The organism is Pseudonocardia sp. D17 (assembly GCF_036984265.1).
GTDB lineage: Bacteria > Actinomycetota > Actinomycetes > Mycobacteriales > Pseudonocardiaceae > Pseudonocardia > Pseudonocardia benzenivorans.
Map to the genome: position 1 here is coordinate 87,285 of NZ_BPRG01000241.1, position 54,745 is coordinate 142,029.

Here is a 54,745-nt window from a genome sequence, read left to right on the forward strand (position 1 = left end):
TCGGGCGGACGAGGCCCGCGGCGAGGCAGCCGAGACCGGCGGCGGCCCAGCGGCGCTCGAGGACGAACACGAGCGTCCAGGCCGCGCAGGCGCAGAACAGCGCCTCGGAGTAGGCCATCGACAGCACGACCGACATCGGGGCCGCGCCGAACAGCGCGACGAGCACCAGCCCTGCCCGCGCCGACCCGCCCGGGACGGCCCGGCCGATCCGCGCGACGGCGTACGCGGCGACGACCCCGGCCGCCAGCGTCACGACGACGGCCGCCGCCAGCATGGGCAGGCCGGTGAGGAAGCGTGTCGTCGCGACGAGAGCGGGGTAGCCGGGGAAGAACGCGAGCGGGGTGGCGGCCGAGCGCACGCCCTCGGCGTCGACGAGTCCCCGCGGCACGCCGCCGTAGCCGCCCTGGGCGATGCCGAGGAACCAGTGCCCGTCCCACGATCCGAGCCGGTCGCCGAGGTGCTCGCCGTTGGCCTCGGTGAGCAGTACGAGCAGGGCCGTCCCGACCGCCCGCACGAGCAGGTAGACCCCGGCGGGGGCGAGCGCGGACCGCAGCACGGGACCGGCGGGCAGCGCGGGAAGAGGGGTCGTCGTGACCCCTCGGCGCGCCCGCGCGGGCGACGTGTCCGGACTCACGCCGGCCCCCGGCACACCCCGCGAGCGGGGGCGGGGCGCCGTCGGTGTCTGTGGCATCGGTCATCGAGGTTAACGGCGCTGCTCGGCGCCGGTAGGCTGGGCTCCCGACCAGCTCCTCGAGAGTGGTCGGCGTGCCGGCAGGCGGTCGTGGGGACCTCTCGTCGTTGTCGATCCGTCGCGGAGGACAGACCGAAGACGTCGCCGGCACCCGGCCGCGGCGTGAGACAGGAGGTCGGAGTGGCCCTCGTCGTGCAGAAGTACGGCGGATCGTCGGTTCAGGACGCGGACCGCATCAAGAAGGTCGCGGAACGGATCGTCCGGACCCGCAAAGAGGGCCACGACGTCGTGGTCGTCGTCTCCGCGATGGGGGACACGACCGACGAGCTGACCGACCTCGCCGAGCAGATCTCGCCCGCCCCGCCCGCCCGTGAGATGGACATGCTGCTCACCGCGGGTGAGCGGATCTCCAACGCGCTGGTCGCGATGGCGATCCACGCCCTGGGTGCCGAGGCCCGCTCGTTCACCGGTTCGCAGGCCGGGATGCTCACCACGTCCAAGCACGGCGACGCCCGGATCGTGCAGGTCAACCCGGGTCGGCTGCGCAGCGCGCTCGACGAGGGCTCGATCGTCCTCGTCGCCGGCTTCCAGGGGATGAGCGAGGACTCCAAGGACATCACGACGCTGGGCCGCGGCGGGTCGGACACGACCGCCGTCGCGCTGGCCGCGGCGCTCGAGGCCGACGTCTGCGAGATCTACACCGACGTCGACGGCATCTTCTCCGCCGACCCGCGGATCGTGCCCGACGCGCAGCACCTCGACACCGTGACGTACGAGGAGATGCTGGAGATGGCGGCCTCCGGCGCGAAGGTCCTGCACCTGCGCGCCGTCGAGTACGCCCGCCGTTACAACGTGCCGCTGCGGGTGCGCAGCTCGTACAACGACAAGCCGGGGACCCTGGTCGCCGGTTCGATCGAGGAGATTCCGTTGGAGAACCCGATCCTGACCGGGGTCGCGCACGACCGTTCCGAGGCCAAGATCACCGTCACGGGTGTGCCCGACACGCCCGGCATGGCGGCCCGGATCTTCCGCACCGTCGCCGATGCCGAGATCAACATCGACATGGTGCTGCAGAACATCTCCCACGAGTCCGTCGGCACCACCGACATCACGTTCACGCTGCCCCGCGCCGACGGCCCGCGCGCCGTCGCCGCGCTGGAGGGGGCCAAGAACGACATCGGGTTCGACGAGGTCGTGTACGACCCCGAGGTCGGCAAGGTGTCGCTGGTCGGCGCGGGCATGCGCAACCACCCCGGCGTCACCGCCACCTTCTGTGAGGCGCTGTCCAGCGCCGGCGTGAACATCGAGACCATGAACACCTCCGAGATCCGCATCTCGGTGATCTGCCGCGCCGACCAGCTCGACGGTGCCGTCCGTGCCCTGCACGACGCGTTCGACCTGGGTGGCGACGAGGAGGCCGTCGTGTACGCAGGGACCGGACGATGACCGCCGCCGGGAACGGGCCGGTCGTCGCGATCGTCGGCGCCACCGGTGCCGTCGGCACCACGATGATCGACATCATCGACGCGCGCGAGTCCGTGCCGTGGAGCGAGATCCGGCTCGTCGCGTCGGCCCGCTCGGCGGGCAAGGTGCTGAAGGTCCGCGGCGAGGACGTCACCGTCCGGCTGCTCGAGCCGGAGGTCTTCGACGGCGTCGACATCGCGCTGTTCGACGTCCCCGACGAGATCAGCGCCGAATGGGCGCCGATCGCCGCGGCGCGGGGCGCGGTCGCCGTCGACAACTCCGGCGCGTTCCGGATGGACCCCGACGTGCCGCTGGTGGTGCCGGAGGTCAACGCGGACAAGGCCGCCGACCGGCCCAAGGGCATCATCGCCAACCCCAACTGCACGACACTGTCGATGATGGCCGCGATGGGTGCGCTGCACCGCGAGTTCGGTCTGGAGGCGCTCGTCGTGGCGTCGTACCAGGCGGCCTCGGGTGCCGGTCAGCCCGGCATCGACCGCCTGCAGGCCGAGCTGTCGGCCGTCGCGGGCAAGAACGTCGGGCAGCACGGTGGCGACGTCGCGGCGGCGCTCGCCGAGGCCGGTCTCGGCACCGACTCGCCGTTCCCCGCGCCGCTGGCGCTCAACGTCGTCCCGTGGGCGGGCTCGCTCAAGGACGATGGCTGGTCGTCGGAGGAGCTGAAGGTCCGCAACGAGTCGCGCAAGATCCTCGGCATCCCCGACCTGAAGGTGTCGGCGACGTGCGTGCGCGTTCCCGTCGTCACCACCCACGCGCTGGCGGTGCACGCGACGTTCGGGCGCGAGGTGACCGTCGAGGGCGCCCGCAAGGTGCTCTCCGAGCAGCCGACGATCGTGCTGGCCGACGACCCGGCCGCGGGCCGGTGGCCGACCCCGGCCGACGTCGTCGGCGACGACCCGACCTGGGTGGGGCGGATCCGGCAGGCGCTGGACTTCCCGAACACCCTGGAGCTGTTCGTGTGCGGGGACAACCTGCGCAAGGGTGCCGCGCTGAACACCTACGAGATCGCCGAGACGGTCGCCGCGTCGCTCTGAGTCGCTCACGGGACGTCAGATCGCGTACTTCCAGATCGTGAGGGAGTAGGCGCCGAACCAGGCCGAGGCCAGCGTCGCCACCGCGAGGACGGCCCACGCCGTCGCGGGGCGGCGCCGGGCCAGGCCGAGCGCCATCGGCAGCAGCAACACGAACGCGGGCAGCAGCAGCCGCACCTTCGAGGCCATGACGCCCGACGACAGCCACACCGTCGCGACGACGGCGGCGCCGTAGAGCACCAGCGGCCACGGCACCCGCGCCGGGACGCACAGCGCGAGCAGGACGACCGCGCCGACGAGCACGACGAGGATCGCGATGTCGTAGACGGTCCCGTGCCGGCCGGCGAGCGTCTCCCCGAGCTGCCGGACGACGGCGACGCCGCCGTCGACGCCGCCGTCCCAGCCCGTGCTCTGCACGGTGAACCAGCCGCCGAGCTCGCCCGTCCGCACCGCCACGTAGGCCAGGTAGCCGCCGATGCCGCTCGCGGCCAGCAGCGCGGCGCCCAGTGGCCGCCACCCGTCGCGTCGGCCGACGAGCGCGACCGCGGCGACGGCGACGACGGCCAGCACCAGCGCCTCCGCCGTCGGGCGGACGACCCCCGCCAGCGCGCAGGCCGCGCCGGCGAGCAGCCAGCGTCGTTCCAGGAGGCCGACGAGCGACCATGCCGCGAGCGCGCAGAACAGCGCCTCGGTGTAGGCCATGTTCAGCGTGACGGCCATCGGTGCGGCGGCGAAGAGGGCCGTCAGCAGCAGCCCCACACGCCGTGATCCACCGGGGACGAGCTCGCCCAGCCGGGTCAGCGCGTAGGCGCACGCGACGCCCGCCAGCAGTGACACGACGAGCGCCGCCGCGACCTCGTTGCCCCCGAGCAGCGGCGCGAACACGGCGATCGTCGCGGGATAGCCGGGGAAGAACGCGAGCGCGGTGAACGGTGTGTGCCTGCCGTGCCCGTCGAGCATCGTGTCGGGGATGCCGGAGTAGCCGTGCTCGGCGATCGCGATCATCCAGTCGCCGTCCCATGCGCGGAGCCGGGCGACCGGGTCGAGGCCGTGGGCGTAGGACAGCCATACCAGCACCAGGACGCCGACGACCCGGATCGCCAGATAGACGCCCGCGGGCGCGAGCGCGGCGACGAGGGCGGCCCGGCGCGCGGGATCGGGCGTCGCGACCGGGGTGTCGGTCGCGCTCACCGCGCCTCCCCCCGTCCGTTCCGTACCGCCCGAGCAGGTCACAACGGTAACGCGAGATCGTCGCGGCGCCGATAACGTTCTGCCGCGTGAGCAACGAAGAACTGATCCGTCGTTACGAGGCCGGCGGCGGCCACCTCGCCGCTGCCGCCGCCGAGGGCCTCGCGGTCCCCCCGGCCCTGAAGACCGCTCTGGTCACGTGCATGGACTCCCGGATCGACACGTTCACCCTCTTCGGGCTCAAGCTGGGGGAGGTGCACGTGCTGCGGAACGCGGGTGGCGTCGTCACCGACGACGTGATCCGCTCGCTGACGATCAGCCAGCGCAAGCTCGGGACCAGGGACATCCTGCTCGTCCAGCACAGCGGTTGTGGTCTGGCGACCTTCACCGACGACGACTTCTCCGAGGAGCTGGCCGTCGAGACGGGGATGCGGCCGCCGTGGCGGACCCACGCGTTCCGCGATCCGATGGTGAGCGTGCGCCGCGACCTCGCGCAGCTGCGGCACGACCCGTTCCTGCACCCGGACACGCGGGTGCGGGGCTTCGTGCTCGACATCGAGTCGTTCGTCCTGCAGGAGGTCGACAGCCAGGACTGAGCCCCGCGACGTATCGATGTGAGACGGCCGGGGACTGTGCGTCGCGTCACCTGGTAAGCCGAACGGGTGGCAGGTCGAACGGTGTCGCTCGTGTGCCGGGCGTGCGGGAGCAGGTCCGATCTCGGGGATCGGTCGGTGGCCGGCACGTGCCCGGATCTGGTCGACGACGCGGGCTACGCCGTCGACGAGGTCGAGATCGTCTTCCACGGCGTGTGCGCGAGGTGTCGCCCGGCCGCCGAGCGGTCCGGACGGAACCGCTCATGGGCCCGGTTGCGGCGCTGAGCGGCGCCGGACCCCTGGCTGACGGCCGTCGCCCGTCAGCCGCGCCCACAGTCCGCCGGATGGCGGATGCACCAGGGGGTCGTGCCCGGCAGGCGTGAGCGGTGGCGGGCCACCCAGCGGTAGACCGTGTCCTGGGCCCGCGCGGTGCGGGCGTGCAGCGCGCGGGGCCAGCCGCGCTGCAGCGCCACCGACAGCGCCGCGGCGACAGCCGCGGACCCGCCCGCCGTGGCGCCGTCGGCACCCTTCCACCGCACCTCCGCGCGGCACTGCTGTGGGGTGGCGTCGACCAGCGCGGCGGCGTCCGGGCGCTGGAACGGGACGGTGGCGATGCGGGCGTGCGCGTCGAGCAGCCGCAGCCAGCCGAGGCTGCGGGTGCAGAACCCGCAGTCGCCGTCGAAGACGAGCGTGCCGGCGAGGACGTCCATGCCGCGATCATGCGCCTACGATCCGGGCGTGACCACCGAAGACCGTCCCGTCGTCTGGCACAACCCGCGCTGCTCGAAGAGCCGCGGTGCGCTGGCCCTGCTCGCCGAGCGCGGCGTCGATCCGGAGATCGTCCGCTACCTCGACGACGCCCCGACCCGTGCCGACCTCGAGGACGTCCTGCGCAAGCTCGGCACCGACGACCCGCGGGCGATCGTGCGGACCGGTGAGGCCCGCTACAAGGAGCTCGGGCTCGCCGACGCCGACCGGGACGCCCTGCTCGACGCCATGGCCGCCAACCCGATCCTGGTCGAGCGTCCGATCGTCGTCGTGGGGGATCGGGCCGTGGTCGGCAGGCCGCCGGAGAAGGTGCTGGACCTGCTGGGCTGAGCGGCCGGGCTCAGCCCGCGACCGCTGCCGTCACGAGCGGCGCGCGCACGACGACGGAGTCGCCGATCAGCCGTGCGGTGGGGCGCAGCCCGGCCCGGCGCAGCAGCCGGGCCAGCCGCATGTCCCCGCCCACGGCCGACGACGCCGCGATCGCCTCGGCCCCCGCGGTGAGCGCGAGGTCGACGGCGCGGCGCACCAGCGCGGTACCGAGCCCGCGGCCCTGCCACGCGTCCTCGACGACGACCGTCAGCATCAGTGTGTCGTCCTGCCGGTCCTGCAGCGTCACGAGCCCGACGGCGCTGCCGCCCTCGGCGGTCGACGCGAGCACGGCTTGGCCGCCGTTCTCCCCGGCGAGCACGGCCTGCAGCAGGCCGGGCGCGAGGCGCGGCGTCGGGCTGCCGAACCGGGCCAGCCGGGTCTCCGGCGAGCAGCGGGCGTGCAGCGCGGCGACGAGCAGCGCGTCGTCGACGGTCGCCGGGCGCAGCCGGACCTCGGAGCCGTCGTGCAGCAGCAGGATGCGGTCGTCGCAGGGCGCGGCCCGGCGGGGTGCGGACAGGCCGAGCTGCGCGGACAGCTCCAGCAGCGCCGCGGCCCGGGACAGCTCCGTGGCGGTGAACGGCCAGGCCCGGCCGAGCCGCACCTGCTGGGCGCCGACCCGGAGGGTGTGCGAGTGCGGATGGGCGGGAGCCTCGGCGGCGACGAGCCGGGCCCGCAACATCGTCGCCACGGCGCGCGGTGCGCTGCCGGGGTCCGCGGCCACCATGCGCGCCAGGGCGAGCGCCGTCGTCGCCGCGTCCGACAGCTCGGCCGCGTCCGCCCGCACCAACAGCGTGCAGGGGATGCCCGCCGAGCCGATCGCGTCGACCAGCGTCCCGGCGTCGACGTCGTCGGGGACGCGGACGAGCAACTCGTCGGTGACGGCGCCGTCGTCGGACGGCTCGCCGACGACGTGCAGCGACACGATGTCGCAGCCCGCCTTGCCGACGACCGTCGCCAACTCGCCGAGTCTGCCCGGCCGGTCCTCCAGCTCCACGTGCACGCGCCACAGCGACACGTCGCCCACCCCCTCCGACGGACCCATCGTGTCGGGCGGATGTTGCGGTGGCGCTACGTCGTTGTGACGCCACACGTGGCGATGGCCACGTCGCCGCGGCAGGCGCGCGTCGTGGCCCTCAGCAGGCGCCGATGCCCTCGAGCCCGACCCAGGCCCGTTCCCAGACCAGCGTGAACACGACGGTCCCGCACTCGGGGTCGGGGAACTCGACGGTCGAGCTCGCGCCCACCGCCAGGTCGTCGACGGTCCGGGCGGCGCCGGCGGCGTCGCCGTGGCGCTCGGCCCAGTCGCGCACCATCAGCCGGTGGTATTCGACGGCCTCGTGCCACTCACGGAAGCGGTGCTCCTCGTCGACGCCCCGGACGAGCCACATGGCGGCCTCCCTCCCGACGACCACCATGGCACCACGTTCAGCCGCCGACTGCACCCCCCGTCACGCTGCGTCGCGCGAAGTCGATCTCCGTCGCGACGTGCCGAATCGTCTCCTCGACGACGAGCGACCCGTGTCCGGCGTCGAACCGGCTGACCTCGTAGGGCAGGTCGCCGCGCGCGGCGAGCGCGTCGAGGTAGTTGTCCACCTGCCGGATGGGGCAGCGCGGGTCGTTCTCCCCGGCCAGCACGAGCACCGGCGCCCGGACGTCGCCGACGTAGGTGAGCGGCGACGCCGACGCGTAGACGTCCGGGATCTCGTCGGGCGACCCGCCGAACAGTGCCCGGTCGAAGGCGCGCAGCTGCTCCATCTCGTCGGCGTAGGCGGCGAGGTAGTCGGCCACGGGCACACCGCCGATCGCCGCGGCCCACCGGTCCGGCTGGGTGCCCGCGGCCAGCAGCGCGAGGTATCCGCCCCACGACCAGCCCTCGACGACGATCCGTGCCGGATCGGCCAGCCCCGACGACACCGCCCAGTCGTGGACGGCGGCGACGTCCTCCAGCTCGGTCAGGCCCGGGCGGCCCTCGATGGCGTCGCGCCAGGTCGAGCCGTAGCCCGTCGAGCCGCGGTAGTTGACCTCGACGACGGCGAAACCGGCGTCGACCCACGCCGCGCGGACGGCGCTGAACCGGTCCTCGTCGGCGGCGTGCGGGCCGCCGTGCAGGCTGAACACCGTCGGGTGCGGGCCCTCGCCCGCGGGCTCGGCGACGAGCGCGTGCACCGTCCCGCCGGGACCGTCGACCCACACGTCGCGCACCGCGACCGAGCCGGGCGCGGGCTCGCCGGGCGGGGCGACCAGCACCCGGTCGGTGCCGTCGGGGTGCAGGGCGCGGATCGAGACCGGCGCCGCCGCCGAGGACGCCGTGTACTCGACGGTCCCGTCGGGCCGGACCTCGGCCGATCCGACGGTGCCGGGCGCCGTCGGCAGCTCGGTGAGCGTGCCGTCGCGAAGGTCGTGCCGGTACAGCCGGACGCGCCCGGCGTGGGTGTGCCAGACCAGCAGCGCGGTCGCGTCGGGATAGAAGTCGGCGACGAGCTCGCCGGGCAGGTCGAGCAGGACCTCGGTCTCGGTGTCGGTGGCCACGTCCCAGATCAGCAGCTCCTCACGGCCACGGCGCTCGTGCAGCAGCAGCAGTCGCTGGTCGCCCGCCACGGGGCTGAACACGAGCGGGGTCAGTCCGCGGCCCGGGCCGTCGGACTTCTCCGCGACGGTCGACGCGTCGGCCGTCCGCACCACGCGGACGTCGGGATGCCGGGAGTCGCCGTGCTCGGAATGGCTGATCGCGAGCAGGGTCTCGTCCTCGGACAGGGCACCGACGCCGGCGTCCTCGGCGTGCTCGTAGATCATCTCGGTGTCGGCCCCGTCGCGCCGCACCCAGATCCGGCTGCCGTCGTCGGTCGACGTCCCCGCCGCGACGAGCGTCCGGCCGATCTCGAGCCCGGCGGGGTATCCGTCCTCGACGCCGGGCAGTGCGTCGGCGGGCCGTTCGCCTGCGGGCAGCCCCGCGAACGGCTCGGCGACCCAGCGGCCGAACTCGTCGCCGTCGGTGTCGTCGAACCACCACACGTGCTCGCCGTCGGGCGGCAGGGTCGCGGTATGGGTGCCGGCGGCGCGACTGGTGACCTGGCGGTGCAGGCCGGTGGCCCGGTCCCAGGTGTGGACCTCGGTGGTACCGCCCTCGTTGGAGGTGTAGACGCAGCGGTCCGGGACGTCCTTGGCCCAGTGCGGACGTGACATGCGGGTCGCGGTGAACCGGGCCCGCCAGCGGCGCTCGCGGTCGTCGTCGTCGAAGAGCCGGTCGGGGACGGCGGCGTCGGGATGCACGCCCCGATCCTGCCGGGCGGTCCCGTTCGCCCGCCGCGGCGGTCCCGGTCCGCGCGCGACGCCGCACGTGCGGGCGCCCGCCGTCGCCGGGCCGTGGCACGATGTGGTCGTGAGCGAGCCCGTCCCCGCCGACCGGATCCGGGTGTCCGACGCCGAACGTCGAGCCGTGCAGGACATGCTGCTGCGTGCCCAGGGCGAGGGCCTGCTCGACATCGGCGAGTACGACGAGCGCGTCCAGGCCGTGTGGAACGGCAAGACCCGCGGCGACCTCGCCCGCGTGACCGCCGACCTGCCCGACATCCCGCCCGCCCCGCCCGCCGGCCGGGACCCGGTCCGGCCCGCCCCGGCCCGGCCGAAGAAGGTCTTCTCCGACACCGGGGGCGGCACCGCGATGCGCGTGCTGACGATCGTCTTCTCGAGCATCGTCGCCGTGAACGTGCTCGTGTGGGGCATCGTCAGCGTCACCAACTTCGACCTGATCTACCCGTGGTTCGTGTGGACGCTGATCCCGCTGGTCGTGCTCGCCGTCCTGTACGCGTCCGGGATCGGCCGGTCGCACGACGACCGCTGACGCCCGGCCGCGCCCGGCCGGGTCGCGCTACGGCACCGACGCGTCGAGCAGGGCCGCGGTCATCTGGGTGGTCAGCCAGGCGGTGAACTCCGCGTCGCTCCAGCCGCGCTCGACGACGAGTGCCATGTAGTGCGCGGGGTCGTTGAGGACCCACAGCGCGTCGATCGCGCGGTCGAGGTCCAGGTCCCGGCGCAGGGGGCCGGTCTCGCGCACCTTGCGAACGACCATCTCCGCGCCTGCCCGACGGTTCTGCACGAGCGTCACCCACAGCTGTCCGATCTCGGCGGACTCGTCGGCGGCACGCCGGGTCACCTCGAACAGCCGCCCCGCCCGCCGGGCGATCACCAGGCACACCTCGCTGTAGGCGCGCAGTACGTCGACCGGGTGGGCCGCCTCCCACACGGGCGCGAACCACGGGCGCCGTGCGACCGGCACCGGCTCGTCGTCACCGGCGAGCGCCTCGTCGAGCACCTGCCGCAGGAGCGCCGGCTTCGATCCGAACACCGCAGCCGCGGTCGGCCTCGCGACGCCCGCCAGCTCGGCGACGTCCCGCAGCGACGCGCCGGTGTAGCCGCGCTCGGTGAACAGCGTGGTCGCCGCGGCGACCACGGCCCGACGGGTCCGGCGGGCCGCCTCCTCCCGCACGGGCGAGCGGTAGTCCCGTCGCTGTCCCTTGACCTCCGGCACGGGTCGACCGTACCGTCTCTATTCAATAGACAGCGTCTATTCAATGGAGGTGCGGGGATGTCCTCGCTCCCGGCTCCGCCCTACGTGCTGCGCGCCGACGAAGGAGAGGCCCTGTGGTTCCTGGGCAACCTCGCCACGATCAAGGCCGGCGCCGACCAGACGCGTGGAGCCCTGACCGTCGCGGAGTTCCTCAACCCGCCGGGCTTCGCGCCGCCGCTGCACCGTCACCTGCAGGAGGACGAGGCCTTCTACATCCTCTCGGGATACGCCCGGTTCCACTGCGGCGCTGACGAGTTCGAGGCCGGACCGGGTGACTTCGTGCTGCTGCCCGTGGACCGGCCGCACACGTTCGTCGTCGGGCCCGACGTGTCGCTGCGTGCCCTCCAGCTCACCACGCCCGCCGGCTTCGAGCACTTCGCGGCGGAGGCCGGCGAAGCCGCCACCGAGCGCCGCTTGCCCGAGCCCGGCCCGGTCGACCCGGCGCGGCTGGGACATGCTGCCGCCCGACACGGCGTCGAGATCGTCGGACCGCCGCCGTCCCCGTGATCCCGTCGACCCGCGGCGACCGGCGCGCTGCGGTTCAGTGCCCGGCGGCGTCCGCGACGACAACGCGCAGCGCGTCGGCCAGGTCGCGGCCCGACGGCGCGGACGCCGGGTCGACGGCCCACTGCACGAGCGTCCCGATCAGCAATGCCTGGTAGAAGGCGCCGAGCGCGTGGGTGCGCCCGTCGTCCTCGTCGGCGTGGAAGGTCAGCGCCAGGTCCTCGCGCGTGAGGTCCGCGGCTGCGGCGAGCGCGTCACGAACCTCGGGCACCCGGGGTGCCTGCGCGAGCGCCTCCACCGTCGCGGTGACCATCCGCTCGTCGCGCGCGACCCGGTCGACGACGCGGTCCCAGGTCCGCTCGAACCGGTCGAGCGGCGTCGGCGCGGGCGCCGGGGACTCCTCGGTGACCGCCTCGGTGAGGGCGGCGTCGACGGCGGCGGCACAGTCGCGGGTCATGGCGACGAGCGCGGCGGCGAGCAGCGCGTCCTTCGATCCGAAATGGTAACCGATGGACGCGAGGTTCGTGCCCGAGGCGGCGACCACGTCGCGCGCCGACGTGCGGCTCCATCCCTTGTCGTGCAGGCACTCCCTGGCGCCCGCGAGGAGCTCGTCACGATGACCCACATGATCATCCTAACGTCCGTCCTAGACGGCCGTACATGACCGGAGCGGGCGACGACGAGATCACAGCGGGTCCGGCCGTGCCGGCTGCGGCCCGGCCCGGGTCGATCAGCCCAGTGCCGCTGCCCGCGACTCCAGGTGCCGACGCTCGGGCAGGCTCGTCGTGAGCCGGGCGGCCCGGCGGTAGGCGGCCCGGGCCTCGTCGCGTTCGCCGGCCATCTCCAGCAGGTGCGCGTGCACGGCGTGCAGCCGGTGGTGGTCGGCCGTGCGGTCGTCGCTGCGCAGCGGCTCGAGCACCTCGAGGCCGGCCTGCGCGCCCTCGGCCATCGCGACGGCGACGGCCCGGTTGAGCGTGACCATCGGGTTGTCCTCGATGCGCCCGAGCAGCCGGTAGAGCGCGACGATCTGGCGCCAGTCGGTGTCCTCCGCGCGCGCCGCCTCGTCGTGGACGGCCGCGATCGCCGCCTGGATCAGGTACGGCCCGGCCAGCCACCGGGCCAGCCCGTCGGTCACGAGCGCGACGCCCTCGTCGATCATCGCGCGGTCCCAGCGTGTGCGGTCCTGCTCGCCGAGCGGGACGAGCGCGCCGTCGGGCCCGGTCCGCGCGGCGCGGCGGGCGTCGGTGAGCAGCATCAGGGCGAGCAGGCCCGCGGGCTCGCCCTCGTCCGGGGTGAGCCGGTGCAGCTCGCGGGCCAGCCGGATCGCCTCGGCGGTGAGGTCGGTGCGCTGCAGGTCGGCGCCCGCCGATGCGGTGTAGCCCTCGTTGAACACGAGGTAGAGCACCTGCAGGACGGCGGCGAGCCGCGCCGGGCGCTCGTCGGGCGGCGGCATCGTGAACCGCGCCCCGGCCGACCGGATCCGCTGTTTCCCGCGGCTGATCCGCTGCGCCATCGTCGCCTCGGGGACCAGGAAGGCCGCGGCGATCTCGGCCGTCGTCAGACCGCCGACGGCGCGCAACGTCAGCGCCACCTGCGACGGGCCGGTGAGCGCCGGGTGGCAGCACAGGAACAGCAGGCGCAGCGTGTCGTCGCCGTCCGGACCGTGGTCGGCGGCCACGCGGTCCCCGGGATCGGGCTCGACGACCTCCGGCTCCTGCGCGACGACCGCGACCTCCCGCAGGCGGCGCGCGCTCTCGCTGCGCCACTCGTCGGTCAGCCGCCGTCCGGCGACCGTGAGCAGCCACGCGTGCGGCCTCTCGGGCACCCCGTCGACCGGCCACTGCGTCGCCGCCGCGAGCAGCGCCTCCTGCACGGCGTCCTCGCACGCGTCGAACTGCCCGTGGCGTCGCACGAGCGTGCCGAGGACCTGCGGCGCGGCCGACCGCAGCAGGTCCTCGACACCCGTCGTCACATCTCCGCCCCGCCGTCGTGCATCACCGCACGCACCTCCATCGCGCCGCCGAAGCGGACGTCGGGCCAGCTTGCAGCGATCTCGACGGCCCGTTCGACGGACTCGCAGTCGACCTCGACGTAGCCCGCGAACTGCTCCTTGCTCTCGGCGAACGGCCCGTCGGTGACCGCGGGCCTGCCGTCGACGCCACGCACCGTCCGGGCCGTCGACGGGTCGGCGAGCGCCTGTCCGCCGACGAACTCGCCGGACCTCGTCAGCTCGTCCATGATCCGGTCGACATCGGCGAACAGCGCGGTCCGCTCCTCCTCGGTCAGGTCGTCGACGAAGCCGGGGCGGTTGTGGATGAGCAGCATGTACTTCACGACGATCGCTCCCTCGCGTCGGCCGCACCCCCCGTCGGGGCGCGTCACACAGCATGGTCGGAGCCGACCGCGCCGTCTCGACGTGCCGCCGCGGCGGATTTTCCCGCCGATCCGTGTCGAGACGGGCGCCGCGGCTCCGACCGGCCGGTGACGGACCGGAACCCACCAGGAGGACACGATGACCGGCAAGCTGCGAGTGAGCGTCTCCGTCTCGATCGACGGCTACATGGCGGGCCCCGGCCAGAGCCTCGAGAACCCGCTCGGGATCGGCGGCGAGCGGCTGCACGAGTGGGCGCTCGCGACGCGCTCCTTCCGCGAGAAGTTCGGCAGGGAAGGCGGCTCCACCGGCGTCGACGACGACGTCATCGCCGCGGCCGACGCGGGCGTCGGTGCGACGGTCATGGGGCGCAACATGTTCAGCCCCGGCCGTGGCGAGTGGGACCTGTCGTGGACGGGCTGGTGGGGTGACACGCCCCCGTTCGGGCACGACGTCTTCGTCCTGACCCACCACGACCGGGAGCCGATCGGGATGAAGGGCGGCACCACCTTCCGGTTCGTCACGACCGGGATCGACGACGCGCTCGCCCTGGCCCGCGCCGCGGCCGGGGACCGGGACGTCCGGCTCGGTGGCGGGGTGTCCACGGTCCGCGAGTGCCTGCGCGCCCGGCTCGTCGACGAGATGGACCTCGCCGTCGTGCCCGTGCTGCTCGGGAGCGGGGAGCGTCTGCTCGACGGCCTCTCCCCCGACGGCTACACGTGCACGCGGGTCAGCGCGTCGGACACCGTCGCGCACCTGCGGTTCGTGCGCGGCTGAGCGCGTTCCGGGCCGCCGTCCACGCGAGCCACCGGAGCCGCGCGAGCCGGGCGGTCGTAACGGACGCGGCTCGGCGGACGAGTCCGGACGGGCCGCCGTCCGCCGTCGCGGCCGCGGAGCCGAGCGGAGGGAGTCTCGTGACGTCCGACCCGAACGACCGCCTCCCGGCGACGACGGCTGCCGAGCCGGGATCGGTCGTCGTCCCCATCGGATCGCAGACGCTGCAGGTCCCGCCCGCGGTCGGGTCCTACCTGCTGGACCCGAGCCGTGAGTCGGCGGCGCGGCTGTCCGGGACGCGGGTGTGGATCCGGCGCCGGCACGGTGAGCTGATCGTGCACATCGGCGACGTCGAGCAGGATCTCGAGTCCGACTCCGAACAGGACGGTTGACGGCCGGACCCGGGTCATTCCCGCGTCAGGAGATCGCACAGCGCGCTCGTCAACGGAATCCCGGTGACCCATTCGAGCCAGTACCACTGGCCGTTCGGGTTGATCTCCAGGAACACGTACTCACCGTCCGGCGTCAGGAGCAGGTCGATGGCCCCGAACCGGAGCCCGAGGCGCGTCACCAGCTCGACGCAGCGGGCCTCGAGGACGGGTGGGAGGTCGAGCGGCACATGGGGCAGGTCGTAGATCTCCGCCCGCCGGAAGTCGACGCGTGCGTCGGCACTCGTCGGCGTGATCCCCACCGCGAACACGCGCTCGCCGATGACCGTCACCCGCACGTCCATCGCCTTGTCGACGAACTCCTGCAGGAACGTCGGGCCGAACCGGACGGAGCCGAGCTCGTCGAGGTCCTCGTCGGTGACCAGGTGGGTGTAGAGCGTCGCCGCCCGCTCGGGGTACCGGATCAGTGGGCTCGACAGCACCTTCACGATCGTTCCGCCGGGACAGGACCCGACGAACGCCGCTGCGTGGTCGGGGCTGTTGGTGACGGTGAACCGTGGCACGGCGAAGCCCAGCGTGGTCGCGAGGTCGAGCTGCACCAGCTTGAGGCCGGCCCGGCGCACCGCGCCGGGGTCGCTGACCCAGCGGGCGTCGAGGGTGTTCCACAGCCCGCGGAAGAGGTGGTTGCACTCGGCACGCAGCCACTCCGTCTCACCCGGTTCGAGGTCGGACGGGAGCGCGAAGCGGCCGGGCCGCCGGTACCAGACGGCGTCGACCGCCCGCAGGTCGAGCTCCGACCCGCCCCAGCTCAGAGCGCCGTGAACCCCGGAAGGGGTGCTGTCGACGGTCAGCGTGGACGCCCCCGGATAGGCGGACAGGTCGAACACCCGTGACTCGACGCCGCGCCGGTCGAGCTCCGCGACGACGGGCGTGACATGGAGGTCCTGGGGTGAGGAGAGGACGAGAATCATCGGGCCAGGCCGAGATCGGACACCTCGACGTCCCGGCCGTCGGACGTGACGGCGAGCGCGCCCGTGAGCGAAGCCCGGTCGCGGAATGCGATCGCCCCGTCGTCCTCGTCGTCGGCGTCCGCGAATTCGATCCATTCCGCAGCCACCCGCACCACGAACGGGACAGCGCGGCGACCGAACTCCGACGTCACCTCGACGGCGTTCGGTGAAGAATTCCGGTGTGCTGCGGGCGGCTATGTGTCGTCACTGCAGTGGATGTCGTGGTGAGTGGTCCGCCGGCATCCGGTGGCGCTGCTGGTGTCGGGAACGAAGGTGGCATCGGGCTCGGGCCCGGTGTTGTCGCCGTTGCCCTCGTCGTCGAAGAGCTTGCGAATTGCCTGCTCGGCCGCCTCCATCTTGCCCTTGGGGATGACGAGCAGCTGCACTTCGCCCTCGGCCTGTTGTTCGGCTTCCATGGCTGGCTCCTTGCGCTGTGCGGGCGAGAAACTGACCGAACGGGCACGAACGGTACTGACCGCGGTATTCCTTGTCGACGGTCGAACGTCCTTTTCTCGCGCTTCCTCGGACATACTGATCGGACGATTTCGCCGCCGGCCCGCATTCGGCCTCGGGACGTCGCTCGTCGGCCACTCGGAGCCGCGGATGCCCACCGGCCGACGGTGCGGGCCCTACGCGGTGGAGCCGGGACGTAACGCACCGCGCCCGGCGGACGAGTTCGGACGTGCCGGTGATCACCGTCGCCACTCGGGGGGCGCATTCATGAGCGGGCCACTGACGTTCGTCCTCGACGCCAACCTGGGACTCACCGTCGCTGATGCGACGTGGGCCCGCTACCTGGCCGAGCACGGGATCATCGCCGAGCCGTCGACGGACCTCGCGGCGATCGACCGCATCCTCGGCCGGCACCGGGCCGACCTCGGGTACGTCCCCGCCGCCGACTACCACGGGTTCGCCGACGACCCCGCCTACCGCGGGCTGGCCGTCGCCACCTCGTCGCGGACCGGTGAGCCGACGCAGTCCGCGGTCCTCGTCGTGCGTGCCGACGACCCCGCCCGCCGCGTCGACGACCTCGCCGGCGCAACGCTCGGCTACGTCAACACGTCGTGCTCGTCGTCGTGGTACGCCCCGGCACTGCTCGCCCGGCAACAGGATGCGTCCATCGAGGAGTACTTCCGGCCGGTCCTCGTTCCGCCGTGGCAGCCGCAGATCGACGCCGTCGTCGACGGCCGGACCCGCTGCACGTCGGTGCTCGAGGACGTGTGGACCGCCAACCCCGACAACGCCGGGCGCACCCGGATCGTCGGTCGCGTCGACGGGCTGTGCCCGCCCGTCGTCATCGCACGCGACGACGTCGACGACGCGCTCGCCGGATCGGTGGTCGCCGAGCTGGTGGCATGGACGCCGCCCGCCGGGTCGATCTACGGTCCGTTCATCGGCTACGACGACGCCTACGTCGCCCCGTTCTTCGCGATGCTGGCGACGTTGCGGCCAGGCACCTGACCCGCGACCGGCCCGACAAGGGGACTGCAGTGCAGACACGCACGGTGGGAACGACGATGCCGGTCCTCGAGATCATGCTCGGGCCGGGTGAGCGCGTGACGGCCGAGGGCGGCGAGGTGTCCTGGTACACCCCGGGCATGCAGCTGGAGACGTCGACACGGTTCGGTTCCGGCGGCCGCGGCGGGTTCATGAGTGGGCTGAAACGGGCGCTCGGCGGCGGTCAGCTCTTCCTGACCGAGTACACCGCGCCGACGGGCGGGATGGTCGCGTTCGCCGCGCGGATGCCCGGGGTGATCCGGGAGCTGACGATCGACCCCGCCGACGAGTTCATGGTCCAGTCCGGCAGCTACATCGCGAGCACGACCGACGTCGAGGTCTCCGTGGCCTTGCAGAAGCGGTTGGGCGCCGGCATCTTCGGCGGCGCGGGCCTGGTTTTCCAGAAGCTGGCGGGCCACGGCAGGGCGTGGGTCGAGCTCTCGGGCGAGATCGTCGAGTACGACCTCGCGCAGGGGCAGTCGATGATCGTCCATCCCGGTCATCTCGCGCTGTTCACCGCGGGCATGGACCTGCAGTTCGCGACGGTGAAGGGCATCAAGAACAAGTTCTTCGGCGACGCGCTGATGATGGCCGAGATCCACGGGCCGGGGCACGTCTGGCTGCAGTCGATGACGGCCGCCAAGCTCGCCGCCGCCATCGAGCCCTACCTGCCGGACAAGTCCGGCGGCGGGAACGGCGACAACTGAGTCGCCCGCGGCTCGATCGTCAGCGGGATCGTCGCGGCCTGCGGGGTGGGGGCCGGGGACAGGTCGGGCGTCCGGTCGGCGGGAGAGAGCAGCTCGGTGTAGCGGCCGAGCATGCGGTCACCGAGGTGGCGGTAGTACTCCGGCAGGCTCGACGAGCGGCCCTCGTGGAACGCCAGGAACGCCGGATCGGACCGCAGCATCCCGAGGATGTGCCGGAAGCTCCGGACGTCGGCGCGGAACCCCGCCGTGCGGGCCCGGTGGACGTACCGGATCGCGCGGTGCGTCGTGCCTGCCAGCCGTCGGCGCAGCATCTGCGGCGACGAGGCGTGCGAGTAGAGGTCGACGAGCTTCTCGTAGTAGGTGACCGGGTCGTAGTTCTTGATCGTCGTCACCAGGTACGGCGCGTAGTAGAAGCTGAACGGCATCTCGGTGAGGATCCGGCCGCTCGAGGTCAGGTCCCGGTGCAGGGGGGTGCCACCGAACGGCACCGGGATGTTGATCGTCGGGAACGCGAACGGCGCCAGGTCCATGAACCGCTTCGTCAGCTCGACGGGTTCGTCGCCCTGGTCGGTGTCGAGCCCGAACATGAAGTTCGCCTGCAGGTACGGCACGTTCTCCGCCAGTTCGGCGAAGTGCGCGGCGACCTTCTCGACCTTCTCCATCCCGGCCGTGCGCCCGACGCCGGCCTTGTTGGAGTAGTCGGTCCAGGACTCGACGCCCGGCGCCACCATGGCGCAGTTCGTCTCCCGCAGCCGCCGTGGCCGGTCGCCGCGCAACACGGTCAGCGAGCTCTCGATGATGTAGGGCGGCCGCCCCGCGGCGGGCTGGGCCTCCAACGTCGCGAAGACCTCGTCGAACTTCACCGCGAAGTTCGGGTCGTGGAACACGACGAGCCGCCCCGGCAGGTGCGTCGAGAGATAGCGCAGGTCGGCGGCGAGCCGGTCGGCCGACAGCGGTCGGTAGGTGCTGTTCCAGTCGATGCAGAAGTCGCAGCGGTACGGGCAGCCCGTGCTCGCGAGCATCGGCACCGCCGACAGCATCAGCGGCCTGCGGCCCAGGAAGAACGCCGACGCGCGGATCTCGGGCATCCGTTCCTCGACGGTCGGCACGTCGTCGAACGGCTGTTCCGACGTGACGATCGAGCCCGGGTCGAACTGCCCGGCGATGATGTCGGCGATCAGCTCCGGATCGCATTCCCCGACGACCAGGTCGAAGAACCGGAGGCAGTCGACCGGGAACGCCCTGGCGTGCGGGCCGCCGATGACCGTCCGGACCCCGGCCGCGCGGTAGATCTTCGCCAACGCGTACGCGAGATGGCTGACCTGCGTGTAGCAGGAGACGAAGACGACGTCGAGGTCGTCGGGGAGCAACCGGTCCGGCCGGCCCACGCCGTAGTAGGTGGCGTAGTGCACGCTGTGGCCCATCCGCCTGCACCACACCGAGATCGCCTGTGGGGTGATGCTCGCGTACTGCTTGGTGATCAGCACCTGGTAGCCGACGTCGACCGGCCGTCGGGCGGGCGGCCCCAGGACATCGAGAACCCCGACTCTCATGTCGACCCCCTGGCCGGCTTGCGCGTCGGAGGCAACGACGCTCGCGGAACAGCCGGGCGCCGCAGCGGCGCCCTGAGCCCGACCGTACGGCGTCGCGGCGCAGCCCGGCCAGGGCCGAACGCCCGGCCCCGGCTCAGGAGCGGACGGTGCGGTACTCCGCGAGCCGCGCCCGGACCTCGTCGGAGACCTTGCTCGGGTGCCCGGCGTCGAACGGGGGCTGCGGGTCGTACTCGATGAACACCTGCGCGGCCTGCGCCGCGACGTCGTCGACCAGCAGCTCGAGCAGGCGCAGCGCCATGTCGATGCCCGCCGACACCCCCGCGGCCGTCACGATCCGCTCGGGCAGGTGCTCGACGACGCGCTGGGTCACGGGCGTCGCGCCGAACCGGGCCAGCACGTCGAACGCCCCCCAATGGGTGGTGGCGGTCAGCCCGTCGAGCAGGCCGGCCGCGCCGAGGACGAGCGCGCCGCTGCAGACCGACGTCGTGAAGCGGGTGCCGGGATGGGCGGCGCGCACCCAGTCGACGAGCGGCCCGCCCGCGAGCAGCGCCCGGCTGCCGATCCCGCCCGGGACGACCACCACGTCGGGCGACGGGATGTCGGCGAAGGTGGCGTCGACGCTCAGGCCGAGCATCCCGTTCTCGGTGCGGACCTCGCCGCGACGTTCGCCGACGAGGACGACGTCGATGTCGGGGACGCGCTGCAGGACCTCGTAGGGGCCGATTGCGTCGAGCGCGGTCATGCGGGGGAAGAGCGGGACGGCGACCTGCATGATGGGACCTTCCTCAGTGGACGGTGGTGAAGCGTCGTCGGTAGTGGTCGGGGGCGACGCCGACGCGCCGCAGGAACGCCTTGCGCATCGATTCGGCCGAACCGAAGCCCGCGCGTGCGGCGACGGCCGCGACCGGCGCGGACCCCGTCTCCAGGAAGCCGCGCGCGGCCTCGACGCGGACCTGCTCGACGTAGCCGCCCGGTGGGCTGCCGAGCTCTCGGGTGAACTCGCGGCTGAAGTGCCGCTCGCTCATCCCGACGCGGCGGGCGAGGGTGGGCACACGCAGGTCGGCGGTCGGGTCGCCGTGGATGAGGTCCTGGGCGGCGCGGATGGTCGGACGACCCGCGGGCGCCGTCCACACCGGGCCGGCGAACTGGCTCTGCCCGCCCGGCCTGCGCAGGAACACGACCATCTCGCGGGCCACAGCCTGCGCGACGTCCGGGCCGTGGTCGGCCTCGACGACGGCCAGCGCGAGGTCGATGCCGGCCGTCACGCCCGCGGATGTCCACACCCGGCCGCTGCGGAGGTGGATGGCGTCGGCGTGGACCTCGACCGCAGGGTCGACCGCGGCCAGGGCACGGGCGTACCGCCAGTGCGTCGTGACGGTGTGTCCGGCCAGCAGGCCGGCCCTGGCCAGCAGGAACGCTCCCGTGCACACCGAGAGCACGCGCTCGGCGCGCGGCGCCGCGGCGCGGATCCACGTGACGAGCGGGTCGTCGGCGGGCGTCGTCCGCGCGCCGCGACCTCCCGGGACCAGCAGCGTGTCGACCCGGCCGGGAGCCGGAAGCTGCTCGTCGGCCAGCAGGCGCATGCCGCTCTCGGCGCGGACCGGTGCGCCGTCGGCCCCGACGAGCACGACCCGGTAGCCGGGCGCCCGGTCACGGACCCGCAGCCACTCGGTCGCGCCCATGAAGACCTCGTAGGGGCCCGTGACGTCGAGCGGCTGGATGCCGTCGAAGAGCGGGACGACGATCCGGTGGGCGGGCACGTTCCCACGGTCGCCCGCCGCGGTTCGTGGCGTCAACGACCGGTACCCCACTGATCACGCCATGCCGCACCCGGCGGTCCCGGCCGGGACCGGCCGAAATTCGCTGGGGTGGCCGGGCGGGTCCCGCTAGCGTCGCGACGCGTGATCGAGGTCCGGACGACCGGCGGACGGCTGCGTGGCCCCGTCGGGTCGGCGGTGGCGGTGTTCCGCGGGATCCCGTTCGCGGCACCGCCCGTCGGCGATCTGCGCCTGGCGGCCCCCGCACCACCCGCGGCCTGGGACGGGATACGCGACGCGGTGCGGTTCGGTCCGTCGCCGCCGCAGGCCGGGGCCTTCGGGATGCAGGAGCTGACCGGCGGCGAGGACTGGCTCACGCTCAACGTCTTCTCGCCCGACCCCGGCCGCGACGCGGGCCTGCCCGTCATGGTGTGGATCCACGGTGGCGGCTACGCGATCGGCACGTCCGGTCTGCCCGAGTACGACGGCACCCGGCTGGCCCGCGACGGCGTCGTGCTCGTGACGTTCAACCACCGCGTCGGGCTCGAGGGGTTCGGTCAGGTCGACGGGGCGCCGGCCAACCGCGGCCTGCTCGACCAGGTCGCCGCGCTGGAATGGGTGCAGGACAACATCCGCGGGTTCGGTGGTGACCCGGGGCGGGTCACCGTCTTCGGGCAGTCGGCGGGCGGCGGATCGGTCGCGGCGCTGCTGGCGATGCCGCGGGCGGCGGGTCTGTTCCGACGAGCGATCGTGCAGAGCATGCCCGGGACCTTCTTCACCCCGGAGCTCGCGCGCGACATGGCCGGAGCCTGCGCCGCCGAGCTCGGCATGGAGGCGACGGTCGCCGACCTGACGACGGTGGACCCCGAGCTGTTCGCGGCGGCGGGCGATGCGGTGACCGCCGACATCGGCACCCGCGTCGACAGGTGGGGCGCGGCCGCGCACCGGTCGATCCTCTACGCGCCGGTCGTCGACGGCGAGGTCCTGCCCACCACGCCGTGGGAGGCACGGCACGACGTCGCCCTCCTCGTCGGCCACACCCGTGACGAGCACCGCCTGTTCACCGCGCTCGACCCGCCGTCGCCGGAGCAGGCCGCCGCCGCGGCGGACGTGTTCGCGCCCCTGCCCTACCCGGCGGTCGACGACCCCGTCGCGCTCCACGAGTGGGTCCTCGGCGACTGGCTCTTCCGGATGCCGTCGCTGCACCTGGGCTCGGGCAACCCCGGCACCTACTTCTACGAGCTGACGCTGGACGGAGTGCTGGGCGCCTGCCACGGTCTCGACGTGCCGCTCGTCTTCGGCAACCTGACGAGCGGGCAGCCGGCCGCGCTGGTCGGCGACGTCGCGGCCGCCGAGGCCGTGTCGGTCCGGATGCGGGCCGCCTGGATCGCGTTCGCGACGACCGGCGACCCGGGCTGGCCCACCTTCGACGACGGACTCGTCCAGTTGTTCGACGTCGAACCTGCCGTCGTGCCGTACCCGGAGACGGAGTCGCAGCGGATCTGGCGCGACCACACGTTCGCGCCGCTCCCGTTGTGCTGACCGGCGCCGGTCGCGGCGGCGGGCCCGACGATCCCCCGAGGGAGACCAAGGACCCTACGTCGCCGTGGGTCCGCGGAGGACCGTCGAGCCTCGCCAAGGTTCGTCGAGGGTCCTCGAGGCTCGCCGGGGAGGGAGACCCACAGTGACCACGACCACGTCCACATCGACCACCGAGATGCTCATCGACCGGTACCTGCCGAGCTTCGACTGGACGATCGTCGAGCACACCGTCGTCGAGGCCGACCGCGCCGCGACCTGGGAGGCGCTGTGCGCGCTGGACCTCGCGCAGGTGCACTCGCCGCTCATGGACGCGGCGATGGCCGTGCGGGGGCTGCCCGACCGGTTCGGTCGGCTCCGCGGGCGCCCGGCCGCCGCCCCACCGCCGGTGCACCTGCCCCTGCGCGGCGGGCCGTCGCTGCCGGGGTGGCTGTTCCTCGGCGAGATCGCCGAACGCGAGATCGTGCTGGGCGCCGTCGGCAGGTTCTGGCAGCCGCAGATCGAGTGGTACGACGTCTCCGGGATGACCCCGGAGGCGTTCGCGGCCTTCGCGGAGCCGAACTGGGGCAGGATCGCCGCGAACTTCTCGCTCCGGTCCTACGGAACCTCGCGCTCGCTCGTCTCGTACGAGGCCCGCACCTCGGTCGGCGACCCGGACAGCGCGCACCGGTTCGCCCGGTACTGGACGCTCGTGCGCCCGTTCGTCGGCCACATCATGCGCGCCGCCCTGGCCACCGTCGCCACGGATGCCGCGCGCCGCGCATCGTGACCGTTGGGGGTCCGTCTCGGCGGCCCCCCGGGCGTTCCGGCGCCGGGCGGCGGCCGCGGTCCGCCACCTCACGACGATGGGTGTCGTCGGGCGGCCGCGACCCTGGTCGCTGCGGGCGCACTTCACCGGCCGGCTGCGGCGCCGCCCGGACCAGCCGTGGATGGCGGTCGATGCCTGGCAGTACAACTCCGCGCTCGAGGTGGCGCGGCTGTTCCGCATGCGGCTCACGGTCGCCCGGGTGCAGCCGCGGTCTGGCACCTGCCCGACGGCGACTTCCGCTACGCGGAGCTGACGCCGGCCGACCTCGCTCTGGACGTCGCTCCCGGCCGCTGACCCCCGGCCGCTGACGCCCCACGTCGGACACACACGACCTACGACGAACGGCCAGGTCCGCGAGCATCCTGCGATGCTCTGACCTGGCCGTTTGCGAAGTCGGGGTGACAGGATTTGAACCTGCGACCTCTTCGTCCCGAACGAAGCGCGCTACCAAGCTGCGCCACACCCCGAGTGCCCGCCGCTGTCTCGCGAGCCGTCGTGAACTCTACCCGACGTCCACAGCCGCCGACGCGGGGGTTCCCTGCGGGGCAACGTGAGCGACCGGACGGGGCACGAGCGTCAGCAACGAGGCCTCCGGGGGGCACGCGAAACGCACCGGCGCCCACGGCGAGGTGCCGAGCCCGGCCGAGACGTGCAGCCAGGTGTGGACGCCCCAGCGCGAGGCCCCGCGGGCCCGCGAGCGGTCGATCCCGCAGTTGGTGACGATGGCGCCGTAGCCCGGCATCCGCAGCTGGCCGCCGTGGGTGTGGCCGGCGAGGACGAGGTCGGTGCCGTCGGCGGCGAAACCGTCGAGCACCCGGGGCTCGGGGGAGTGGGTGAGGCCCAGCCGGAGGTCGGCGTCGTGGACCCGGCCGGCGATGCGCGGGTAACGGTCGAGGCCGAGGTGCGGGTCGTCGACACCCGCGGCGCTGACGCGGACGCCGTCGACGTCCAGCGACACGCGGGAGTGCGTCGCGTCGGCCCAGCCGCGTTCGACGAGTGCCGCGCGCAGGTCGCGCCACGGCAGCGGGTCGCCGTGGCTGCGCTTCTCGTTGCGGCCGAGGTAGCGGGCCGGGTTCTTGGGCGAGGGGCCGAAGTAGTCGTTGCTGCCGAAGACGAACAGCCCCGGCCGTTCGAGCAGCGGGCCCAGCGCGGCCAGCACGCTCGGCACGGCCTTCTCGTGGGCCAGGTTGTCGCCGGTGTCGACGACCAGGTCCGGCTCGAGCTCGGCGAGCTCCGCGACCCAGCGCTGCTTGGACGTCTGGCCCGGCATCATGTGCAGATCCGAGACGTGCAGGATCCGGATCGGTCGCGCACCGGGCGTGAGCACCGGCAACGTGGCCTCGCGCAGCGTCCAACGTCGCCGCTCGACACCCGCCGCGTAGGCGAGGCCGGCGGCCCCGGTCGTCGTCGCCCCGAGTGCGACTCGCGCCCAGCTCTTCACACGATGCAGGGTACGTTCACGCGCGTGAGCGAACTCAAGCAGCGCCTCCGTGACGACCTGACGGCCGCCATGAAGGCTCGCGACGAGCTGGTCAAGAGCACTCTTCGGATGACCTTGACCGCGATCGGCAACGCCGAGGTCGCCGGCACCGAGGCCCGCGAGCTCAGCGACGACGAGGTGCTCAAGGTCATCGCCAAGGAGGCGAAGAAGCGCGCGGAGTCGGCCGAGGCGTTCACCGCGGGGGGCCGCGCCGAGCTCGCCGCGCAGGAGCTCGCCGAGGCCGACGTGCTGGCCCGCTACCTGCCGACGCAGCTCACCGACGACGAGCTCGCCGTCATCGCCCGCTCGGCCGTCGACGAGACCGAGGCCGAGCTGGGCGCGAAGCCCGGGCCGCGGCAGATGGGCCAGGTCATGAAGAAGGCCAACGCCGCCGCGGCGGGCCGGGCCGACGGCGGCCGGGTGGCCGCCGCCGTGAAGGCCCTGCTCGCCTGAGCGGCCGGCCGGGCCGCCCGAACCTCAGGACTCGACCGGGGTCGTGCGCCGCGCCGCGGCCTTCTTGGTGGTCGTCGTCTTCGAGGCCGCGGCCGTCTTGCGCCGTGCCGGGGCCTTCTTGACCGGGGCCTTGGCCCGACGGTCGGCCAGCAGCTCGGAGGCCCGCTCGTCGGTGATCTCCTCGACGCTGTCGCCCTTGCGCAGCGACGCGTTGGTCTCGCCGTCGGTGACGTAGGGGCCGAAGCGGCCGTCCTTGATGACCATCTTCTTGCCGGTGGCGGAGTCCTCGCCCAGCTCGCGCAGGGGTGGGGTCGCCGCGGCCGCGCGACGTCCCCGCTGCTTGGGCTGCTTGTAGATCTCCAGCGCCTCGTCGAGGGTGACGGTGAACATCTGCTCCTCGTCGGTGAGCGAGCGCGAGTCCGTCCCCTTCTTCAGGTACGGGCCGTACCGGCCGTTCTGCGCGGTGATCTCCTCACCGCTCTCCGGGTCGGTGCCGACCAGTCGCGGCAGCGACAGCAGCCGCAGGGCGTCGTCGAGCGTCACCGACTCGACCGTCATCGACTTGAGCAGCGAGCCCGTGCGCGGCTTCGGCTTGGCCGGGGCCTTCTTGCGTGTGGTCGTGCCCTCGGCGGGAGCCTCCGGCTCGGGCAGGATCTCCGTCACGTAGGGCCCGAAGCGGCCCTCCTTGGCGACGATCTCGTGCCCGGTCACCGGGTCGGCGCCCAGCGAGCGGCCTTCCTGCGGCACCGAGAAGAGCTTCTCGGCGATCTCCGCGGTCAGCTCGTCGGGCGGGAGGTCGTCGGGCAGGTTCGCGCGCTGCGAGGCGCCCTCGACCAGCCGCTCCAGGTACGGTCCGTACCGACCGACGCGGACGACGACGTCGCGGCCCTCGGCGTCGGTGAACATCGGGATCGAGTTGACCTCGCGGGCGTCGATCTCCTCGAGGTTCACCCCGACCAGCTTCTTCAGCCCGCCGGCGCGGGCGACGGAGCCTTCGGTGCCCTCGTCGGCCCCGAAGTAGAAGCTCGTGAGCCAGTCGGTGCGGGAGTAGTTGCCGGACGCGATCGCGTCGAGCTCGTCCTCCATCGCCGCGGTGAAGTCGTAGTCGACGAGCCGGCCGAAGTGGTGCTCCAGCAGGCCGATCACCGAGAACGCCACCCACGACGGGACCAGGGCGGAGCCCTTCTTCCAGACGTAGCCGCGGTCCTGGATCGTCTTGATGATCGACGCGTACGTCGACGGCCGGCCGATCCCCAGCTCCTCGAGCTGCTTGACCAGGCTCGGCTCGGTGTAGCGCGCCGGCGGGTTGGTCGAGTGGCCGTCGGGGTTCAGCTCGGTCGCGGTGACCGCCGCGCCCTCGGCGAGGTTCGGCAGCCGGGACTCGGCGTCGTCGGCCTGCCCGTCGGTGCCCTCCTCGACCGTCTCGACGTAGGCCTTGAGGAAGCCGGGGAAGGTGATCGTGCGGCCGGAGGCGGCGAACGTGGCCTCCTCGCCCGTTGCGGCCGTACCGACGATGCGGACGCTCATCGTCGTCCCGCGCGCGTCGGCCATCTGCGACGCGACGGTGCGCTGCCAGATCAGCTCGTAGAGACGGAAGTCGTCGCCGTCGACCTCGCGCGCGATCTCGCCCGGTGTGCGAAATGTCTCACCGGCGGGCCGGATCGCCTCGTGGGCCTCCTGCGCGTTCTTGACCTTGCGGGTGTACTGGCGCGGCTGCGGCGAGACGTACGAGTCGCCGTAGAGCTCGCGGGCCTGCGTGCGGGCCGCGTTGATCGCCGACTCCGACAACGTCGTGGAGTCGGTACGCATGTAGGTGATGTAGCCGTTCTCGTACAGCCGCTGCGCGGTGCGCATCGTGCGCTCGGCGGAGAACCGCAGCTTGCGGCCCGCCTCCTGCTGCAGCGTCGAGGTCATGAACGGGGCGTACGGCTTGCGGGTGTACGGCTTGGACTCGACCGACGAGACCGTCAGATCGACCCCGTCGAGTGCCTCGGCCAGCCGGCGCGCGCCGGCCTCGTCGAGCGCGACCGCGTCGGACTTCAGCTGTCCGTCCGCGCCGAAGTCGCGGCCCGTGGCGACCCGGTTGCCGTCGACGGCCACCAGCCGCGCCCCGAACGTCCGCGGGCTCGCCTCGGCGCCGGCGTCGAGCGTGGCCGCGATGTCCCAGTACGAGGCGGAGACGAACGCCATCCGCTCCCGCTCGCGCTGCACGATCAGCCGCGTGGCCACCGACTGCACCCGGCCCGCCGACAGCTTCGGCATGACCTTCTTCCACAGCACGGGGGAGACCTCGTAGCCGTAGAGCCGGTCGAGGATTCGCCGCGTCTCCTGCGCGTCGACCAGGTCCTGGTCGAGGTCGCGCAGGTTCTCGGCGGCGGCGCGGATCGCGGGCTCGGTGATCTCGTGGAAGACCATCCGGCGGACCGGGACCTTCGGCTTGAGCGTGTCGAGCAGGTGCCAGGCGATGGCCTCGCCCTCGCGGTCGGGGTCCGTCGCGAGCAGCAGCTCGTCGACCGACTTGAGCGCGTCGCGCAGCTCGGAGACCTTGCCCTTCTTCTCCGGCGTCACGATGTAGAGCGGCTGGAACTCGTTGTCGACGTCGACACCCAGCCGCGCCCACGACTCGCCCTTGTACTTGGCGGGGACGTCCGCGGCGCCGCGCGGCAGGTCGCGGATGTGTCCGACCGACGACTCGACGACGTAGTCCTTGCCCAGATAGGGCGCGATCTTCTTGGCCTTGGTCGGCGACTCGACGATCACGAGCCGCCGGGTCGGACGACCCGTCGTCGTCGCCGTCGGGGTGCCGTTGCGACGGCTGCCGGCCGCGGCGGGGGCCGAGCCGTCGTCGGCTCCTGCCTTCGAACGCGTCGTTCGGGTTGCCACCTTGGTCCTACTCCATCGTCACCGGCCGTACCGCCGAGCGCGGTCCGACCGTCGGCCGACGCTGCGGCCATTCGATCACCCGACACATGAGCGGGTCGGGTTCGCCAGTATCCCTACAACACCGGCACTGTTCGCCACGTTCGCACACTCACCCGGCGTGTTGCATCTGTCACGTCCGGATGCGTGACGACGGACGGCAGCGTAACCAGGCCGTCAACACCGATCACGAGGCCCGGCCCCACCACCGCGGCCAGTCGCCCACCGGGACGGGGTCGGGGACCGGGCCGACGAGATCCACCAGCCTGCGAACCCGGGCAGCTCCCGAGATACGCAGAGCCGGATGGTCGTCGCCGCCGACGCGGGCCGGGGAGATGCCCGCCCGGTACGCGGCCGCGGCCAGCGGTCGGTGCGTGTGCGGGGCGAGCGGATCGAGGGCGAGCAGGTAGCCGCCGCGCTCGTCCGCCCGGCCCGCGGCCAGTGCCCACAACCGAAGCAGGGAGCCGTCGAGCTGGAAGTCGTCCGGGACGACCTTGCGGTCGGCGGCGGCGCCGCCGGCGGCGTCGTCGGAACCCGCCCAGGCCTTCGCCAGCGCGACCAGGTCGCACCGGAAGGCCGAGCGGAGGGCGACGGTCCCGTCGTCGGCCGGGGTGGCCTCCAGCCGGACGCCGGTGGCCGCGGCGGCGGCGCGCACGGCGCGGGCGCGCCCCGCGTCGGCGACCTGGAGGCTCAGCCGGGCCGTCGTCCCGCTGCCGAAGCGCGCGATGCGCCCGGGCCCGCACAGCAGGCCGGCGAGATCGGCCCGCCGCACCGGGCGGGCCTCCGCGGAGAACAGCGACAGCTGAGCCACGGGGCGCACGGTAGAACATGCGTTCGATCTTTCGATGGTCGGCGCGCCGGACGGGCCCGCCGCACCCGGTCAGCGGTCGGTGCTCACCTGCCGAGCCGCTGGCAGTTCGGGGCCGCCTCCGCCGCCTTGTTCAGCCGGACGTAGCCGCTCGTGTCGCCCAGGCTCGCCCCGCTCGTCGAGAGCTTGCCCAGCGACGTCGTGGCGTCGGTCAGGGCGCCCTGGAAGGCGTTGACGTCGTTGGGGTCGACGCCGTCGACGCGGGACTTGGCCTCGCCCAGACTCTGCTCGAACTGGGTGAGCAGGCCGTCGATCCTGGTGACCGTCTCGTTGCCGCCGGCGACCGGTGAGCTGCCGACCGAGCCGAGCTGGCTGCGGCCCTGCTGCACGCCGGAAAGGACCGCCCCGAGGTAGTCGCTGAACGACTTCTTGATCGTCGGCAGGTCGTTGACGCCGGCGAGGTTCGGTGTCTTCTGCGCCGCGTCGAGCATGGGGATGAGCGAGCCGCACACGTTGTCGACCCACGCCACCGGGTCGGCGCCCGGGCCCTGGGTCGGCTGCGGCGACGGATCGGCCGCCGCCGTCCCCGACACGACGCTCGAGCACCCGCCCAGCAGCACCGTGAACGCCAACGCCACGGTGGCGACGACGGTGGTCAGCGGGCGGGAACGGCGCGGCATTCGGGAACTCCCCCGTGGGCTGGTGCGGGCATCCGGGCCCAGTCTCCCGCACCCGGGAACGGGCGGGCCGCGAGCGTCCGCGGCCCGCCCGTCGACGGTCGTGCCCGTGCGTCAGCCGGTCTGCTGCTCGGAGACGGCTTAGCCCTGGGTCTGTAGGCTCCGGCACGCTGGCGCCTGGCCGGCGGCTGCATTGAGCTCCGCGTTGTTGCCGACGCTCGACAGATTGAACAGTTGCTTCGACTGCAACTCGGTTTGCACACTCCCGAGCACATCGCGGATGGCACTCGGGTCGTCGGGGTTGGTGTTCGACAGCTTGGTCGCCGTCGAGTCAAACGTCTGCTTGATCGCTGTGAGGGAGTTGTTCAGCTCTGAGACGACAGCGTCTCCCCCGTCGACGGGCGCGGGGCCGAGCGCGGTGAGGGCGTCGATCGACTTCTGGCTTGCGGCACCGAGGCCGTGGAAGTAGTCCACGTACTTCTGAACGTCGAACGATTGGGCGTTGGCATCGACCGGGGGCGCCTGCTGAGCTGTCTTCGAGAAGTCAGACATCGTGCTACACAGTCCGCCAATCCAACTTACGGCGGCATCGCTCGGGCCGCTCGAACAGCCCGCGGCGGCAGTCGTGAGAACCGCCGCGACGGCGACCGCCGCGACGCGCAGGGATCGGGGGGTACGGCGCACGGGATGCTCCGTTCTCTCGGGTCTCGGGGGATGGGGCGGCGGCGGTCGGCGACGGTGCCGCGGCGACTTGCCACGGCCACGGACGCGCGCGGCAGGGACCGAGCTGCTCGGTCTCGTGCGCATCACGTCCTCCGGGGGAGCTCCGACGCCCGGGCGCGCCGCGGGCAGCGGACATTACTGGGACTTCCGGACACGACGAAGGCCACCCACCCGAAAGGGGGTGGATGGCCTCCGTCGTGACCTGCGGCGACGCCGTCCCGTCAACGGACGACGACGCCCTCGGTGATCAGCCGACCGGGTCCTCCACAGGGGTGTCCGCGATGGCCGTGGAGCGGCGCTTCGAGACCACGACCGCCGCGACGATGATCGCGACCGCGACCAGCGCGATGACGACGCGCAGCGGACCCGACGCCGAGTCGCCGACCGAGAACACCACGATGGCCGGGGCGATCAGCACCGAGACCAGGTTCATGACCTTGATCAGCGGGTTGATGGACGGGCCTGCGGTGTCCTTGAACGGGTCACCGACGGTGTCGCCGATGATCGTCGCCTCGTGGGCGGGCGAGCCCTTGCCGCCGTGGTTGCCGTCCTCGACGAGCTTCTTCGCGTTGTCCCAGGCGCCACCGGAGTTGGCGAGGAAGATCGCCATCAGGGTGCCCGCCGCGATGGCGCCGGCCAGGTAGCCGGCCAGCGGGCCGACACCGAGGCCGAAGCCGACCGCGATCGGGGCGAAGATCGCGAGCAGACCGGGGGTGGCCAGCTCGCGCAGCGAGTCACGGGTGCAGATGTCGACGACGCGGCCGTACTCCGGACGCGTCGTGCCCGCCATGATCCCGGGGTCGCTGCGGAACTGCCGCCGGACCTCGAACACGATCGCGCCCGCGGCGCGGGTCACGGCGTTGATCGCCAGGCCCGAGAACATGAACACGACCGCGGCACCGATGATCACACCGACGAGGGTGTTCGGCGAGAACACCTCGAAGGCGAACGCGGTGCCCACGTCGGACGCCGCGGCGCCGGCCTTCGACAGCGCCTGGGTGATCGCGTCGCGGTAGGACCCGAACAGCGCGGTGGCGGCGAGCACCGCCGTCGCGATCGCGATGCCCTTGGTGATGGCCTTGGTCGTGTTCCCGACCGCGTCGAGCTCGGTGAGGATGCCGACGCCGTCGCCCTCGACGTCGCCCGACATCTCCGCGATGCCCTGCGCGTTGTCGGAGACCGGGCCGAAGGTGTCCATCGCGACGATGACGCCGACCGTGGTCAGCAGGCCGGTGCCCGCGAGTGCCACGGCGAACAGCGCCACGGTGATCGACGCCGTCGCCAGCGCGAACGCGCCGAACACGGCCGCGCCGATGACGATCGCCGTGTAGACGGCCGACTCGAAACCGATCGAGATGCCGGCGAGGATGACCGTCGCCGACCCGGTCAGCGACGACTGGCCGACCGTCTTGACCGGCTTGTCCTCGGTTCCGGTGAAGTAGCCGGTCAGCCACAGGATGACGCCGGCGAGCACGATGCCGATGATCACCGCGATCGACGCGATCATGCGCGGGTCGGCCCCGCCCATGGCCGCGACGACGGTCGTGTCGGTCGGGGTGCTCTGGCCGTTGTTGCCCAGCTGGCCGAACGAACCCGGCAGGTACAGGTACGCCGCGACGACGCACAGCACGGCCGAGATCAGCGCCGAGATGTAGAAGCTGCGGTTGATCGCCTTGAGGCCGCCCTCGTTGGGACGGGCCCTGGTGATGTAGACGCCGATGACCGCGGTGATCACGCCGATCGCGGGGACGATCAGCGGGAACAGCAGGCCCTGCAGGCCGAACGCCGCGCTGCCCAGGATGAGGGCCGCGACCAGCGTCACCGCGTAGGACTCGAACAGGTCGGCGGCCATGCCCGCACAGTCGCCGACGTTGTCACCGACGTTGTCGGCGATCGTCGCGGCGTTGCGCGGGTCGTCCTCGGGGATGCCCTGCTCGACCTTGCCGACCAGGTCGGCACCGACGTCGGCGGCCTTGGTGAAGATGCCGCCGCCGACACGCATGAACATCGCGAGCAGCGCGGCGCCGAACCCGAAGCCCTCGAGGACCTTGGGGGCCTCACCGGCGTAGGACAGCACGACGAGCGAGGCGCCGAACAGGCCGAGGCCGACGGTGAACATGCCGACCACGCCGCCGGTGCGGAACGCGATCCGGGTGGCCTTCTCGCGGCCGCCCGCCTCGCGCGAGGCCGCGGCGACGCGGATGTTGGCGCGGGTGGCGAGCCACATGCCGAGATAGCCGATCGTCGCGGAGAAGACCGCGCCGACGATGAAGAAGATCGAGCGACCGATGCGCTCGCCGATGCCGTCCGCGGGGAGCGCGAAGAGCAGAAGGAACACGATCACGACGAAAATGCCGAGCGTGCGGAACTGTCTGTTGAGGTAAGCCGCGGCACCTTCCTGGACCGCTCGGCCGATGTCCTGCATCTTCTCGGTGCCCTGGCCTGCGGCCAGAACCTCCCGGAGCAGTACATAGCCGATGGCCAGGGCAGCGAGTGCGACCACCGCGACCACGCCGACGACGACGCGGTCGCTCGCGCCGAGCTCGAGGCCCGCTGCGAGGGTGGACGAGGGCATGCGTTCTCCTGGTTCGTGCGGACTCTAGGTACCAGGGAAACGTTGACGACATCCCTGGCGTCATGCTCGTCGTCCCTGGTGACAGCGACGACGGGCGTTCAGAGTGTAGGTGTGACCTGTCACGTGCACCGCGAAGGGTTGTCCGTATCGCACCTGTGGTAACGGTTCGATCACGAGTTCGCCGGGTTCATGATCGAGAACTCGCGGTCAGGAGCGCACGTCCGACTGTCGGTGCGGTGTGTCAGGCTCGGCGGATGTCGTGCCCTCGGGGTCGCAGTGGTGGGAGGAGCATGCCGTGTCGGTGACGGACGCGTCGCGCGCCGTGGGAGCCGGCACGGGGCGGGGCGACCGGCTGCTCGCGCGGGTCCTCGCCGGGTCCGACGTCGGGGACGTCGTCTCGCCGCTGCGGCACAGCGTGCAGCTGCCCGCGCGTCCCGGCAGGCCGGCGGCGTGGCCCGGGTGGGTGCCGGCCGTCGTCGTCGACGCCCTGCGCGCCCACGGCATCGACCGGCCGTGGACGCACCAGGTCGAGGGGGCCGAGCTCGCCCACGCGGGCCGGGACGTCGTCGTCGCCACCGGGACGGCGTCGGGGAAGTCGCTGGTCTACCAGCTGCCCGTGCTCACCCGGTTCGTCGCCGACCGCCGCGCGACCGCGCTGTACCTCTCGCCCACCAAGGCGCTGGCCGCCGACCAGCTGCGCGCCCTCGAGGCGCTCGACGTGCCCGATGTGCGGGCGACGACCGTCGACGGCGACACCCCGGCCGAGGAGCGCGACTGGGCCCGGCGCAACGCGCGCTGGATATACAGCAACCCCGACATGCTGCACCGGTCGATCCTGCCCCGGCACGCGAGCTGGGCGACCTTCCTGCGCCGGCTCAGCTACGTCGTGGTCGACGAGTGCCACACCTACCGCGGGGTCTTCGGCTCGCACGTGGCGCTGCTGCTGCGCCGGCTGCTGCGGGTCGCCGCCCGCTACGGCGCGCGGCCGACGATCGTGCTCGCCTCCGCGACCGTCGCCGATCCCGGGCCGTTCGCGACGGTGCTCACCGGCCGCGACGTCGCCGCCGTGACCGACGACGGCTCGCCCCGCTCCGCGCGGACCGTCGCGCTCTGGGAACCGCCGCTGCTGCCCGAACTGTCGGGGGAGAACGCGGCGCCGGTGCGCCGCGCCGCCGGGACCGAAGCCGCGCGGATGCTGGCCGACCTCGTCGTCGAGGGCGCCCGGACCCTGGCGTTCGTCCGGTCGCGGCGCGGTGCGGAGCTGACGGCGATGGGGGCGCGGCGGCTGCTCGCCGAGGCCGCGCCCGAGCTGGTCGGCCGCGTTGAGTCCTACCGCAGCGGCTACCTGCCCGAGGAGCGTCGCGAGCTGGAGGCCGCCCTGGCCGGTGGCCGGCTGCTCGGCGTCGCCTCGACCAACGCGCTCGAGCTGGGGATGGACATCGCCGGGCTCGACGCGGTCGTCGTCGCCGGGTTCCCGGGGACGCGAGCGTCGTTCTGGCAGCAGGCGGGGCGTGCCGGGCGGGCGGCGGAGGAGGCCCTCGTCGTCCTCGTGGCCCGCGACGACCCGATGGACACCTACCTCGTCCACCACCCTGACGCGCTGCTCGGTGCGCCCGTCGAACGGTGCGTGCTCGACCCCGCCAACCCCTACGTCCTGGCGCCGCACCTGGCCTGTGCGGCGGCCGAGCTCCCGCTCACGGCGGCCGACCTCGACGGTGTCTTCGCCGGCACGCCCGCCGAGGCGGTCCTCGACGCGCTGGTCGACGACGGTGTCCTGCGCAGGCGGCCCACCGGCTGGTTCTGGCCGTCGGCCAGCGAGTGGCCTGCGTCGTCGGTCGACATCCGGGGGTCCGGGCTCGGGCAGATCGCGCTCGTCGAGGCCGGGACCGGGCGGATGCTGGGCACCGTCGACGCCGGCTCCGCCCCCGCCACCGCACACCCCGGCGCGGTGTACCTGCACCGTGGGGAGAGCTACGTCGTCGACTCGCTGGACCTCGACGCCGGGCTCGCGCTCGTCCACCCCGACAACCCCGACTGGCGTACCGACGCCCGGTCCACCGCCGACGTCGAGATCGTCGCCGAGCTGTGCCGGTCCGAGCACGGGCCGGTCGGCGTGAGCTACGGCGAGACCCGGGTGACCACGCAGGTCGTCGGCTACCAGCGGCGGGCCCTCGACGGCCGGGTGCTGGAGACGGTGCCGCTCGACATGCCCGAGCAGACCCTGGACACCCGCGCGGTCTGGTACACGATCGACGACGCGGCCCTCGCCGACGCCGGGATCGTCCCTGCACGGATCCCGGGGGCGCTGCACGCCGCCGAGCACGCCGCGATCGGGCTGCTCCCGCTCTTCGCGATCTGCGACCGGTGGGACATCGGCGGCATGTCGACGGCCCTGCACCCCCAGACCGGGCTGCCGACCGTGTTCGTCCACGACGGGCATCCCGGTGGCGCGGGACTCGCGGAGCGCGGGCACGGCGTCATGCAGCGGTGGCTCGCCGCCACCCGGGCCGCGATCGCCGAGTGCGAGTGCCGGACCGGCTGCCCGTCCTGCGTCCAGTCCCCGAAGTGCGGGAACGGCAACAACCCGCTGGACAAGGCGGGGGCGGTCGTCGTGCTGGACCTGGTGCTGGGCGCCCTGCGGGGCTGAGCACGCCCGGCGACCCGGCCGGGACCACCGCCGAGCGTGACGGCCGCCGCCGGCCGACCCGTCGGGGGCCGGACCGGCCGGCAGCGGCCCTGTATGCGGTGGAGCCGAATGGGGGTCGGCTCTAAGGCGCTCCGGCCCCACCGCGGTCTGGGGAGCGTGCTCGGCGTCGGGGTTCCGGCGACGTGCCGTCACCCTGACGTGGTCTAGTAGGTCAGCCGGACCGGGTCGTCGCCACCCGTCGTCGCCGATCGGTGCACGTGCAACGACGAGCGCCGCTTCCTGTGTCGCCGGGTGGCAATCCGGCGCCGGACGTGGGATAACGGCGCGCGTACCGGTCCGGGGCCCCCGCTCGTCCGGAGCGGTCGACCGCTCGGCGCGCGCCTTGGCCCTGTCGGTGGGCGTGCTTCCGCCGACCGGAGCGCGGCGAAACGGACGCCACCGACCTCGGGCGCCGGGCCGGATGCCGGTCACGGACAGCGGCGTCACAGCCCACCGTCCGGGCGCTCGACGGGACCGGCGCGGGCGCGCGCGTGTGCCTCGGAGCCACCGAACAGGGAGAACGCCCTGGTCACGGTCACCTCCACGACCGCGTCCCACCCGTCGAGGGTGCACCGGCGCACCGTCGAGCCCATCGCGGCGGCGACCGCCTCCGCGCGGGGACAGGCCGACCGTTCGCCGAGCGCGGCGTCGGTGGCTGCGGCGAGCGCGGACAGGTCGGCGGCGGCCTCGGCCCGATGCCGGGCGAGGACGGCCGATCCGACGTCGACCCCGACCGCCGCGATCGCAAGGAGCAACGCCGCGACGGCCGCGCCCCAGACGGTCGCGACGCCGGAGTCGTCGGCCGGGACGCCGGGGCGGCCGCGGCCGACGCCGCCGGGTGCGCAGCCCACGGCCCGCCGGGCGGCGTGGGCGTCGTCTCGTGGCCGCCGCGGCGCCGGGTTCGTCCCGGTCCCGACCGCCTGACGTCGCGGGGCCCGCCGCGTGGCCCGTCGCGCGATCCGACGCCGTCGACGCGGCCGACGCAGGCCGGTGCCGGAGAGGATCAGCAGGCCTGCGCCCGCCTCGCGTCCCGCACCGCTCGGGTTCGGACCGGGCACCGCGTCGGCTCCGCCGGAGCCCGCGGCCGGCGGTTCCTCGTCGCCGGCGGGGCCGGGCACGGGACCGGACTCCGGCTCGGCGACCGCGACCGCCCGGCCGCCGACCTGCAGCGGGAGCGGCCGGACGGGCGCCGCGGTCACGACGACGAGGATCTCGTCGCCGGAGGTCGTGATCTCGACGGCGGCTCCCGGCGGAGCCAGCCGGCCCGCCACGGCGCGACCCCGTTCGGGCTCGCCACGTGCGGCCAACCGGGCGGCCTCACGAGCGGCGTCGGTGCAGCGCACCGCCGCCACGACGGTGAGGACGGCACCGACGGCCGCGAGCGTCACCAGGACGAGAACCCCCAGCACGAGCGCGGCCTCGACCGTCACCGCACCATGGTCGTCCGGGGGTCTGCGGCCGGTCAGACCGTCGTCGACAGCGCGCGTTCGACGAGGCCGGTCAGCGCGGTCACGACGTTCTCCCCGCTCACGACGCTGTAGAGCACCGCGGCGAACGCCGCCGCGGCCAAGGTGCCGATCGCGTACGCGATAGTCTCTTAGACATGCCCGCTCCCCTCCGCGCCCTGGTCCTGATCCGGCTCTCCCGCGTCACGGACGCGACGACGTCGCCCGAACGGCAAGAGGACGCTTGCCGCGAGTTCTGCGAACGCCAGGGCATGACGGTCGCGGGGGTAGCGACAGACCTGGACGTCAGTGGCTCTACCGACCCGCTCGATCGGGACGGGTCGGGCCCGTGGCTGCGGGACCGACTCAACGAGTTCGATGTTGTGGTCGCTCAGAAGCTCGACCGGTTCGGACGCTCGACCCGACACGTCTACGGCCTGTTCCAGTACCTGAACCAGCACGGTAAGCGGCTCCTGTCCGCTGACGGGGTCATCAACACGCTCGGCCCGGCGGGTGAGCTGATCCTGTTCATTCTGTCCTGGGCGGCCCAGATGGAGCTGGACGCGATCAAGGGCCGCAATAAAGAGGCTGCACAATACGCGCTCAACGCTGGCAAGTATCGGGGCGGGATCGTGCCCGCCGGATACCGCAAGGCTAAGCATCCGAGCGGTAAGGGCTACACGCTGGTTCACGATGAGGTAATGGCCCCGGTGATCCAGGAGATCGTGCGTCGCATCCTGGACGGGGAGTCTCAGTCGTCGGTCGTTAAGGACCTGAATCGGCGCGGCGTCCCGACCGCGCGGGACCGTCAGGCCGAGCTGAACGGGCGTCCGACCGTGGGGCACGAATGGTCCGTGTCTAACCTGCGGCGCATCCTGAATTCGCCGACTCTGATCGGGCAGGGCACACGGACCGACGAGAACGGCCGTGAGGTTCCGTTGATCCACGATGGCGAGATCGTCGTGCGGGGAGAGCCGCTTATCTCAACGGCGGACTACCGGAGCCTAAGGGCAAAGCTGGACGAGCGAGCCCCGGCCAGCCGGAAGATCGCCGAGCCGTCGCTACTGCTCGGCGTTATCGAGTGTGAGTGTGGCAAGCCGATGTGGATGCTCCGGGGCGGTAAGCGGTTCCGGGCTGACGGCACCCGCCGTTCTGCTGTCGACCGATACCGGTGCGCGTCGCACACGCAAGGGGACCGCAAGTCGTGCGGGCACCCGTCCGTCAAGGCTCCGGACGCGGAAGCGCTGGCGCACACGCTCATCACCGACACGCTCGGGACGGACCCGAGCGGCGCGGACCGTCCGTTGATCGTCCGTGAGTGGGTAGAGGGTTCCTCCAGTGCTGACGTCCTGGCAGAGCTGAACGCCGAGATCGAGGGCATCGCGGATGACCTGCCGTACTTGAGGGGCGAGCAGCGCCAGGCGGCTCGGGACATGCTCGATCGGCTCTACGCCCGCAGGGACGAACTGGAGGGCCAGGAAGACGCTCCGTCCGGTTGGGTGTTCCGGGAGTCGGACCGGTCGCTCCGCGAGCACTGGGAATCGCTCGATACTCCGGGTCGTAACGCGCTGCTCCGGGAGTACGGGCTCAAGATCGTGTACGGCAAGTCTGGCGTAGAGGTCCGGATGACGAACCTGCCGAAGACGTTCGGCGCCGTGTTCGAGTCGGTCGCACGGGCTGCGACATTCGAGCCTGACGCGCTCCGGGAGTTCCTGGCCGAAACCTACGGCCAGACGACGGTCAGCTAACGACACAGCCCCGGACCTTAGGGTCCGGGGCTGTCGTGTGTTCCGAGTCAAGATTCCTGCGGGTCTATCCGCAGCACGCGCCACGCGCGGTCCGTTAGCTGACCGCCCGCACGACCCTTAGACGCGGTGAGTAGCCCGCGCTTACGCGCTTCCTTTAGATGCGCTCGGACCGTCTCGGGTGACCGACCGACCAGCTCGGCCAGGGTCGCCGTGACTCCCGTACCGCCGTGCCGCACGGTGTCGACGTACGCGGCGCTAAGGACCGCTAGGTAGTGCTCGTTAACCCCTCGGTTGACCGCGTCCCGCAGCGCGGCCCGCTGGCGCCTCCGGTGCTCTTCCGGGTCGTCGGTCGCGATCGCTGCGGAGCGTCGGAGCTGGCGCCACTCGTCAGCGGCCCGTACGAAATCGAGCCGCCGGGTCACGGTGGTCGAGAGTCCGCCCGCCAGCTCGGCGGGGTCTGCTGTCTCTGCGGGCGCGATCGTGAGCGTCCGGGGGCCGCCCTGGTCGACGTCGTTCGGCCAGGCGTACGTGACCACCCACGGCCCGATCTCCTGGCGTACTCGTGTCTCTGACATGCCCCGATCTTCCGGGCCCGCCCCTGGTCGGAGCAACCCAGGTGGTTACGAGTGGGGGTGTCGTTCGTCACTCTCTCCACCTAGGTCTGGACAAGAGGGGGTGATGACGCCCAATCTGGAGGCCCGCCCCGGCGCCGGCCGGGGCCCGAACGAGAGGCCCCCGATGTACGTCTGCCAGCACTGCGGCGATCAGGTCCGGTTCACGGGCGTGGAGGGCGTGTGGGAATCGGTCGAGACGACCGACCCGGCGTGCCCGTCGCGGTCCGACGGGCGCGATCACGGGGCCGTGGACACCCGGACAAAGGAGGTCCTGAACGACTGATCGGCACGGGGCTAGTCACAACTCAACGGGGTTACCGAAACCCCCGGGGCGCCGAATCACGCGGCACGCCAGACGTGCCACGCAAACACACGAGCGCCCGACTATCGGGCACGACGAGAGGAACACACATGAACATTCAGGATGTCGCTCACGAGCACGGCGGCAACTACATCGGTCCGCGACTCGGATTGGCGTTCAACTTCTACCCCGAGGACCTTGCGGAGGCCCGTCGGTTCGCAGAGCGGGTCGAGGCCGAGACCGGAGTCGCGGCCACTGTCGAGGTGATCGTCACCCCTAACCGTCCGCCGTCGGAGGCTGACGTTGCGATGAGCCGGGCGCTCGTCGGTTTCTGGGAAAGGCACTACGCCGCGCCCGCTACGGACTGACCGGTTCCGTGGTCCCGGGACTCAGGTCCCGGGGCCCGCGGTGCCCGCCAGAACTTAGGAGAACCGATGCGAGTCATCGATCGGCGCGCCGAGGAAGCGCGCCGCGCCAGGGTCCGCACGATCCTCGTGTGGATCGCAGTGTTCATCGGGGCCGTGAGCGTCGTTGTGGCGCTCGGCCTGGTGATGCTCGACCGGGCAGAGGCTTACTCGCCGAGCTACCAATCCCCGACTGTCGACCAGCCGCCCGGCTGGTCGCTCGACCGATTCCGGGAGAACCCGTGCCAGACCTGACCGAGCGTCTCAACGCGACCGGGTGTGTCGGTCTGCTGATGGCGATCGCCCTGGCGGCGGACGCCGAACACTCCCGGACCGGATCGGGCGTGTGGGGGTCTATCGCTCATAACGCGCTCTACGCCGCTCACGACGCGGCGGACGAGATTCTCCCCGACGCCGAGCGGTCGCTACCGCTCTTAGCAGAGTTCGTGACGAGAGACGAGATAGACCAGTTCGTGTTTCAACTCATCTGGCAGAACGAACTAGGAGACGCACGATGACCCACCACTACGCCGCGCCCGGTCCCCGGTCGACAAAGACAAAGCACCGTAAGCGCACGTCGCACGGGCTGCACCTGTTCCTGACGATCGTCACGGGCGGGGCGTGGGGACTGTTCGTTTGGCTCCCGCTCTCACTCTGGCACCGGTACGGCCCGCGCCGGGCCGTTAAGACGCGCTACACCTACTGAAAGGGAAAGGAACGATGACGACCCCTAAGCCATCGGCGAGTTTCGGCCGATGGCGCCACGAAGAGATTCGCGTGGCCGGACAACGGGTCCGGCCCGCCACCTACAACGAGTCCGACCGCGCGCTGATCGATCAGCGCGTACTGAGCAAGTCTCGCGACCGACACGAAACGACGACGGATGACCGCACCGACTGACTACGCCGAGCGCGTGCAGCGCACGATCCCCGACGACCCCGGGCTACACGAGTTCGCCGCGACGCTCGAACAGAGGGGATCGCCCGTAGCGATCCGCCGAAGGTTGCCCGCCGAGCATCGGCGGATGCTCGATACGTTGTGCGACAACGGTCTAGCCCGGATCGTGTGGGAGTCCGGGACATCGCTGGACGTTGAGCTGATCGATTCTGGCCCCGCCCGGCCGCTACCGGTCGCCGAGCCGGTCGCGCTCGACGACGACGAGGACGACATCAGTTCGGAGGGGGCGGACACTAGCCGCCCCCTCCCGGGCCCCTCGGTAGCCGAACGAGCAAAGCCCACCGTGCCCCGCACGGGCCTCAAGACCCGTGCGCCCGTGTCGCAGAACGAACACATGCAAGAGGTGATCTACCGCCTGGAGGGTCGGGCCCAGCACGTCGCGATGGTGGCGCATTGCAAGCTCGGGTCCGCGTCCGTCAGTCAGAAGGTCCCGTTCGAACGGGCAGAGCGAGACATGAGCCCGGACTACCTGTCGAGGGTGACCGGGATGTCAGAGGACTACTGCCGTAAGGGCATGGCGGACGCGGTCAAGCGCGGCCTGTTCGTTCGGCTCGACCGGGGCAAGGGCGGTCGTCACGGAGCCAACAAGGCTAGGTACCGGGCGTGCTGCCCGGTATACGGCGACGTTTAACCCTCGCTCTCAAAGAGTCTTTGAGAACGACACACTCTCTAAGAGAACTACTTTCTCTAGGAGAGATAACAACCGGTAGAGCCTTTCGGGGCTCTACCGGGTCGGGGGCCGCTACGCGGCTATCTCACCCCTGATGGAAGCGAAGCGAACAAAGAGATTCTAACCCTCGCTCAGAGCGAGGGTTAGAGAAGGAGAACACCATGACCACCCTGCACGACCTGACCGACGCTCAGCGGACCGACGCTGAGCCGGACGCCGATCTCCGAGAGGAGCTAGAGCGTGAGCGAAGTTCCCCGACGGTCCGCGTCAGTGCGCTCACGCGGGATCAGTACTACTCCCGGCACCGACCGCAGCGGAACCTACGGGCCGGGAGCGCGGGCCTGACGGGACCGCACGGCGACGACGATCCGTTCGCGCTCGAACGGTACGAGCGCGGGGGCGATAAGCACGACCCTGGACCTAAGCCTGTCCAGGAGTACCGGCCGTCCCGGGGGGTCTCTAACGATCTCGTGGCCGAGGGGCACGGTTTCGTCACCGGACGGGACTACCGGTTCTCTAACCCGGACCTACCGGCTTACTGCCGGTACTGCGGTGACCGCCTGCTGACTCCCGACGAGACCAGCCCTTGCGAGTTCGGGACCGACACGCTCCCGGCGCCACGGGTGTCGCCAGCCCCGGAGTACCGCCTGAACGGGCCGCCCAGGCCCGTTGAGGAGCTGGAGGGTGTACGGGTCCGGTTCCGGTCGCCCGATGCGCCGTGGCCGCTCCGTGGCCATCCGCTCGGCCCTGCTGTCTACGGCACTCACCCGTGGTCGGTACCGGACCCTGCCGAGCTGCCCCGGGCCTTGCCGGTCGTCACGGACGGGAAGTGCCGCTGTAACGGCTGTCTGGTCCGCGCCGAGGGCAAGCGGTCCCGTGGCGGGCAGGAGGCCCAGTGCGGGAAACCCGAGTGCAAGCGCCGGATGAACGCCGAGCACTCGGCCAGGGCTCGGCGCCGTAAGCACGACCGCCAGCGGGCCCGGGCGGCCCGGATTCTGCGGGACAACCCCGGAATGACGGACCGTGAGATAGCGGCCAAGCTCGATTGTGCTCAGCGACGAGTAAAGGAAGCTCGGGAACGCCTAGCGAAAGACCCGACATTCGGGTGCGTTTGAATACGTAAAGGCAGACGGGGTGGTATCCGTTCTCCTTTGATGGGCGGCCCTAAAAGGGCCGCCCTCTCATACTTCCCTGCCGGTTTGTGAGCCACCTACTTTCGGCCGTCAGGGTTCGAGCCCCGCCAGTCCCGGACCGGACTGGCGGGGTCTTCTTTTGGCCAGGCTCGGCAAACGGCAAACACCTAGGAGGTGGACCGATGAACGACACGTTCGACTGTTGCGGCGGACACCCTCGGGTGGACGGGCCGCGTACTTATCGCGATGAGGAGGGCACCCTCCGGTGCCGCGCCGCGCGCCGTAAGGCCGGGCGCGACTCGAACCGCCGCCGCCGTGCTGCTCGGCGAGAGCAGCTAGCGACCCTCTAGCGGTCTGAGACCGCCGTACAGACAACAGACCCCTAGCGGGGGCCCGGTCCGGGGGCCCCCGCTTTTTCATGCCCGCACAACGGCCCTGACGGCCCGTCCAGGGCCGAAAGGAAGCAACCATGGCTAGCGCGGAAGTCTCCCGCGTCAGCGTTCGCGTCGTCCCGGACGTTAGTAAGTTCCGAGAGGAGCTACGCCGGGACCTGGAGCGCGCTACGCGCGACGTTCGTGCACGGGTCGGTATCGATGTCGATACGACCGGACTACGCGAACGACTAAAGGCCGCGGTCGACGCCGCGTCCCGGAACCTCAAGGCCAGCGCCAGGGTAGACGTTGACCGCTCGGCGATTAGCCGGATCACCGATGCGTTTAAGTCGGGGCCGATCAAGGCCGTATCCGGAGCATTCAAGCTCTTTAGTAAGTCGCTCGCCGGCCTAGGCGCCGCTGGCGGTGCCGTGCAGGTCATCGGGGGCCTAGCGTCCGCGCTTTCGACGCTTGCGCCTATCGCACTAGCGGCCCCGGGAGCGATCCTCGGAATCGCTGCCGCTTACGCGACTCTCAAGGTCGGAATGCAGGGCTTCGGTGATGCGCTGAAGTCCGGTGACCTGAGCAAGCTCGCACCGTCCGCGCGTGATGCTGCCACGGCTATCCGAGGGTTCCGGACGGAATGGACCGACCTACAGCAGTCGGTCCAGCAGAAGCTTTTCGCCGGGCTCGGTGACGACATTCGGGACCTGGGCGGAATCTATTTGCCCATCCTGAAGGACGGCATGGGCGTGGTCGCCGAGTCGGCGAACCTTATGGGACGGAACCTTGCTAACGCGCTCAAGGCGCCGGAGGTCTCTAATGCTATCGGCCTGACGTTCCTGAACCTGGGTCTGGCTATGGATAACGCCCGGGGGGCGCTCGGGAACTTTGTCTCTGGGTTTATCAAGCTCGGCGGACTCGGAAGTACGTACCTACCCGCGCTCGGTACCGCGATCGATAACGTCGCGGCAAAGTTCAACTCCTGGGTTGACGCCGGCCTAGCGGACGGCTCGATCCGAACGTTCGTTGACAACGCGATCCGGGGGTTTAAGGACCTAGGCGCGATCATCGGGAATATCGGGTCCGCGCTCGGCTCGGCGTTTAGCGCCATCTCCGAGGGGATGGGCGGGGCGTCCCCGCTGGCGAATCTCCGAGAGCTGTCTCAGCTCCTGGCGGACACGCTAGCTAGCCCGGCATTCCAGGAGGCCCTAAAGGCCCTCGGCCAGACAATGCAGGTCGCCGGTCAGGCGATGCGGGAAATCCTCGGTGCGGCGCTACAGGCGATCGCACCGATCCTCCAGGCGATCATGCCGCTGATCCAGACGTTCGCTCAGTCCCTGTCGGCCGCTCTGGTCCCTGCGATCGAGACGATCGGTCCTCCGCTCGCCCGGCTGGTCGAGGCGCTCGTTAACGGACTGTCCCCGATCCTCCCGGTCCTGGCGGACCTGTTCGTCACGCTCGTCGAGGCGATCGCTCCGATCGTTGACGCGCTGACCCCGGTCGTCGACCAGCTCGGCGCGGTGCTGCTCCCGGTCGTCCGGGCGCTGGCACCGATCATCGGTGACATCGCGCTACAGCTCGGGACGGTCCTGGCCGATGCGATCACGGCGCTAGCCCCGATCCTGCCACCTTTGGTCGACGCGATCGGCGCGATCCTGGAGGCGGTCCTACCGATCCTTAAGCCGCTGCTCGATCTGGCCGGACTGATCCTGCCGCTCATCGCGGACGTGGTTACGTCCCTGGTCGTCCCGGCCCTGGAGGGCATCGCCTGGGTCGTCTCGAACGTGATCGCTCCGGTGATTCAGTTCCTGGCGGACGCGATCTCTACGGCCGTTCAGGGCGTGAGCGACGCGATCTCCTGGGTCGGAGATCGCATCTCCGAGGGTGTCGCGTTCATCACGGAACGCGGCAGCGACATCCTGTCGTGGTTCGGCGAGTTGCCGGGCCGAATCCTGGGCGCTATCGGTGACTTCGGGTCGCTCCTGCTAAGCGCTGGTGGCGACCTGATCCGCGGTTTGTGGAACGGAATCACCGGGCTGGCCGGATGGCTGAAGGACAAGATTTTCGGATTCTTCGGGAATCTCCTACCCGGGTGGGTAAAGAATATTCTCGGTATCGCGTCACCGTCTAAGGTGTTCGCCGGCCTAGGCAAGTTCACTACGCAGGGATTCGCCGAGGGAATCCGCGCGTCGACTAGCGACGTGTTCGACGCTATGGGCGCCATGATCGATGGCGCCACGGACATCGCTAGCGGCCTGGACCTGAACACTCAGCTAGCGGGAATCGACGGAACGTTCCGTTCTCAGTCCCTCGCTGACATCAATCACGCGGTGAGCGCTGAAGGTTTCGGTATCGACTATGACCGCCTAGCGGACGCCGTGGCGTCCCGTCCGGTATCCCTGGACGGGAAGGTCATTTCTCAGGCGGTCCGTAAGGACACGCGACTACGCGACTGGCGCCGATAAGGCGCTTCTAGGGGCAATGTCCTTAGCCCGCCGTTGACTCTGGACAACGGCAACCGGGAAGGGCCCGGCCATCGAGCCGGGCCCTTCCCCCTTTTAGCAACCAACATGAATGAGGATGATGATGGCTAGTGAGCGAGCACTACTCGCTTCGGGCGTGCGTATCGCGCTCGGCCTAATGCCGGAGCTGACGAACGTCAAGCGAGCCGCACGGCTCGGCGTGACTACCCGGACCCTGTACGAATGGAAGAACGGGGCTCTCTCCCCGAGTCCCGAGAACATCGCCCGCCTAGCGGACGCTAGCGGGATGACCGAGGACGACATTCGTAACGGTCGCCTCCCTGCCGGGGAGGCGCGATGAACGAGCGTGAGCTGCTCGTCCGGGGTATCCGCGCGGCTCTCGCACGAATCCCGGGTGACGAACGTACTAGGGCTTCCCGGCTACACGTCGGCCCCGGTGCCCTGCGGTCGTGGCAGGAGGGTAGGGCTCTACCGAATTCCGCTGACCTGGAGTACCTGGCTCTCGTGTCGGGCATGACCGTTCAGGAAATCGAGCGCGGAGGCCCGGAAGAATGAGGAACGCCGATCAGTCGCCGTGCGACTGTCGACCACCGCATGCGGGACTCGCCCGCTTGCTCGCCGCTGTCTGCCAGGCCCTGGCGATCGTTGTCCTGGTCGCCGGCCTAATGGCCTGGCCGTGGTTCGATGACCCGATGTTCGCCGCTACGGGCGGCGCTGGATTCTTCGCCCTCACCTGGGCTAGCGGGATTCTCGACCGTGCTGGTCGGTCGCCAGGAAAGGCGCCCGATGCCGAAGCGTGAGCCCCGGTTGAGTGACCGTATCCGAGCGCGTCTAGATGAGATCGCGTTCTGGGCGCGCGTCGTCGCTACGGACGACGCTAACGCGGTGCGAGCCGTCCGGGAACGGCTCGGTGCTCCGGACCCTCACGGACACCCGCTCGGAGTGGATCGGGCGACCGCACCGATCCACGACAACCCCCGGGTTGACAGGACCGACGATGCACCTACGTGAGTACGACGCTCAGAAGCGCGGGCTCGACCGGCTCATGTTCGCCGTGCTCTACCCCCGGCTACGCCCGTTCCTGACGGCCCCGTTCAGCGCGGCTAGTGCGGCGCTGAACCCGGTAGAGCTGACCGTGCTACTCGCACGGACCGTGCTCGATTTTCAGTTCCGTTCGGGGTCTCTCGCCCGGGAGTTCTACGACTCCGAGCGTGAGCGTGTGACGGGCCTTCCGGGCCGTCACGACTTCTACGTATCGACCACGCGGCCAGAGTTTGTGACCCGGACGCTCGGCCTGGTCGTCGGGGAGTTCGAGGAACGGCTAGAGATGGCTTTCTCCGATGACCCGGTACCGGACCGGCCCGATCCCGAGACCGAGATCGGGAAGGTCATCTCTCACTCGGTGACTCTCGCGTCGCACGGTGAGCGGGCGACGGTGAAGGACGCTGTCCGCTCCGATCCAGCGTGTCTCGGCTGGGCCCGGGTCGATCCGGAACCGCCGTCGTGCGGGTTCTGCACGATGCTGATCTCCCGGGGCCCCGTATATAAGACGGCTGAGACCGCCGGGGACGAACGGAACGTCTTTCACCCTAACGACACGTGCCGAACGGTGCCCGTGTTCGACTCGAACGACTGGTCGGGCCGGGCCGCTTTTGAGGCGGCCCAGGATGCCTACGCCACTGCGAGCCGTGAGGCTCGGGAGACCGGAGAATCCGTGACCGCGATTCTCGACCGACGCCGTAGGCGCTGACACTAAGGAATAACAATGACCAACGGACCAGACCCTAGGGCCGCTCGGGATTTCGCCGAGTGGCTACGCAACAGGGAACACTACCCGGACCGTGAGAAGAACACGGTCCCCGACGACGAACACCAGCACACCCCATCATCAGACTTTGCCGCGTTCCTACGCGGCCAGATCGAAAGGTAAGAAATGGTTAACGGTATCGGAGAGATTCGCACGTCCGACCAGGACCAGGACCTGCCGCTCGTTTCGGTAGGGGCCATCTTCGACAAGGACCCCGACGCGCCCGCTGTTCTCGACGGGACCGACTTTACGGCGGTCGCGATCTTCAACGTTCGTCGACGTCGAGAGATTCTGGCGGCCGTCGAGCCGTACGGGGTCACCCGTTCCGAGGAGCTGACAGCGGCCCTGGAGCTTTACAACACGCTAGAGTCTGGCTCTCTGATCGGGACACCGATCCCGCCGAGCGCGTACTCTCTGACCGCAGAGACCGCGGGTGACGCTCTACGCGACTTTATCGACAAGAAGGTACGCAACGAAGCGGGACAGGAGGTCCTACGCGCGTTTGTCCTGGACGCCGGCCGTCGCCTTTCCGAGGCCTTTAGCGCGAACGTAGACGCCGTTTTCGGAGCGAAGAAGCTCCGTTCCGAGTTCGACCGACTAGCCGCCGAGTTCGTAGAGCTCTACCCGATCGTTAAGGGGCTGCGATCACTCAGCGAGGCAGCAGAGGCAGACACGACCGGGCAGACGCTAGGCGCCTGGCACCGTGCCCGTTCGGTCGTCGGTGAGCTGGACCGGATCACGGACATGATCGTGGAGTACGCGGCTCCCCTCCCGAACACACTTAAGGGCGCCCCTAAGGGAGCGCTCGGCGCTCCGCGCGTACTGACGATCGGCGTTGACCCCGGACCCGGCTATCAGAGCCGCCTATTGGAGGTCGGATTCGACGGCCCGCGCCTGGCGCACCGGGTCGACTATCAGTGGTCCAACTACGGGCCCGCCCTGGAGTCAGGCTCCACGCTGAGCCTGCCCGTAGATCGTGAGGCATGGGCGGACCGTGCTCACGCGTACCGCGTGGGCTAGGCACCCTCGGTGCCCCCTCCCCCTCGGAGGGGGCAGGCCCGTACAGCAGCAGATCGAGGACGAACACGGATCGATCAACACGGATCGTTCTCTCGGCTCGACGGCGGCACGCGGGCACGGACCCGCGTGCCCAGGGGGGATTACCCCGCCCCCGGGGTTCCCCGACCGCTGTGTACTGCGTCCCTCGGAGGCGGTGCCTGGCATAGCAGCACCGGTTTTTCAGACACCTAAGGAAAAGCTATATGAACGAACCGACCCCGGCGGACCTTGGTCCGGCCGGAACGGACCTGTGGGAATCGGTCGTCTCGACCTGGGAACTACGCCCGGACGAACTCGCGATCCTGCACGAAGCGGCACGGACTCGGGACGTTATCGACACGCTCACCGACGGCCTGGTCGGTGAGCCATTGACGGTCCGGGGCTCTATGGGCCAGGAGGTCGTGCACCCGCTCGTTGCTGAGCGGAGGTTCCAGGCGGGCCTACTCGCGAACTTGCTCGGCAAGCTGAAGCTGCCCAACGCGGTCCCCGACACCGAGCTAGGGACCGTCTTCACTGACGGTCCTATGACCCGCTCGGAGGTTGGCCGTAAGGGCGCTCAGGCCCGATGGGGTAGGCAGCGTGGCTACGCATAAGACAGCGATCTCAACGGCTCGAACGGGGCTCCGAGAATATCTCGCCGACCGGCTCCGGAACGAACAGGAAATGCTCGGACGGCGCGGCGCGCTGAACACTAGTTTCGGGCGTCTCGTCTGGTCCCGCGTACGCCGGCCCGAGCGTATCGAAGCGCTCGAAAACGGTGAGCCCGTGACTGTCCGGGGCTACGAGATGGCGCCAGCGCTCGGCCCCGATGATCGTAGGCGATTGAGCCTGTTCGGCACGTACACACTGACACCAGAAGGACTATTGGAATGACTCTACTCACCCGGCCCGGACGCGAGTCCGTGGTGTTGTATCCGGAAGTCTCCGAGACGGACTCGGACGGGAACGTCCGGACACGCCCGTCCGATACGGGCGTGCCTAGCTCGGCGACGATCCAGCCGCTCGGGTCGTCGGACGACGATAAGGACGGCGCTTACGCATCGGAGTCTCGTTACCGGCTACGCCTACCGAGGAACGCGCCCGTCCTGGGCGCTCAGTCGGCCGTGGAGTGGCGAGGCGATCGTTACGCGATCGTCGGGGACGCTCGGGTCTACAACGGCTCTCGCCGGACGGCTCACGTGGACTACGTGATCAGCCGTGGGTAGCAGCGTACGCGTATACCCGGCCCGACGAGTGAACAGGATCGTCGCTACTCGCCCGGTCGTTAAGGAAGCGGTGAACGCTGCGGCGGACAAGATCGGCGTCTCGGCCCGGCGCCGTCTAGCGGCGCACCGGTCGTCCGGTACAGCGAAGATCGAAGTCAAGCACTCGGCTCCCGGTCCTCACGGGAGCCTGGACGCGGAGGTCGCCCTGGTCGACCGTAACGCGCTCTCGATCGAATTCGGGCACGTGCACAACCGGTCCGGCCGTTGGGTGAACGGTCTGTTCATCGTGACCGGTGCCGCGCGGGACGCAGCGGCCCGCTGATAGTGACCCGACGCCCGTCGGGTCACGGCAGAGAACACTAACAACTAAGGAGAATCACTATGACCATCACGGAATACCGCGGTTTCGTCGCTCAGCTCCCGCAGAATTACGACATCATGGCGCGCCTAGCGCGGGCCATCAACGTGGACGGTATGGCAGTCACTATCTCACCCGTGACCGTCCTGGCGTACCTGAACGGCTGGGCGGACGTTCCGTTCACCGTGAGCGATCCGCTATCCGGTCCCGACGAAGAGAGTTGATCGTTGCTCCCGGCACTGACCGATCGGACGTCCCAGTACGTCCGGCCGCCACGACCGGAACCCGAGGAACCCGCGGAATGCTCGTTGTGCGGTCGGGTATCAAAGAATGCTCTCGGTTTCGACCGGCACCTACGCGGGTGCCGGTCGGCCCATGGATTGGATACGGACTATCTAGATGATTAAGGAAACGCTCGCCGGCCTACGCCGAGCGGTCTGGAAGATTCACCTCTACGCCTTCGATCGTGGGTGGTGGTGACCGTGGCTATCGGAATACCGTTCGGTCCCCCGACCGAACATTCCCGAGAGTTCGAGCAGGCGCTAGACGCTCTGCTCGTGTCGTTCCTGCGGTACAACGATTACCCGACGAGCGACCGCCTGTTCGAGCTACGCGAGGACCTGGCCGGGCTGACAGAAGCGGCAGAACGGCTCGACCAGGATTACAGCGACCGGTACCCGCTGAAGCGGGACGAACGAACCGGACAGTCCGCCAAGAACTAAAGACTGTCAGCGGCCATCTCAGGGCCAGGAATAGCTATTCCTGGCGCTCCGTAGCGAGTTGCCGTAGCCGCTCCCGGACCCGCTCGACGTTCCAGCGTGCGTGACCCCCGGGGCTCACAACGTCCGGGACCAGGACCCCGGCCTGTCGGTACCGCTGGATCGTCCGGGCCGATAACCCGAGCACGCGCGCCAGCTCGGCGCTCGTGACTAGCGGCACGGGGCGCCCCGTGCCACTCATGGTGTCCCGACCGTGGTCGGGATGCGGCGGTCCGACACGCGATCACGGTAGGTGCCCGGCGCCCCGGACCGGGCGCCGCTGGCGGGGTTGTCGCGACTGGCGGGGTTGGCGGAGTATGGCCGGGTGATGACCGAACTAGCCGCGCTGATCGCCCGCGACCCCGGGATGGCCGAGCGCCTGATCCGTGAACACTCGAACCAGGACGGGCACTGCCGGGTCTGTTCGTCGGGCGGTCAGTCCGGCCGCTACGCCTGGCCGTGCAGCATCCGTCGGGCCGCCGAGACGGCCCAGGACCGCATCCGCAGGTAGATCGGTGTATGTCGACAGTACAGCGCGTACTCGACCGTGCTCATCCCGGCGTCGTCGGCGAGCAGCCGACGGGCCCGGCGCAGCAGGGCGGTCCGGAACCGCACGGGAACCCGCGGGGGCGGCAGCATGCGGGACATCGCGCGGGACATCAGTCGGGACATGGTGTTCTCCTTCTCGGGTGTGGAACCGACCGGACGGGTCGGGCGTGTGCACGGCTCACCACCGGGCCAGGGCGTCGCCGGCGAGCCCCACGACGACGGGGGCGATGCCGAGCACGAGGAACGCGGGCAGGAAGCACAGCCCCAGCGGGCCCGTGATCGTCACCGCGGCACGTTGGGCGCGGGCGCGGGCGGAGTCGACGGTCTCGGCGCGCAGCCGCTGTGCCTCGGTCCGCGCGACGTGCGCGATGCCGGCGCCGGTCGCGGCGGACCGCCGGGCCGCGCGGGCGAAGGCGACGAGGGCAGGTCTGCCGTCGACGGCCTGCCAGGCCTCAGCCGGATCGGCGCCCAGCTCCAGCAGTCCCGCGACCCGACGCAGGGCACGCCCGCTCGGTCCGTCCAGCTGCGCGGCCCCGGCCTCGACGGCCGTCGACACGGGCATCCCGGCTTCCAGGCACACGGCGAGCAGCTCCCAGCCGGCGGCGAGTGCGGAGGCGCTCTCGTCGGCCGCGGGCGCGCCGCTGCGCCGGGCGAAGACCACCAGCCCGGTCCCGACGACGAGCGCCACCACGGCTCCGGTGACCGTCCCACCGACGAGCAGCCCCGCCGCGCCCGCCGAGACACTCCCGGCGACGGCCCAGCGCAGGCGCAGCGGCGCGGGCGACGGCACGGTGCGCAGCACAGGATCGCGTCGCCCCAGCGCGCGCAGCCGCGCGCGGCCGACATGCGGGTCGGTGGTGACGAGGGCGGCCGCGCCGACCAGCAGCGCGACGGCGACGAGCGCGGTCATCGGGGCACCGCCGCCCGCAGGATGTGTTCCGACCACGCCACGCCGGCGGCCGTCAGCAGAGTTCCGCAGCCGAGCAGCAGGGTGCCCAGGAGACCGTCGCGCAGGACGCCGAGCGGGTCGGCCCCCATGAGCTGGCCGAATGCCAACCCGAGCAGCGGCAGCAGGGTCAGCACCGTCGCCGTCGCACGCGGGCCGGCGAGCTCGGCACGCACCCGGTTGCCGAACTCGACGCGCCACCGCAGGTCGGCGGCCACCGCCGCGAGCACCGTGGCGAGCGGGACGCCGTGCCGGTCGGAGAGCGTCCACGCCGCGGTGACCCGGTCGACGTCCGCGGCGAGCCCGGCGGGCGCGGCCGCGCGGGCCAGCGCGGTCGGCACCGTCTCACCCAGCTCGGCCGCGGCGAGGGCGGGCCGCAGCGCCGCGCGGGCGGCGGCACCGTCGGCGTCGATCCCGGCGAGCGCGGCGCCCGGATGGGCTCCGGCCCTGAGCTCGTCGCAGATGCGGGCCAACGCCTCGGCCAGCTCGAGCCCGGCGACGGCGGCCGCCGCGTCGGCACGTCGGCGGCTGCGCCTGCGCAGCCAGGTCGAGCCCGCGACCGTCCCCGCGAGCGCGCCGCCGGGGCCTGCGACGACACCGGCGACGACCGCCGCGGCGACGACGGCCCACAGCGCGGGGGTGGGCCGCGGCAGCCGTCGGCCCACCGTCTGCGACGAACCGCCGAGCACGTGACGCAGCCGGGCCGTCGGGTGCTCGGACGGCAGCACCGCGGCGGCGGCCGCGAGTGCGGCGAGCGCCGCGCTCACCACGGCGGCACCGTCCCGCGTTCGGCCAGCAACGCGCCCAGCCGGGCGCGTCCCTCACCCCAGCCCGCAGCTCGGGTCCACGCCGGGGACAGCGCGACGAGGCCGTCGCGACGGTCGAGCACGCCGACACCGTCGAGGACCCGGCGCCCGTCGCGGCGGCTCATGTGCAGCACGACCTGCACCGCCGCACCCAGCTGGCTGTGCGCGGTCGGCGGGCTCATCCCACCCAGCGCGGCGAGCGCCTCGATCCGCGCCGGCACCTCCGCGGCGGAGTTGGCGTGCACGGTGCCGGCGCCGCCGTCGTGCCCGGTGTTGAGTGCCGCGAGCAGGTCACAGACCTCCGCGCCGCGCACCTCGCCGACGACCAGCCTGTCGGGGCGCATCCGCAGCGCCTGGCGCACGAGGTCGCGCAGCGCGACCCCACCCGCGCCCTCGATGTTCGCGGGCCGCGCGACGAGCCGCACCACGTGCGGATGCCGCGGCCGCAGCTCCTCCGCGTCCTCGACGGTGACCAGCCGTTCCGCGGGATCGGCCGCGGCGAGCAGGGCGGCGAGGATCGTCGTCTTGCCGCTGCCCGTCCCGCCGGAGACCAGCATCGCCAGCCGGGCCGCGACCACCGAGCGCAGCAGCGCCTCGCCGGTCGCGTCGAAGGTGCCCAGCGACGCGAGCGAGCCGAGATCGTGGGCAGCGGGCCGCAGGACCCGCAGCGACAGGCACGTCCCGTCGGCGGCGACGGGCGCGAGCACCGCGTGCAACCGGACCCCCGCGTGGGGCAGCCAGCCGTCGACGCAGGGGCTGGCGTCGTCGAGCCGGCGGCCGGCGGCGAGCGCCAGGCGTTGGGCCAGCCGCCGGACGGCCGCCTCGTCGGGGAACGTGATCGGGCTGCGCTCCAGCCCGGCGCCCCGGTCGACCCAGACGGCGCCGCCGCTGACCAGCACGTCGGTGGTGCGGGGATCGCGGAGCAGACCGTCGAGCGGGCCGACGCCGACGAACTCCTGGCGCAGCGTGCGCAGGGCGGCGAGGGTGTCGAGATCGGAGACGACACCACCGGCCTCGGCCCGGATCGCGGCGGCCACGGCCGCGGCGGTGGGCTCACCTCCCGCCTCGGCGAGCCGGGACCGGACGCGGTCGACCAGCGCGGTCACGACGTCCACCCGCTGCGGCTGAGCCGGGCACGGTCCTGCAGCTCGGCGAGCAGGACGGCGGCGGCGTCGGCGAGCGGGCCCCGGTCGGCGGGTGGGAGCCCGC

At 71.6% G+C, this 54,745-nt stretch carries 63 protein-coding genes and 1 tRNA gene (2 of these 64 only partly in view); 33 read left to right on the forward strand and 31 right to left on the reverse strand.

Features of this window, described 5'->3' with window-relative positions:
* Positions 1-634: the 5' portion of a hypothetical protein gene (locus tag PSD17_RS33870; RefSeq protein ID WP_339126219.1), read on the reverse strand. Its footprint begins 584 nt before the window's first position; the window shows 634 of its 1,218 coding nt (coding positions 1-634); the start codon lies at positions 632-634; its stop codon lies beyond the left edge, outside the window.
* Between the two features lie 237 nt (positions 635-871).
* Here PSD17_RS33870 and PSD17_RS33875 point away from each other — a divergent pair, with 237 nt between their 5' ends.
* Positions 872-2,137: an aspartate kinase gene (locus tag PSD17_RS33875; RefSeq protein WP_013672576.1), complete on the forward strand. Its 1,266-nt coding sequence runs from the start codon at positions 872-874 to the stop codon at positions 2,135-2,137.
* On the forward strand, positions 2,134-3,207 hold the full coding sequence (locus PSD17_RS33880) for an aspartate-semialdehyde dehydrogenase (RefSeq protein ID WP_013672577.1): 1,074 nt from the start codon (positions 2,134-2,136) through the stop codon (positions 3,205-3,207). The genes PSD17_RS33875 and PSD17_RS33880 overlap by 4 nt, the downstream gene beginning before the upstream one ends.
* A gap of 15 nt (positions 3,208-3,222) precedes the next feature.
* On the opposite strand, the gene PSD17_RS33885 is transcribed toward PSD17_RS33880, so the two are convergent.
* Positions 3,223-4,395 (reverse strand): hypothetical protein, encoded by a 1,173-nt coding sequence (locus tag PSD17_RS33885; protein WP_339126220.1) that lies wholly within the window; start codon positions 4,393-4,395, stop codon positions 3,223-3,225.
* 86 nt (positions 4,396-4,481) lie between these two features.
* Between PSD17_RS33885 and PSD17_RS33890 the strand changes: the two genes are divergently transcribed.
* Positions 4,482-4,988 carry a beta-class carbonic anhydrase gene (locus PSD17_RS33890; RefSeq protein WP_013672579.1) on the forward strand — a complete coding sequence of 169 codons (507 nt, stop codon included), beginning with the start codon at positions 4,482-4,484 and terminating at the stop codon, positions 4,986-4,988.
* Positions 4,989-5,123: 135 nt separating this feature from the next.
* Positions 5,124-5,270 (forward strand): hypothetical protein, encoded by a 147-nt coding sequence (locus tag PSD17_RS33895; RefSeq protein WP_158511281.1) that lies wholly within the window; start codon positions 5,124-5,126, stop codon positions 5,268-5,270.
* 35 nt (positions 5,271-5,305) lie between these two features.
* On the opposite strand, the gene PSD17_RS33900 is transcribed toward PSD17_RS33895, so the two are convergent.
* On the reverse strand, positions 5,306-5,695 hold the full coding sequence (locus tag PSD17_RS33900) for a DCC1-like thiol-disulfide oxidoreductase family protein (protein WP_339126221.1): 390 nt from the start codon (positions 5,693-5,695) through the stop codon (positions 5,306-5,308).
* Positions 5,696-5,723: 28 nt separating this feature from the next.
* Here PSD17_RS33900 and arsC point away from each other — a divergent pair, with 28 nt between their 5' ends.
* Positions 5,724-6,083 (forward strand): arsenate reductase (glutaredoxin), encoded by a 360-nt coding sequence (gene arsC, locus PSD17_RS33905; RefSeq protein ID WP_013672581.1) that lies wholly within the window; start codon positions 5,724-5,726, stop codon positions 6,081-6,083.
* Between the two features lie 10 nt (positions 6,084-6,093).
* Here the strand turns inward: arsC and PSD17_RS33910 are convergent, their stop codons facing one another.
* The 3 genes from PSD17_RS33910 to PSD17_RS33920 all read right to left on the reverse strand — a co-directional run bounded on the left by PSD17_RS33910 (position 6,094) and on the right by PSD17_RS33920 (position 9,392).
* Complete coding sequence (locus tag PSD17_RS33910; protein WP_013672582.1) at positions 6,094-7,164, reverse strand: GNAT family N-acetyltransferase; 1,071 nt, start codon at positions 7,162-7,164, stop codon at positions 6,094-6,096.
* A gap of 91 nt (positions 7,165-7,255) precedes the next feature.
* Positions 7,256-7,537, reverse strand: coding sequence for a hypothetical protein (locus PSD17_RS33915; RefSeq protein WP_041759186.1), 282 nt, complete (start codon positions 7,535-7,537; stop codon positions 7,256-7,258).
* Between the two features lie 10 nt (positions 7,538-7,547).
* A complete protein-coding gene (locus tag PSD17_RS33920) occupies positions 7,548-9,392 on the reverse strand; it encodes a S9 family peptidase (RefSeq protein ID WP_339126222.1) in 1,845 nt (614 codons plus the stop codon).
* A gap of 109 nt (positions 9,393-9,501) precedes the next feature.
* Here PSD17_RS33920 and PSD17_RS33925 point away from each other — a divergent pair, with 109 nt between their 5' ends.
* The gene (locus PSD17_RS33925; RefSeq protein WP_233899273.1) at positions 9,502-9,963 is read left to right on the forward strand and encodes a DUF1707 SHOCT-like domain-containing protein; all 462 of its coding nucleotides are present in this window, start codon (positions 9,502-9,504) and stop codon (positions 9,961-9,963) included.
* A gap of 27 nt (positions 9,964-9,990) precedes the next feature.
* On the opposite strand, the gene PSD17_RS33930 is transcribed toward PSD17_RS33925, so the two are convergent.
* The gene (locus tag PSD17_RS33930) at positions 9,991-10,650 is read right to left on the reverse strand and encodes a TetR/AcrR family transcriptional regulator (RefSeq protein WP_103380488.1); all 660 of its coding nucleotides are present in this window, start codon (positions 10,648-10,650) and stop codon (positions 9,991-9,993) included.
* A gap of 57 nt (positions 10,651-10,707) precedes the next feature.
* Between PSD17_RS33930 and PSD17_RS33935 the strand changes: the two genes are divergently transcribed.
* The gene (locus PSD17_RS33935) at positions 10,708-11,196 is read left to right on the forward strand and encodes a cupin domain-containing protein (RefSeq protein ID WP_013672587.1); all 489 of its coding nucleotides are present in this window, start codon (positions 10,708-10,710) and stop codon (positions 11,194-11,196) included.
* 34 nt (positions 11,197-11,230) lie between these two features.
* On the opposite strand, the gene PSD17_RS33940 is transcribed toward PSD17_RS33935, so the two are convergent.
* From PSD17_RS33940 to PSD17_RS33950, 3 genes are all read right to left on the reverse strand, one after another.
* A complete protein-coding gene (locus PSD17_RS33940; RefSeq protein WP_103380487.1) occupies positions 11,231-11,818 on the reverse strand; it encodes a TetR/AcrR family transcriptional regulator in 588 nt (195 codons plus the stop codon).
* 105 nt (positions 11,819-11,923) lie between these two features.
* Positions 11,924-13,165 (reverse strand): RNA polymerase sigma factor, encoded by a 1,242-nt coding sequence (locus PSD17_RS33945; RefSeq protein WP_339126223.1) that lies wholly within the window; start codon positions 13,163-13,165, stop codon positions 11,924-11,926.
* Complete coding sequence (locus tag PSD17_RS33950; protein ID WP_339126298.1) at positions 13,162-13,518, reverse strand: YciI family protein; 357 nt, start codon at positions 13,516-13,518, stop codon at positions 13,162-13,164. Before PSD17_RS33950 ends, PSD17_RS33945 begins: the two co-directional genes overlap by 4 nt.
* 187 nt (positions 13,519-13,705) lie before the next feature.
* Here PSD17_RS33950 and PSD17_RS33955 point away from each other — a divergent pair, with 187 nt between their 5' ends.
* Together PSD17_RS33955 and PSD17_RS33960 are read left to right on the forward strand one after the other, a co-directional pair.
* Positions 13,706-14,341, forward strand: a complete 636-nt coding sequence (locus tag PSD17_RS33955; protein ID WP_339126224.1) for a dihydrofolate reductase family protein — start codon at positions 13,706-13,708, stop codon at positions 14,339-14,341.
* Positions 14,342-14,478: 137 nt separating this feature from the next.
* Positions 14,479-14,730: a hypothetical protein gene (locus PSD17_RS33960; RefSeq protein WP_339126225.1), complete on the forward strand. Its 252-nt coding sequence runs from the start codon at positions 14,479-14,481 to the stop codon at positions 14,728-14,730.
* 14 nt (positions 14,731-14,744) lie between these two features.
* Here PSD17_RS33960 and PSD17_RS33965 read toward each other — a convergent pair whose 3' ends face one another.
* Genes PSD17_RS33965 through PSD17_RS33975 form a run of 3 tightly spaced genes read right to left on the reverse strand, consistent with a single transcriptional unit; the run spans position 14,745 to position 16,153 of the window.
* Entirely contained in the window at positions 14,745-15,698 is a 954-nt protein-coding gene (locus PSD17_RS33965; protein ID WP_103380484.1) for an MvdC/MvdD family ATP grasp protein, read from the reverse strand.
* Positions 15,695-15,889: a hypothetical protein gene (locus PSD17_RS33970; protein ID WP_013672594.1), complete on the reverse strand. Its 195-nt coding sequence runs from the start codon at positions 15,887-15,889 to the stop codon at positions 15,695-15,697. The genes PSD17_RS33965 and PSD17_RS33970 overlap by 4 nt, the downstream gene beginning before the upstream one ends.
* Positions 15,890-15,931: 42 nt before the next feature.
* Positions 15,932-16,153 (reverse strand): hypothetical protein, encoded by a 222-nt coding sequence (locus tag PSD17_RS33975; protein ID WP_013672595.1) that lies wholly within the window; start codon positions 16,151-16,153, stop codon positions 15,932-15,934.
* Between the two features lie 304 nt (positions 16,154-16,457).
* On the opposite strand from PSD17_RS33975, the gene PSD17_RS33980 reads away from it, so the two are divergent.
* Both PSD17_RS33980 and PSD17_RS33985 read left to right on the forward strand, forming a co-directional pair.
* On the forward strand, positions 16,458-17,198 hold the full coding sequence (locus tag PSD17_RS33980; protein WP_132975151.1) for a phosphate/phosphite/phosphonate ABC transporter substrate-binding protein: 741 nt from the start codon (positions 16,458-16,460) through the stop codon (positions 17,196-17,198).
* Positions 17,199-17,242: 44 nt separating this feature from the next.
* Positions 17,243-17,941 carry a TIGR00266 family protein gene (locus PSD17_RS33985; RefSeq protein WP_411740941.1) on the forward strand — a complete coding sequence of 233 codons (699 nt, stop codon included), beginning with the start codon at positions 17,243-17,245 and terminating at the stop codon, positions 17,939-17,941.
* On the opposite strand, the gene PSD17_RS33990 is transcribed toward PSD17_RS33985, so the two are convergent.
* From PSD17_RS33990 to PSD17_RS34000, 3 genes are all read right to left on the reverse strand, one after another.
* Positions 17,899-19,494, reverse strand: a complete 1,596-nt coding sequence (locus PSD17_RS33990) for a B12-binding domain-containing radical SAM protein (protein ID WP_013672598.1) — start codon at positions 19,492-19,494, stop codon at positions 17,899-17,901. The genes PSD17_RS33985 and PSD17_RS33990 overlap by 43 nt on opposite strands.
* Positions 19,495-19,627: 133 nt before the next feature.
* Positions 19,628-20,266, reverse strand: a complete 639-nt coding sequence (locus PSD17_RS33995) for a DJ-1/PfpI family protein (RefSeq protein WP_339126228.1) — start codon at positions 20,264-20,266, stop codon at positions 19,628-19,630.
* A 13-nt stretch (positions 20,267-20,279) separates the two neighbouring features.
* On the reverse strand, positions 20,280-21,254 hold the full coding sequence (locus tag PSD17_RS34000; RefSeq protein WP_339126229.1) for a GlxA family transcriptional regulator: 975 nt from the start codon (positions 21,252-21,254) through the stop codon (positions 20,280-20,282).
* Positions 21,255-21,395: 141 nt separating this feature from the next.
* Between PSD17_RS34000 and PSD17_RS34005 the strand changes: the two genes are divergently transcribed.
* The 3 genes from PSD17_RS34005 to PSD17_RS34015 all read left to right on the forward strand — a co-directional run bounded on the left by PSD17_RS34005 (position 21,396) and on the right by PSD17_RS34015 (position 23,851).
* Entirely contained in the window at positions 21,396-22,793 is a 1,398-nt protein-coding gene (locus PSD17_RS34005; protein ID WP_013672601.1) for a carboxylesterase/lipase family protein, read from the forward strand.
* A 142-nt stretch (positions 22,794-22,935) separates the two neighbouring features.
* Positions 22,936-23,559, forward strand: a complete 624-nt coding sequence (locus PSD17_RS34010) for a hypothetical protein (RefSeq protein WP_339126230.1) — start codon at positions 22,936-22,938, stop codon at positions 23,557-23,559.
* Positions 23,537-23,851 (forward strand): DUF6544 family protein, encoded by a 315-nt coding sequence (locus PSD17_RS34015; RefSeq protein ID WP_339126231.1) that lies wholly within the window; start codon positions 23,537-23,539, stop codon positions 23,849-23,851. Before PSD17_RS34010 ends, PSD17_RS34015 begins: the two co-directional genes overlap by 23 nt.
* Positions 23,852-23,991: 140 nt before the next feature.
* Here the strand turns inward: PSD17_RS34015 and PSD17_RS34020 are convergent.
* Both PSD17_RS34020 and PSD17_RS34025 read right to left on the reverse strand, forming a co-directional pair.
* Positions 23,992-24,065: transfer RNA gene (locus tag PSD17_RS34020), tRNA-Pro, on the reverse strand.
* A gap of 35 nt (positions 24,066-24,100) precedes the next feature.
* Positions 24,101-25,039: a metallophosphoesterase gene (locus tag PSD17_RS34025; RefSeq protein WP_013672604.1), complete on the reverse strand. Its 939-nt coding sequence runs from the start codon at positions 25,037-25,039 to the stop codon at positions 24,101-24,103.
* Between the two features lie 24 nt (positions 25,040-25,063).
* On the opposite strand from PSD17_RS34025, the gene PSD17_RS34030 reads away from it, so the two are divergent.
* The gene (locus tag PSD17_RS34030) at positions 25,064-25,531 is read left to right on the forward strand and encodes a GatB/YqeY domain-containing protein (RefSeq protein WP_041759190.1); all 468 of its coding nucleotides are present in this window, start codon (positions 25,064-25,066) and stop codon (positions 25,529-25,531) included.
* Positions 25,532-25,555: 24 nt separating this feature from the next.
* Here PSD17_RS34030 and topA read toward each other — a convergent pair whose 3' ends face one another.
* The 5 genes from topA to PSD17_RS34055 form a co-directional block, all read right to left on the reverse strand.
* Positions 25,556-28,414 (reverse strand): type I DNA topoisomerase, encoded by a 2,859-nt coding sequence (gene topA / locus PSD17_RS34035; RefSeq protein ID WP_445261049.1) that lies wholly within the window; start codon positions 28,412-28,414, stop codon positions 25,556-25,558.
* Between the two features lie 223 nt (positions 28,415-28,637).
* Entirely contained in the window at positions 28,638-29,261 is a 624-nt protein-coding gene (locus PSD17_RS34040; protein ID WP_103380476.1) for a hypothetical protein, read from the reverse strand.
* An 83-nt stretch (positions 29,262-29,344) separates the two neighbouring features.
* A complete protein-coding gene (locus tag PSD17_RS34045; RefSeq protein ID WP_339126232.1) occupies positions 29,345-29,938 on the reverse strand; it encodes a hypothetical protein in 594 nt (197 codons plus the stop codon).
* Positions 29,939-30,076: 138 nt separating this feature from the next.
* Positions 30,077-30,487: a hypothetical protein gene (locus tag PSD17_RS34050; protein WP_339126233.1), complete on the reverse strand. Its 411-nt coding sequence runs from the start codon at positions 30,485-30,487 to the stop codon at positions 30,077-30,079.
* A gap of 418 nt (positions 30,488-30,905) precedes the next feature.
* Positions 30,906-33,233, reverse strand: coding sequence for a sodium-translocating pyrophosphatase (locus PSD17_RS34055; RefSeq protein WP_013672610.1), 2,328 nt, complete (start codon positions 33,231-33,233; stop codon positions 30,906-30,908).
* A gap of 295 nt (positions 33,234-33,528) precedes the next feature.
* Here PSD17_RS34055 and PSD17_RS34060 point away from each other — a divergent pair, with 295 nt between their 5' ends.
* Positions 33,529-35,880 (forward strand): DEAD/DEAH box helicase, encoded by a 2,352-nt coding sequence (locus PSD17_RS34060; protein ID WP_013672611.1) that lies wholly within the window; start codon positions 33,529-33,531, stop codon positions 35,878-35,880.
* 482 nt (positions 35,881-36,362) lie between these two features.
* Here the strand turns inward: PSD17_RS34060 and PSD17_RS34065 are convergent, their stop codons facing one another.
* Positions 36,363-37,349, reverse strand: a complete 987-nt coding sequence (locus PSD17_RS34065; RefSeq protein ID WP_013672612.1) for an Rv3654c family TadE-like protein — start codon at positions 37,347-37,349, stop codon at positions 36,363-36,365.
* Between the two features lie 32 nt (positions 37,350-37,381).
* Positions 37,382-37,510 carry a DUF4244 domain-containing protein gene (locus PSD17_RS34070; protein ID WP_339126300.1) on the reverse strand — a complete coding sequence of 43 codons (129 nt, stop codon included), beginning with the start codon at positions 37,508-37,510 and terminating at the stop codon, positions 37,382-37,384.
* A 12-nt stretch (positions 37,511-37,522) separates the two neighbouring features.
* On the opposite strand from PSD17_RS34070, the gene PSD17_RS34075 reads away from it, so the two are divergent.
* On the forward strand, positions 37,523-39,112 hold the full coding sequence (locus PSD17_RS34075; protein ID WP_339126234.1) for a recombinase family protein: 1,590 nt from the start codon (positions 37,523-37,525) through the stop codon (positions 39,110-39,112).
* 47 nt (positions 39,113-39,159) lie between these two features.
* Here the strand turns inward: PSD17_RS34075 and PSD17_RS34080 are convergent, their stop codons facing one another.
* Positions 39,160-39,687: a hypothetical protein gene (locus PSD17_RS34080; protein ID WP_339126235.1), complete on the reverse strand. Its 528-nt coding sequence runs from the start codon at positions 39,685-39,687 to the stop codon at positions 39,160-39,162.
* Between the two features lie 450 nt (positions 39,688-40,137).
* Here PSD17_RS34080 and PSD17_RS34085 point away from each other — a divergent pair, with 450 nt between their 5' ends.
* The 15 genes from PSD17_RS34085 (at position 40,138) to PSD17_RS34150 (ending at position 51,199) form a co-directional block, all read left to right on the forward strand.
* Positions 40,138-40,395 carry a hypothetical protein gene (locus PSD17_RS34085; protein ID WP_339126236.1) on the forward strand — a complete coding sequence of 86 codons (258 nt, stop codon included), beginning with the start codon at positions 40,138-40,140 and terminating at the stop codon, positions 40,393-40,395.
* Between the two features lie 66 nt (positions 40,396-40,461).
* A complete protein-coding gene (locus tag PSD17_RS34090) occupies positions 40,462-40,686 on the forward strand; it encodes a hypothetical protein (RefSeq protein WP_339126237.1) in 225 nt (74 codons plus the stop codon).
* Positions 40,674-40,949, forward strand: a complete 276-nt coding sequence (locus tag PSD17_RS34095) for a hypothetical protein (protein WP_339126238.1) — start codon at positions 40,674-40,676, stop codon at positions 40,947-40,949. The genes PSD17_RS34090 and PSD17_RS34095 overlap by 13 nt, the downstream gene beginning before the upstream one ends.
* Positions 40,946-41,137: a hypothetical protein gene (locus tag PSD17_RS34100; RefSeq protein WP_339126239.1), complete on the forward strand. Its 192-nt coding sequence runs from the start codon at positions 40,946-40,948 to the stop codon at positions 41,135-41,137. Before PSD17_RS34095 ends, PSD17_RS34100 begins: the two co-directional genes overlap by 4 nt.
* A gap of 14 nt (positions 41,138-41,151) precedes the next feature.
* Positions 41,152-41,331 (forward strand): hypothetical protein, encoded by a 180-nt coding sequence (locus tag PSD17_RS34105; protein WP_339126240.1) that lies wholly within the window; start codon positions 41,152-41,154, stop codon positions 41,329-41,331.
* Positions 41,315-42,019, forward strand: a complete 705-nt coding sequence (locus PSD17_RS34110) for a hypothetical protein (protein ID WP_339126241.1) — start codon at positions 41,315-41,317, stop codon at positions 42,017-42,019. The genes PSD17_RS34105 and PSD17_RS34110 overlap by 17 nt, the downstream gene beginning before the upstream one ends.
* A gap of 200 nt (positions 42,020-42,219) precedes the next feature.
* On the forward strand, positions 42,220-43,173 hold the full coding sequence (locus PSD17_RS34115) for a hypothetical protein (RefSeq protein ID WP_339126242.1): 954 nt from the start codon (positions 42,220-42,222) through the stop codon (positions 43,171-43,173).
* A 487-nt stretch (positions 43,174-43,660) separates the two neighbouring features.
* Positions 43,661-46,030 (forward strand): phage tail protein, encoded by a 2,370-nt coding sequence (locus PSD17_RS34120; protein WP_339126243.1) that lies wholly within the window; start codon positions 43,661-43,663, stop codon positions 46,028-46,030.
* Positions 46,031-46,205: 175 nt separating this feature from the next.
* Positions 46,206-46,388, forward strand: a complete 183-nt coding sequence (locus PSD17_RS35545) for a helix-turn-helix domain-containing protein (protein WP_445261052.1) — start codon at positions 46,206-46,208, stop codon at positions 46,386-46,388.
* 657 nt (positions 46,389-47,045) lie between these two features.
* Positions 47,046-47,798 (forward strand): VG15 protein, encoded by a 753-nt coding sequence (locus PSD17_RS34125; protein WP_339126244.1) that lies wholly within the window; start codon positions 47,046-47,048, stop codon positions 47,796-47,798.
* A 183-nt stretch (positions 47,799-47,981) separates the two neighbouring features.
* Positions 47,982-48,875: a hypothetical protein gene (locus tag PSD17_RS34130; RefSeq protein WP_339126245.1), complete on the forward strand. Its 894-nt coding sequence runs from the start codon at positions 47,982-47,984 to the stop codon at positions 48,873-48,875.
* A gap of 242 nt (positions 48,876-49,117) precedes the next feature.
* On the forward strand, positions 49,118-49,507 hold the full coding sequence (locus tag PSD17_RS34135) for a hypothetical protein (protein WP_339126246.1): 390 nt from the start codon (positions 49,118-49,120) through the stop codon (positions 49,505-49,507).
* 640 nt (positions 49,508-50,147) lie between these two features.
* Positions 50,148-50,441, forward strand: coding sequence for a DUF5403 family protein (locus PSD17_RS34140; RefSeq protein WP_339126247.1), 294 nt, complete (start codon positions 50,148-50,150; stop codon positions 50,439-50,441).
* Between the two features lie 59 nt (positions 50,442-50,500).
* Entirely contained in the window at positions 50,501-50,701 is a 201-nt protein-coding gene (locus tag PSD17_RS34145; RefSeq protein WP_339126248.1) for a hypothetical protein, read from the forward strand.
* Between the two features lie 252 nt (positions 50,702-50,953).
* A complete protein-coding gene (locus PSD17_RS34150) occupies positions 50,954-51,199 on the forward strand; it encodes a hypothetical protein (protein ID WP_339126249.1) in 246 nt (81 codons plus the stop codon).
* 34 nt (positions 51,200-51,233) lie between these two features.
* Here the strand turns inward: PSD17_RS34150 and PSD17_RS34155 are convergent, their stop codons facing one another.
* Complete coding sequence (locus tag PSD17_RS34155; protein WP_339126250.1) at positions 51,234-51,437, reverse strand: MerR family DNA-binding transcriptional regulator; 204 nt, start codon at positions 51,435-51,437, stop codon at positions 51,234-51,236.
* Positions 51,438-51,563: 126 nt separating this feature from the next.
* On the opposite strand from PSD17_RS34155, the gene PSD17_RS34160 reads away from it, so the two are divergent.
* Complete coding sequence (locus PSD17_RS34160) at positions 51,564-51,746, forward strand: hypothetical protein (protein ID WP_339126251.1); 183 nt, start codon at positions 51,564-51,566, stop codon at positions 51,744-51,746.
* A gap of 216 nt (positions 51,747-51,962) precedes the next feature.
* Here PSD17_RS34160 and PSD17_RS34165 read toward each other — a convergent pair whose 3' ends face one another.
* The 4 genes in view from PSD17_RS34165 to ssd are tightly spaced (each overlapping or abutting the next) and all read right to left on the reverse strand, a layout consistent with a single transcriptional unit that may run on beyond the window.
* Positions 51,963-52,694, reverse strand: a complete 732-nt coding sequence (locus tag PSD17_RS34165) for a type II secretion system F family protein (RefSeq protein WP_339126252.1) — start codon at positions 52,692-52,694, stop codon at positions 51,963-51,965.
* Entirely contained in the window at positions 52,691-53,500 is an 810-nt protein-coding gene (locus PSD17_RS34170) for a type II secretion system F family protein (protein WP_103380472.1), read from the reverse strand. Before PSD17_RS34170 ends, PSD17_RS34165 begins: the two co-directional genes overlap by 4 nt.
* On the reverse strand, positions 53,494-54,642 hold the full coding sequence (locus tag PSD17_RS34175) for a TadA family conjugal transfer-associated ATPase (protein ID WP_339126253.1): 1,149 nt from the start codon (positions 54,640-54,642) through the stop codon (positions 53,494-53,496). Before PSD17_RS34175 ends, PSD17_RS34170 begins: the two co-directional genes overlap by 7 nt.
* Positions 54,639-54,745: the end of a septum site-determining protein Ssd gene (gene ssd, locus PSD17_RS34180; protein WP_339126254.1), read on the reverse strand. The gene runs 973 nt beyond the window's last position; the window shows 107 of its 1,080 coding nt (coding positions 974-1,080); its start codon lies off the right edge, out of view; its stop codon occupies positions 54,639-54,641. Before ssd ends, PSD17_RS34175 begins: the two co-directional genes overlap by 4 nt.

Excerpts from the sequence above, each read along its gene's own strand:
- PSD17_RS33950 (WP_339126298.1), bottom strand. The coding sequence starts at position 13,518 with ATGCTGCTCATCCACAACCGCCCCGGCTTCGTCGACGACCTGACCGAG.
- PSD17_RS34090 (WP_339126237.1), top strand. The coding sequence starts at position 40,462 with ATGCGAGTCATCGATCGGCGCGCCGAGGAAGCGCGCCGCGCCAGGGTC.
- PSD17_RS33915 (WP_041759186.1), bottom strand. The coding sequence starts at position 7,537 with ATGGTGGTCGTCGGGAGGGAGGCCGCCATGTGGCTCGTCCGGGGCGTC.
- PSD17_RS33980 (WP_132975151.1), top strand. The coding sequence starts at position 16,458 with ATGAGCGGGCCACTGACGTTCGTCCTCGACGCCAACCTGGGACTCACC.
- PSD17_RS34120 (WP_339126243.1), top strand. The coding sequence starts at position 43,661 with ATGGCTAGCGCGGAAGTCTCCCGCGTCAGCGTTCGCGTCGTCCCGGAC.
- PSD17_RS34115 (WP_339126242.1), top strand. The coding sequence starts at position 42,220 with ATGACCACCCTGCACGACCTGACCGACGCTCAGCGGACCGACGCTGAG.
- PSD17_RS34110 (WP_339126241.1), top strand. The coding sequence starts at position 41,315 with ATGACCGCACCGACTGACTACGCCGAGCGCGTGCAGCGCACGATCCCC.
- PSD17_RS33965 (WP_103380484.1), bottom strand. The coding sequence starts at position 15,698 with ATGATTCTCGTCCTCTCCTCACCCCAGGACCTCCATGTCACGCCCGTC.
- PSD17_RS33995 (WP_339126228.1), bottom strand. The coding sequence starts at position 20,266 with ATGCAGGTCGCCGTCCCGCTCTTCCCCCGCATGACCGCGCTCGACGCA.
- PSD17_RS34045 (WP_339126232.1), bottom strand. The coding sequence starts at position 29,938 with ATGCCGCGCCGTTCCCGCCCGCTGACCACCGTCGTCGCCACCGTGGCG.
- PSD17_RS34105 (WP_339126240.1), top strand. The coding sequence starts at position 41,152 with ATGACGACCCCTAAGCCATCGGCGAGTTTCGGCCGATGGCGCCACGAA.
- PSD17_RS34130 (WP_339126245.1), top strand. The coding sequence starts at position 47,982 with ATGGTTAACGGTATCGGAGAGATTCGCACGTCCGACCAGGACCAGGAC.
- PSD17_RS34165 (WP_339126252.1), bottom strand. The coding sequence starts at position 52,694 with ATGACCGCGCTCGTCGCCGTCGCGCTGCTGGTCGGCGCGGCCGCCCTC.
- PSD17_RS34125 (WP_339126244.1), top strand. The coding sequence starts at position 47,046 with ATGCACCTACGTGAGTACGACGCTCAGAAGCGCGGGCTCGACCGGCTC.
- PSD17_RS34100 (WP_339126239.1), top strand. The coding sequence starts at position 40,946 with ATGACCCACCACTACGCCGCGCCCGGTCCCCGGTCGACAAAGACAAAG.
- PSD17_RS34050 (WP_339126233.1), bottom strand. The coding sequence starts at position 30,487 with ATGTCTGACTTCTCGAAGACAGCTCAGCAGGCGCCCCCGGTCGATGCC.
- PSD17_RS34080 (WP_339126235.1), bottom strand. The coding sequence starts at position 39,687 with ATGTCAGAGACACGAGTACGCCAGGAGATCGGGCCGTGGGTGGTCACG.
- PSD17_RS33900 (WP_339126221.1), bottom strand. The coding sequence starts at position 5,695 with ATGGACGTCCTCGCCGGCACGCTCGTCTTCGACGGCGACTGCGGGTTC.
- PSD17_RS34160 (WP_339126251.1), top strand. The coding sequence starts at position 51,564 with ATGACCGAACTAGCCGCGCTGATCGCCCGCGACCCCGGGATGGCCGAG.
- PSD17_RS34055 (WP_013672610.1), bottom strand. The coding sequence starts at position 33,233 with ATGCCCTCGTCCACCCTCGCAGCGGGCCTCGAGCTCGGCGCGAGCGAC.
- PSD17_RS33975 (WP_013672595.1), bottom strand. The coding sequence starts at position 16,153 with ATGGAAGCCGAACAACAGGCCGAGGGCGAAGTGCAGCTGCTCGTCATC.
- PSD17_RS34155 (WP_339126250.1), bottom strand. The coding sequence starts at position 51,437 with ATGAGTGGCACGGGGCGCCCCGTGCCGCTAGTCACGAGCGCCGAGCTG.
- PSD17_RS33955 (WP_339126224.1), top strand. The coding sequence starts at position 13,706 with ATGACCGGCAAGCTGCGAGTGAGCGTCTCCGTCTCGATCGACGGCTAC.
- PSD17_RS33880 (WP_013672577.1), top strand. The coding sequence starts at position 2,134 with ATGACCGCCGCCGGGAACGGGCCGGTCGTCGCGATCGTCGGCGCCACC.
- PSD17_RS34075 (WP_339126234.1), top strand. The coding sequence starts at position 37,523 with ATGCCCGCTCCCCTCCGCGCCCTGGTCCTGATCCGGCTCTCCCGCGTC.
- PSD17_RS35545 (WP_445261052.1), top strand. The coding sequence starts at position 46,206 with ATGCCGGAGCTGACGAACGTCAAGCGAGCCGCACGGCTCGGCGTGACT.
- PSD17_RS34145 (WP_339126248.1), top strand. The coding sequence starts at position 50,501 with ATGACCATCACGGAATACCGCGGTTTCGTCGCTCAGCTCCCGCAGAAT.
- PSD17_RS34135 (WP_339126246.1), top strand. The coding sequence starts at position 49,118 with ATGAACGAACCGACCCCGGCGGACCTTGGTCCGGCCGGAACGGACCTG.
- PSD17_RS33935 (WP_013672587.1), top strand. The coding sequence starts at position 10,708 with ATGTCCTCGCTCCCGGCTCCGCCCTACGTGCTGCGCGCCGACGAAGGA.
- PSD17_RS34085 (WP_339126236.1), top strand. The coding sequence starts at position 40,138 with ATGAACATTCAGGATGTCGCTCACGAGCACGGCGGCAACTACATCGGT.
- PSD17_RS33910 (WP_013672582.1), bottom strand. The coding sequence starts at position 7,164 with ATGGGTCCGTCGGAGGGGGTGGGCGACGTGTCGCTGTGGCGCGTGCAC.
- PSD17_RS33990 (WP_013672598.1), bottom strand. The coding sequence starts at position 19,494 with ATGAGAGTCGGGGTTCTCGATGTCCTGGGGCCGCCCGCCCGACGGCCG.
- PSD17_RS34015 (WP_339126231.1), top strand. The coding sequence starts at position 23,537 with ATGCCGCGCGCCGCGCATCGTGACCGTTGGGGGTCCGTCTCGGCGGCC.